Consider the following 56035-nt stretch of genomic DNA (forward strand, 5'->3'; position numbering starts at 1 on the left):
GGCGTGGGCACTTCCCTCCACGCTAGAATGACGGCTGACGGGCCTCCCCGCATGGTGAAGCGGCCAACCGGGTCAGGTGGGGAACCAAGCAGCCCTAACTGCGTAGCCAGTGCCGGGGGTAAGGCTCGTCAACCTCCTTCTTGACGTCTCGTTCCATCCGATCCGGCCGCCGCCCAGGCACTGCCGGCAGACAGCCGAACGCGACGTGCTCCGGCAGATTCATCGTCTGGGCCGACCGCGCCGATGGGTCCTTCAAGCCGCGTCGTGATCGGCGTTCAGCTTGACATGAAGGGCATCGGCCAAGGCCAAGGTGTCGTGTTCCATGCTGGCAATGCGGTACTTGCCCAGGCGCCTGCCCTCATAACTCAGCACCGCGACAGTGAAGTGATGGCTGAGTGCGGTGGCGGCATCGTGCAGGCATTCGGCGACGGACCGCAGCCCTTCACGAACATGACGCTCGTCAGCCGAGCCTGTGCTGACGCTGTAGTTGAAATACCTGTCTCGGATCTTTCTGATATCGACTTGCGGATGCATGCGGCAACGAACCCTCTCGTGCGGGGATTGTGTGCGGGTCGCCCAACAAATGCATGTCAACCACAAGTACTAAGACGCTGGCGGCATCGCGTCCAAACGGTGCAGCACGCCCTGCGCCGCCGCCAGGCCGCTCGCCATCGAAGCCGTCAGAAGATAGCCGCCAGTCGGCGCTTCCCAGTCGAGCATCTCCCCCGCGCAATGCACGTGTGGCAAGGCGCGCAGCACGGCGTCGGTGTCCAGCGCGTCGAAGCGCACACCGCCTGCCGTGCTGATCGCTTCGGCGATGGGCCGCGGTGCGACGAGCCGAAGCGGCAACCCCTTGATCGCGCGCGACAAGGCTTCGTTCGCTTGCATTCCGTCACGACCGAGCGCTTCGTGCAACACACCCGCCTTGATGCCCTCGAGACCGAGCCGGCTTTTCAGATGACTGCTGAGCGAACGCGATCCGCGCGGATGCATCACCGCGGCGTGAACCTGCTCGAAGGAGCGATCGGGCAGCAAATCGACCGACAGCGTGGCGTGGCCCGCCTGGGCGATCTCATCGCGCAGCAACGCCGAAGCCGCGTAGACCAGGCTGCCCTCGATGCCCGTGGCGGTTGCCACGAATTCGCCCTTGCGCTCGAAGCTGCGGCCCGACGCATCGACGACGTGGATCGCCACCGACTTGAAAGGGTGGCCGGCGAAACGTGATGCGAAGTGCTCGCTCCAGACCACATCGAAGCCGCAATTCGCCGGCTGCAGCGGCGCGACGTCGACACCACGCGCCTGCAGCCACGGCGCCCATGCGCCATCGGAGCCCAGGCGCGGCCAGCTCGCGCCGCCCAAGGCCAGCACCACCGCATCGGCTTGCACCGTGACGCTCCCCGCGGGCGTTGCGAAGTCGAGCGCCGTCGGCACGCCCTCGGCGGACGACCAGCCCTGCCAGCGATGGCGCATGTGGAAGCGCACGCCCGCGCCCCGCAGGCGTTGCAGCCAGGCGCGCAGCAGCGGCGCGGCTTTCATGTCGACCGGGAACACGCGGCCCGAGGTGCCGACGAAGGTCTCGACACCCAGGCCCTGCGCCCAGGCCCGCAGCGCATCCGGCCCGAAGTTCCGCAGCATCGGCTCGATCTGCGTGCGCCGATCGCCGAAGCGTTGCACGAAGACCTCGAAGGGCTCCGAATGCGTGAGGTTGAGGCCGCCGCGGCCGGCCAGGAGGAATTTGCGCCCGACCGAGGGCATGGCGTCGTAGAGGTCGACCTGCACGCCGGCAGCGCTCAAGGTCTCGGCCGCCATCAGGCCGGCGGGCCCGCCGCCGATCACGGCAACGGTCTTTGGAGTATTCATTCAGGGGATCCAAGTTCGAAGAGAAAAGGGCCTTTGGCTATCGCGCCCATAGCGTCCGCACCGGGGACGCTGCCACTTGGTTTCTGCCACAATGCCCAGCACTTTAGCTGCAGCGCAACCCCGCGCCACAAGGACAACACCATGGCCAGCGATCTGATCAAACACATCTCCGACTCCTCTTTCGAAGCCGACGTGCTCCAGTCGGGCAAGCCCGTGCTGGTCGACTACTGGGCCGAATGGTGCGGCCCGTGCAAGATGATCGCGCCGATCCTCGACGAAGTCTCCAGCACCTACGAAGGCAAGCTGCAGATCGCCAAGATGAATGTGGACGAGAACCGCGACATCCCCGCCAAGTTCGGCATTCGCGGCATCCCCACGCTGATGCTGTTCAAGGACGGCCAGCTGGCTGCCACCAAGGTGGGCGCGATGAGCAAGGCGCAATTGACGGCCTTCATCGACCAGCAACTCGCCTGAGTCGATTCCCCAGGGCGGTCGCCGCGCAATGCGCCGGCCGCCTCGTTTTTTCCTGTCATAATCTCTCTCAGTTCACCGGCCCGCCCGGTTTGAGTTCCCCGGTTTGTGAGGCAGTTCTCGCCTCTCCTTAAACCTCCCCCCGTTCCCTCCGTTCGACAACACCCCGAACACCCCGCAAGGGGTCGCTCCATGCACTTAAACGAACTCAAGGCACTCCACGTGTCTGAAGTCCTCAAGCAGGCTGAAGCCCTTGAGATCGAAAACACCGGCCGCATGCGCAAGCAGGAGCTGATGTTCGCGATCATCAAGAAGCGCGCGAAGGCCGGCGAACAGGTCTTCGCCGACGGCGTGCTCGAAATCCTGCCCGACGGCTTCGGTTTCCTGCGCAGCCCCGACACCAGCTTCACCGCCAGCACCGACGACATCTACATCTCGCCGAGCCAGGTGCGCCGCTTCAACCTGCACACCGGCGACATGGTCGAAGGCGAAGTGCGCACGCCCAAGGATGGCGAGCGCTACTTCGCGCTGACCAAGCTCGACAAGGTCAACGACGGCCCGCCCGAGCAGAACAAGCACAAGGTGATGTTCGAGAACCTGACGCCGCTGTTCCCCAAGGAACAGATGAAACTGGAACGCGACGGCGTCAAGAGCGAAGAGAACATCACCGGCCGCATCATCGACATCATCGCCCCCATCGGCAAAGGCCAGCGCGCCCTGCTGGTGGCGCCGCCCAAGAGCGGCAAGACGGTGATGATGCAGCACATCGCCCACGCGATCAGCGCCAACTACCCCGACGTCCACATGATGGTGCTGCTCGTCGACGAGCGCCCGGAAGAAGTGACTGAAATGCAGCGCACCGTGCGCGGCGAGGTCATCGCTTCGACCTTCGACGAGCCCGCCGCGCGCCACGTGCACGTCGCCGAAATGGTGATCGAGCGCGCCAAGCGCCTGGTCGAGCTCAAGAAGGACGTGGTGATCCTGCTCGACTCGATCACCCGCCTGGCCCGTGCCTACAACAACGTCGTGCCCTCCTCGGGCAAGGTGCTGACCGGCGGTGTCGATTCCAACGCGCTGCAGCGCCCCAAGCGCTTCCTGGGCGCCGCGCGCAACGTGGAAGAAGGCGGCTCGCTGACCATCATCGGCACCGCGCTGATCGATACCGGCAGCCGCATGGACGAAGTCATCTTCGAAGAGTTCAAGGGCACCGGCAACAGCGAAATCCACCTGGACCGCCGCCTGTACGAGAAGCGGGTGTTCCCGTCGATCCAGCTCAGCCGCAGCGGCACCCGCCGCGAAGAACTGCTGCTGGCGCCAGAAATCCTGCAGAAGACCCGCATCCTGCGTCAGCTCATGTACAACATGGACGAGATCGAGTCGATGGAGCTGATGCTCAAGAACATGAAGGCGACGAAGACCAATGTCGAGTTCTTCGACATGATGCGCCGGGGCGGCTGAGCACGGCCCACCCCCGAGCTGGCTCACTTCGTGTAGCCGACTCCCCCTCGAGGGGGCAACACCAGCGGCCCGGCAGAGCCGGTTCCGCGGTGTTCCACCAACGAAAAGCCCGTCACCCGACGGGCTTTTTTCATGGCTTGAGTGCGCGGCCCTCGCGTGCGCTTCGGGCGCCCAGGTCGAGCAATTCCATCAATGCGACGGCCTCTTCCGACGGCACGGGGTTGGGGCCGACGCCGAGGATGGCGTCGCGCACCGCGGCGTAGTAGTCGACGTAGTTGCCCCGTCGGTTCGGCACGGTGCCCTCGCGCACCCAGTTCTCGATCGCCGCTACTTTCAGTTCGCCAAGCACGGGGTCGACGCCCCAGTCGCCGCCGCCTGGGCGGCCACCGGCGCGCAATGCATCCTCCTGCGGATCGACCCCGTGCTTCACATAGCTCCCGCGGGTGCCGTGCAGGATGTAGCGCGGCGCGGCATGGGCCGCCAGCGTGGCGGCATGCAGCACGACGCGCAAGGGCGCATGTGGCCCGCTCTCGTAGCGCAGCAAGGCATGGAAGTGGTCCTCGACCTGCGCGCCATCGCGCAGCGTGGCCGTGTCGAGCTGGAGCGTGTCGGGTTTGCCGAAGAGCTGCACCGCCTGGTCGAGCAGGTGCGCGCCCAGGTCCACCCAGAGGCCCGCACCCGGAACCGCCTGCTCGCGCCAGCGCTCGCGCACCTCGGGGCGGAAGCGGTCGAAGTGCGACTCGAAGTAGACGGGCCGCCCCAATTGCCCGCTGGCCAGCACGTCGCGCAAGGTCAGGTAGTCGGCATCGAAGCGGCGGTTCTGGAAGACCGACAGCAGGCGGCCGCGCTGCTGCGCCAGGGCCGCGAGCTCGCGCGCCTGCGCCGCATCGAGCGTGAAGGGCTTGTCGACCACGACATGCTTGCCGGCTTCGAGCGCCGCCTTGGCGATCGGATGGTGCTGGGCATTGGGCGTCGCGACCACCACCAGATCGATGTCGGGCCGGGCGAGCAGCGTCGCGGCATCGGGCTCGACCGGCACGCCCGGCCAGTCGGCCTGCACCTTCTGTGGCCGGGAACTGGCGACGGCCCCCAGAACCAGACCCTGCGCAGCCGACAGCACCGGGGCATGAAAGGTCTGGCCGGCGACGCCGTAGCCGACGAGGCCGACGCGGATCGGCGTGCCCGGTCGCAAAGAAGCGCTGGAAGCCATGGACGACAGTTCCTCAAGAAGGCCTTGACGGGCCAAATGCCCGTATGCGATAATCACGGGCTCCGCGAAAAGTGCAGCCGGGCGCCGTGCCCTGCCGTTCTTCGATCAGCATGATCCAAGGAACCGTCTGAGAGCCCAATGCTCTGGATGTGTGGCTCTCGCATCGACCCCAAAGGAAACACCATGGCAAAAGAAGGCATCCACCCGAACTACCGCGAAATTCTGTTCGTCGACATGTCGAACGGCTTCAAGTTCGTGACCCGTTCGTGCGCGAACACCAAGGAAATGGGCAAGACCGACGACGGTCGCGAACTGCCTTTGTTCAAGCTCGACACCACGAGCGAATCGCACCCCTTCTACACCGGCACGCAAAAGTCGGTGGACAACATGGGTGGCCGCGTCGAGAAGTTCCGCAACCGCTTCGGCAAGACCACCGGCGCTGCTTCCAAGTAAGCTCGCCGCTTCCCGCAGACCCGGATCAAGGGCAGCCCGGTTTACCGCGCTGCCCTTTTTGTTTCTTTCTTCGAGCGCAGTCCTCTTCCGTTGAACGCCCAGCCGACGCCCGCCATCGTTGCCCAGAGCGCCGTCCGCCGCCTGCCGCGGCTGGCGCTCCTGCTGCTGTGCGCCGCCTACTTGATGCCCGGCCTGCTGGGACGGGGCCCGTGGAAGAGCGCGGACATCACGGCCTATGGCTACATGGCCGAACTGGCGCGCAGCACCGAAGGCTTGGCGCGCTGGTTCGACCCCTTGCTGCTCGGCCTGCGGCCAGACCCGCCGGCGTTGCTGCCCTACTGGATCGGCGCCCTGGCGATCAAGATCGCACCGTCGTGGCTGCACCCCGACCTGGCCGTGCGCATCGCTTTTGCCGTGCTGCTCTGGGGCGCCTTCACCGCGACCTGGTACGCGGTGTACCACCTGGCGCGCACGCCCAAGGCCCAGCCCGTGGCCTTCGCCTTCGGCGGTGAGGCGCAGCCGACCGACTACGCGCGCGCGATCGCCGACGGCGCCCTGCTGGCGCTGATCGCCTGCCTGGGCCTGGCGCAGCTCGGCCACGAGACAACGCCGGCGCTGGCCCAACTCTTCTTCATCGCCCACCTGTTCTACGGCGTGGCGGCACTGCCCTACCACCGCGTCGGCGCCACCCTCGCCCTGTGCGTGGGCGCACTCGGCCTGTCTCTCAGCGGCGCACCCTCGGTCGGCTTGGGCCTGGCCGCAGGTGCCGCCTTGCTGGTGGCCCTGGACCATCGGCGCGAGAGCGCCATTGCATCGAGCGACGAGCCGGGCTACCGGGCCACGGCGTCCTTCGAGATCGCCGGTGTCGCGCTGATCGCCATCGGCGTGGCGGTGGCCCTCGGACTGTGGCGGTGGCAGATCGCCCTGCCGGGCCAGCAAGAGGGCCGCCCCTTGAGCGCGGACCTGCGCAGCCAGGCCAAGCTGCTGCTGTGGTTCACCTGGCCGGCCTGGCCGCTGGCGCTGTGGACGCTGTGGCGCTGGCGCCGGCAACTCACGGCGCGCCATGTGATGCTGCCGCTGTGCTTCGCGCTGGGCCCGCTCGCCGCCACCTGGACCACCGACTTCTCCGATCGTTCGCTGCTGCTGGCGCTGCCGGCGTTCGCCACGTTGGCTGCGTTCGCCTTGCCCACCTTCCGCCGCAGTGCCGCGGCGTTGGTCGACTGGTTCACGCTGCTCTTCTTCAGCGGCGCGGCCTTCATCATCTGGGGTTACTGGATCGCGATGCAGACCGGCGTGCCGCCGAAGATGGCGGCCAGCATCACGCGCCTGGTGCCCGGCTTCGTGCCGACCTTCTCCTGGCTCAACTTCGGCTTCGCGATCGCTGCGACGCTAGCGTGGTGCTGGCTGGTGCGGTGGCGCACCGGGCGCCATCGCGCCGCGCTCTGGAAGACGCTGGTGCTGCCCGGTGGTGGCGCGGCGCTGTGCTGGCTGCTCGGCACCACGCTCTGGCTGCCGGCGCTCGACCACGCGCTGAGCTACGCACCGCAGGTACGCGCCATCGCCGAGCGCATCGGCGCGACACCGTGCGTCTCGGCCCTCGCCCTGACGCGACCGCACATCGCCGCGCTCCAGTTCCATGGCCGCTTCGACCTGAAGCCGCTCACGACCGGGGCGGCGGGTGCGGGCGCGGTCGAGACGGCCTGCCCCTGGCTGCTGGTGAGCCCCGAGGCGCTCGGCCGGCCCGGCACCGCCATCGACTTCGGGCGCTGGCAACTGGTCGGCACCTTCCGCCGCCCGACCAGCGCGAGCGACGACATCTTTCTCTACCAGCGCATCGCCCGGTGACCAGCGAACGCCGGATGATCGCGCGGCACGCCGGCACCGTGCTGGCCGGCCAGTTCGCGGTGATGGCCTTCGGCATCACCGACACCATCGTCGCCGGCCGCTATGCGCAGGATGCCCTGGCGGCGCTGTCTGTCGGCTCGGCCATCTTCATCAGTGTCTTCGTCGCGCTGATCGGCGGCCTGCAGGCATTGCTGCCGGTCTGGGCCGAACTCCACGGCGCGCGGCGCCAGGCCGAGGTCGGCCGATCGGTGCGCCAGGCCCTCTACCTGTGCGGCGGCGCCATCGCGATCGGCATGGCCGTGTTGCTCATGCCCGGCGCCCTGCTGCGCTGGACCGCCGTACCCGACACCATGCGCGGCGACGTGGAGGCCTACCTCACCGTGCTGGCCTTCGCGCTGCCACCGGCGCTGCTGTTCCGGCTGTTCAGCACGCTCAACCAGGGCCTGGGCAAACCGAAGCTCGTGACCTGGGTGCAGATGGGCGCGCTGGCGCTCAAGGTGCCGCTGTCGATCTGGTTCGCGTTCGGCGGCGCTGGACTGCCGGCTCTCGGCCTGGTCGGCTGCGGCTGGGCCACGCTGGTGGTCAACTGGGGCATGTTCGCGCTGGCGGTCTGGCTGCTCCGCACGCAGGACTTCTACCGCGCGTACGGGCTCTGGGCGCGCATCGAAGCCCCGGACTGGCAACAGCTGCGCCGCTTCGCGCGCCTCGGCGTGCCGGGCGGGCTGTCGGTGCTGGTCGAGGTCACCTCCTTCACGCTGATGGCGCTGTTCATCGCGCGCCTGGGCGCCACCGCGTCGGCGGCGCATCAGATCGCCTCCAACCTCACCGCCGTGGCCTACATGGTGCCGCTGTCGCTGTCGATCGCCACCAGCGCGCGCGTGAGTTATTGGCTGGGCGCGAGCGATGCGACCCAGGCGCGGCGTGCGTGCGCGCGCGGCTTCGAGCTGACGATGGGGGGTGCCGTGGTCATCGCGTCGCTGATGGTGGCCGCGCGCGGCTGGCTGGCCGACGTCTACACCGACGACCCGGCCGTCACCGCCCTGGCGACCACGCTGCTGCTCGCGACCGCGGGCTACCACCTGGCCGACGCCATCCAGACGCTGTGCGTCTTCGTGCTGCGCTGCTACCGCGTGACGGTCGCACCGCTGATCCTCTACTGCACGCTGTTGTGGGGGGTGGGCCTGGGTGGCAGCTATCTGCTCGCCTATCGCGGCCTGGGGCCCTGGCCGGCCATGCAATCGCCGCTCGCCTTCTGGCTGATGAGCGCCGCGGCGCTGTGGCTGACCGCGCTGCTCTTCGTGGCGCTGCTGTGGCGCACCCTCAGGCGAGCACGCCTGCCGAAGCCCGCGCCGCCCGCACGCGCGTGACGGGGAAGATCAGCGCGAAACGCGAGCCCTGCCCCACGGTGCTCTCGATGCGCAGCTCACCGCCATGGCGCTGCACCACGTGCTTGACGATGGCCAGGCCCAGGCCGGTGCCGCCGGTTTCGCGCGAACGGCTGCGGTCGACCCGGTAGAAGCGCTCGGTCAGGCGCGGGATGTGCTCCGCCGCAATGCCCGGGCCGCTGTCGCGCACCGCATACTCGCCGCGCCCGTCGGGCAGCAGGCGCCAGGTCACGCCGACCTCGCCGCCGCCGGGCGTGTAGCGGATCGCATTGCTCAGCAGGTTCGACATCGCGCTCTGCAGCTCGGTCGGCATGCCGGCGATCTCGGAATCGGCCTCGACCTTGAACGACAGCCGGTGCCCGGCCTGCGGCGCGAGCCGGCTCGACAGGCCGCGGCCCTCGTCCTCGCACTGCGCCATCAGCGCCCGCATCCGCGTCCACTGGCTGACCGGGGGAGCGGCGCTGCCCTCGAGCCGCGACAGCGTCAGCAGGTCGTTCACCAGCGTCTCCATGCGGTGCGACTGCTGCGCCATCAGGCCCAGGTAGCGGGACCGCTCCTCGGGCTCGAGCGGCAGGTTCTGCAGCGTCTCGACGAAGCCGGCGAGCACCGTCAGCGGGGTGCGGATCTCGTGCGAGACGTTGGCCACGAAGTCACGGCGCATCGCCTCGGCCTGCTCGACCGCGGTGATGTCGCGCGACAGCAGCATGCGGCGGTTGCCGGCGTAAGGGTGCACCTGCACCGACAGCCGCATCGGCTGGCCGCTGCGGCCGCGCGCGTGCGTCGCGTCGATGACCACGTCACGGCTGTAGTTCCACGACGCCAGGTAGGCCACGAAGGCCGGGTCGCGCACCAGGTTCGCCAGGTGCTGCAGCATGTCGCGCTCGGCATCGATGCCGAACTGCGCCGCCGCCGTCTGGTTGCACCATTCGATGCGGCCCTGCTCGTCGACCAGCACCACGCCGTTGGGCGACGCCTGGAACGCCGCCAGAAATTCCTGCAGCCGTTCCTGGGCCTGCCGCGTTTCCTGCTCGCGCTCGCGCAGCAGTTTGCGGACGCGTTCGGCCAGCTCGCCCCAGATGCCGGGTCCGCGCGACGGCAGGCCCGCGCCGCCCTGGCGAAGCACGTTGAGCAATCGGTTGGCGCGCCAGGCGTCGAGCGCCAGCCAGGCGAGCGCGCCGACCCACGCACCCCAGCCCACGAAAGGCCAGCCGAAGAACCACTCGGCGAGGCCCGCCGCGGCCGCAGAAGCCGCGAGGAAAGTGGCGATGCGAAAAGGCATGGCGGGCAATTATCCGCCGCGAGCGCGGCGCACTGCGCGGTTCAAACGGTCGCTTGCGCCGTCAGGCGGTAGCCGGCGCCGCGCACGGTCTCGACCATCGGTGCCGCAGCGCCGAGCGATTCGCGCAGGCGCTTGACGTGCACGTCGACCGTGCGCTCCTCGATGTAGACATGGTCGCCCCACACCTTGTCGAGCAGCTGCGCGCGGCTGTGCACGCGTTCGGCATGCTGCATCAGGTAGCCGAGCAGCTTGAATTCCGTCGGGCCGACCTTCAGCGGCGCACCCTGCCAGGTCACGCGGTGCGTGGCCGTGTCGAGCACCAGTTCGCCGATCTCCACCCGCTCGGCCACCGCCTCGGGCGCGCGGCGGCGCAGCACCGCGCGGATGCGCGCGAGCATCTCCTGCGTGGAGAAGGGCTTGGTGATGTAGTCGTCGGCGCCCGCATCGAGGCCGGCCACCTTGTCGGGCTCGTCGCCGCGCGCCGTCAGCATGAGGATCGGGACCGACTTGGTCCGCGGGTCCTTGCGCCACTGGCGCGCCAGCTGCAACCCGCTCTGGCCGGGCAGCATCCAGTCGAGCAGGATCAGGTCGGGCAGGAAGGCATCGATCTCGCGCTGTGCCGAGACGCCGTCTTCCGACCAGATCGGCTCGAAGCCGTTGTGGCGCAGGTTGACGGCGATCAGCTCGGCGATCGACGACTCGTCTTCGACGATCAGGACGCGTGGTTTTTTCATTCGCTTTGGTGGGGCCTACTGCAGCGCAGACTCGATTTCCTGCATCGAAGTGTGCCGCACGTCCGCGCCCTTGACGATGTAGATGATGAATTCGGCAATGTTCTTGGCGTGATCGCCGATGCGCTCGATCGCCTTGGCCAGGAACAGCAGGTCCAGGCTGGCCGAGATGGTGCGCGGGTCTTCCATCATGTAGGTGACCAGCTTGCGCACGAAACCGTCGAACTCCTGGTCGATCAGGTCGTCTTCCTTCAGGATCGACAGCGCCGCGGCGGTGTCCAGCCGTGCGAAGGCGTCGAGCGCCTTGCGCAGCAGGCCCGACGCCAGGTCGGCGGCGACGCGCAGGTCGGACGACGGCAGCGCGCGCGACGAACCGCTCTCGATGATCGACTTGACCATGCGCGCGATCTTGTTGGCCTCGTCGCCCACGCGCTCGAGGTTGGCCGTGGTCTTGCTGATGGCAATCAGCAAACGCAGGTCGCGAGCCGTCGGCTGGCGGCGCGCGATGATCGACGACAGCTCGCGGTCGATCTCGATCTCCATCGCGTTCACGCTGATCTCGGTCTCGATCACGCGGTCGGCAGCTTCGGTGTCGAACTGCGCCAGGGCGTACACCGCCTGCTGGATCTGCGACTCGACCATGCCGCCGAGCTCCATCACACGCGACGAGACGCCGTTGAGTTCGCTGTCGAACTGGCTGGACAAATGCTTTTCGGTCATCGCTGTCTCCTTAGCCGAAACGGCCGGTGATGTAGTCCTCGGTCTCTTTGCGCTGCGGCTTGAAGAACATCTGTTCCGTCGCGCCGAACTCGATCAGGTCGCCCAGGTACATGTAGGCGGTGTAGTCGCTGCAGCGGGCCGCCTGCTGCATGTTGTGGGTCACGATGACCACGGTGTACTCGCTTTTCAGCTCGGCGATCAGTTCTTCGATCTTCGCCGTCGAAATCGGGTCCAGCGCGGAGCACGGTTCGTCGAGCAACAGCACCTCGGGCTTGATCGCGATGCCGCGTGCGATGCACAGGCGCTGCTGCTGGCCGCCGGACAGGCCCGAGCCGCTCTGCTGGAGCTTGTCGCGCACTTCCGTCCAGAGCGCGGCCTTTTTCAGGGCCCATTCGACGCGGTCGTCCATGTCGCTCGCGCTGAGGTTCTCGAACAGCTTCACGCCGAAGGCGATGTTGTCGTAGATCGACATCGGGAACGGGGTGGGCTTCTGGAAGACCATGCCGATCTTGGCGCGGATCAGGGCCACGTCCTGCTTGGACGTCAGCAGGTTTTCGCCGTCGATCGCGATCGTGCCTTCGGCGCGCTGCTCGGGGTACAGCTCGAACATGCGGTTGAAGGTGCGCAGCAAGGTCGACTTGCCGCAGCCGGACGGGCCGATGAAGGCCGTGACCTTGTTCTCGGGAATCTCGAGGTTGATGCCCTTGAGGGCGTGGAACTTGCCGTAGTAGAAGTTCAGGTCCTTGACCGAAATCTTCGAGGCCGTGGCCTGGGGTGCGAGCGTGGTGGGCATGGTGTCGCCTTCTTTAAAGTTTGCTGCGCGTCAGGACCCGCGCGAGGATGTTGAGTGCAAGCACGGCCACGGTGATCAGGAACACGCCGGCCCAGGCCAGGTGCTGCCAGTTCTCGTAGGGGCTCATTGCGAACTTGAAGATCGTGACCGGCAGGCTGGCCATGGGCTGGCTCAGGTCGGCGGTCCAGAACTGGTTGTTCAGCGCGGTGAACAGCAGCGGTGCGGTCTCGCCGGCAATGCGGGCCACGGCCAGCAGCACACCGGTGACCACACCGGCGCGGGCGGCGCGCAGCGTGATGCTCAGGATGACCTTCCACTTCGGCGCGCCGAGGGCATAGGCCGCCTCGCGCAGGCCAGGCGGCACCAGCTGCAGCATGTTCTCGGTGGTGCGGATCACGACCGGGATCACGATCAGCGCCAGCGACAGTGCGCCAGCCAGACCGGAGAAGGTCTTGAAGTAAGCCACAACCACCGCGTAGACGAACAGGCCGATCACGATCGACGGCGCCGACAGCAGGATGTCGTTGACGAAACGGGTCACGCTCGACAGCCAGCCTTTGGGGTTGTATTCGGCCAGGTAGATGCCGGCCATGATGCCGATCGGCGTGCCGACGAAGGTCGCCATCATCACCATCACGAAGGAGCCGAAGATCGCGTTGGCGATGCCGCCCGCTTCGTTCGGCGGCGGCGTCATCTCGGTGAAGGTCGCGATCGCGAGGCCGCTGATGCCCAGGCGCAGCGTCTCCCACAGGATCCACATGAGCCAGAACACGCCGAAGGCCATGGCGGCCACCGACAGCGTCAGCGCGATTTGGTTGACGCGCTTGCGGCCGGCGAACTTGGCAGCGCGGGTTTCATTGAGCGTCTTGATACTCAAGAGTTTTTCAGCCGTGCTCATGATGCCTTCCCTTCGCTCTTCTTCATGCGCTGCAGCAGGATCTTCGACAGCGTCAGCACGACGAAGGTGATGAAGAACAGCACCAGGCCCAGGTACATCAGCGCCGCCTGGTGCAGGCCGGCGCCGGCTTCGGCGAATTCGTTGGCCAGGGCCGAGGTGATGCTGTTGGCAGCCTCGAAAACCGACAACGAGTTGAGCTGGTTCATGTTGCCGATCACGAAGGTGACGGCCATCGTCTCGCCCAGGGCGCGGCCGAGGCCGAGCATGATGCCGCCGACGACGCCGGCCTTGGTGTACGGCAGCACCACCTTGGAGACGACCTCCCAGGTGGTGGAACCGAGGCCATAGGCCGATTCCTTCAGCAGCGGCGGCGTGACTTCGAACACGTCGCGCATCACCGAGGCGATGAAGGGAATGATCATGATGGCCAGGATGATCCCGGCCGACAGGATGCCGATGCCCACCGGCGGGCCCGACACCAGCGCGCCCAGGTAGGGCACGCCAGCCAGAAGACTCTGCAGCGGCTGCTGCACATAGGTCGACAGGATCGGCCCGAACACAAGCAGACCCCACATGCCGTACACGATGGACGGCACCGCCGCCAGCAGTTCGATGGCCGTGCCCAGCGGGCGCTTGAGCCATGCCGGCGACATCTCGGTCAGGAACAGCGCGATGCCGAAGCTCACCGGCACGGCGATCACCAGCGCGATGAACGACGTGGCCAGCGTGCCGTAGATCATCACCAGGCCACCGTACTCTTCCTGCACCGGGTCCCACACGCTGCTCGTGAGGAAGCTCAGGCCGTACTTGGTGATGGCGGGCCAGGCGCCGACGATCAGCGACAGCAGGATGCCGAAGAGCAGCGCCAGGGTCAGCAGCGCAGCACCTTTGGCGGCCCAGCCGAAGAATCGGTCGGTCAGGGCGCCGGTGCGCGGCCGCTTGGCCGGTGGCGGGGTCGCAGAAGCGCGAGCGCGCTCGGCCGCAAGGTCGAGCGTCTGGGCATTGGCGGGGAAGGTGGATGACACGGGGTGCTCCGGTGGAGACATGGGAGACGCGCCGTGGAGCGGGTTGCTGCTCATACGGCGCGCCGGTCTTCTTACTTGTACGCGATGGCCTTGCCCGAGCCGTCCTTGATCTCGCCCCAGCTCTTGGCGATGGTGGCCTTGACGGCATCAGGCATCGGCACGTAGTCGAGGTCGTCGGCGGTCTTGTCGCCGGTCTTGTAGGCCCAGTCGAAGAACTTCAGGACCGTGGTCGCGTTGGCCGGCTTGTCCTGCGACTTCTGCATCAGGATGAAGGTGGCGCCGGTGATGGGCCACGATTGTGCGCCCGGCTGGTTGGTCAGCACTTGATAGAACGACTTGTTCCAGTCGGCACCCGCTGCGGCGGCCTTGAAGGCCGTGTCTTCAGGCGACACGAAGCTGCCTGCTTCGTTCTTCAACTGGGCGTAGGTCATCTTGTTTTGCTTGACGTACGCGTACTCGACATAGCCGATCGAGTTGGGCAGGCGGTTCACGAAAGCGGCGACGCCTTCGTTGCCCTTGCCGCCGGCGCCCACGGGCCAGTTCACGGCCGTGCCTTCGCCGACCTTGCTCTTCCACTCGGCGTTGACCTTGCTCAGGTAGTTGGTGAACAGGAAGCTGGTGCCCGAACCGTCGGCGCGGCGAACCGGCGCGATGGCGGCGTCCGGCAGTGCCAGCGAACCGTTCAGGGCCTTGATGGCCGGGTCGTTCCACTTCGTGATCTTGCCCAGGTAGATGTCTCCGAGCACTTCACCGCTGAGCTTGAGTTCGCCCGGCTTGATGCCGGTGATGTTCACGACGGGGATCACGCCACCGATCACGGTGGGGAACTGCATCAGGCCCTTGGCTTGCAGTTCTTCGTCCTTCAGCGGCGCGTCGGAGGCGCCGAAATCGACGGTCTTGGCTTCGATCTGCTTGAGGCCGGCGCCCGAACCGACCGATTGGTAGTTCACTTGCGTGCCGGTGGCCTTGGCGAAGTCGCTGGCCCACTTGGCGTACAGCGGTGCGGGGAAGCTGGCGCCGGCACCGGTCACGTTCTGGGCGAAGGCGGGAACATGGGCGAAGGCGGCGGCCACGAGGCCGGCGGCTGCAAATTTGAAGGTCGTTTTCATGAGGCTTCCTTTGTGAAGTCAGGCAATCCCGAAATCGGGTTGAAGCGGACTGTAGGAAGCTTGTGTGACATCGATATGACACCGCCCTGCCCAATGAAAACGGGCCTCGCGGCGGCCGAGGCTTCGTGACGCCGTCACAGAACCGTCACGTTTCGCTACGCGCGCTGCGGCTACCATGCGCGCCTGCCTTCCTCTCTCCTGCGACCGCCCTCCTCCTTCATGCAAAACGGCACCCTTCTCGCTGCGGTCGACCTCGGCTCCAACAGCTTTCGCCTCGAAATCGGTCGCGTCGACCACGGTCAGATCCACCGGACCGAATACCTCAAGGAAGTGGTTCGCCAGGGCAACGGCCTGGACAGCAGCCGCAACCTGACCCCCGAAGCCATGCAGCGCGGCTGGGACGCCCTGGCCCGCTTCGGCGAGCGGCTGGCCGGCTTCAAGCGCTCGCAGGTGCGCGCCGTGGCCACCCAGACGCTGCGCGAGGCGCGCAACCGCGACGAATTCCTGCTGCGCGCCCGCACGGTGCTCGGCTTCGGCATCGACGTGATCCCCGGCCGCGAAGAGGCCCGGCTGATCTACCAGGGCGTGGCCCACATGCTGCCGCACAGCGACCTCTCCGACCGCGAACGCCGCTTGGTCGTGGACATCGGCGGCCGCTCCACCGAGATGATCATCGGCCGCGCGCTCGAGGCGCAGGTGATGGAGTCGTACCGTGTCGGCAGCGTCGCCTGGTCGATGAAGCACTTCCCGCAGGGCCAGTTCACCGCCACGGCCTTCCGCTCCGCCGAGGTGGCGGCCAAGGCCGTGCTGGACGACGCGTTGTCGACCTATGCGGCGGACCAGTGGGATGTCGCCTACGGGGCGTCCGGCACCATCGGCGCCGTCGGCGACGTGCTGGCCGCCGCGGGGTCCGCCCCCGGCATCGTCACGCGCGACGGTCTCGACTGGTTGCTCGACCGCCTGCTCAAGGCCGGCAGTGTCGACAAGTTGCGCATGGACGGCATGCGCGAAGACCGCAAGGCCGTGATCGGCGGCGGCCTCGCCGTGCTGCGCGCGGTGTTCGACCTGCTCGACATCCGCGAGATGAAGATCGCCCAGGGGGCGCTGCGCCATGGCGCACTCTACGAACTGCTCGAGCGCGACGACAGCGTGGCCGACCTGCGCAGCGGCACGGTCACGCGGCTGGCGACCCGCTTCGCCACCGACGCCGCACAGGCCCGGCGCGTCGGCGAGACCGCCTCGGCGCTGTATGTGCAGCTCGACCCGGCCGCCCGCGGCGGCAGCACCACCAGCCGGGCCGGCCGGGCTCTGCGCAAGCTGGGATGGGCCGCGCAACTGCACGAAATCGGCGCGCTGGTCTCGCACAGCGACTACCACAAGCATGGCGCCTACATCCTCGACAACGCCGACGCACCCGGCTTCGCGACCAATGAACTGCACCAGTTGAGCCAGTTGGTGCTGGGCCACCGCGGCAAGCTGCGCAAGCTCGAAGCGGCGCTCGACGACGAGACCTTCGTGGCGCAACTGGTGGCCCTGCGCCTGGCCGTGATCCTCTGCCATGCGCGGCGCGACCCCGACACGCAAGGGCTGCGCCTCGTGAAACCCGACGCGCGCACCTTCTCGGTCACCTGCCGCGCCGACTGGCCCGACGCCTATCCGCAATCGGCCCACTTGCTGCGCGAAGAGGCACTGGCCTGGCAGAAGACCGGCTGGCGCATGCTGCTCAGCGGCGGTTGAGCGCCGGAACCCACCCGAACCCTGCGCCGGCTACAGAAATTCGGGCGCCTGCACCGTGACCACGACGGTCTGAACGTCGCCGTCGCGCTCCCGCGTGCGAATCCACCAGACCGAGCCCTTGCGCACCGGACAGCTGTCCTGCTGCATGCCGAGCAACAGCGCCATCGACTGGCCCAGTGCCGGCTGGTGGCCCACCAGCAGCATCACCGACTTGCCGTTCGGCCAACCAGCCGCAGCCAGCAAGCCATCGGGCGTGGCGTCGGGCGCCAGTTCGTCACGCAGCTTGTACTTGCGGCCGAGCGCGAGCACGGTCTGCTCGCAGCGGCGCGCCGGACTGCAGATGATGCGCGTGCCCTCGGGCAATTGCCGGTCGAGCCAGCCGGCCATGCGCTTGGCCTGCTTCTCGCCGCGTGCGGTCAGCGAGCGCTGCATGTCGTCGCAGCCCTCGGTCCAGTCCTCGGCCTCGGCGTGACGCCAGAAGATCAAGTCCATTGCTGAATTTCTCCTTCAGTTCGACCGCCCGCCCAGCCCGCGCGAAGCGTACCGGCCCATCAATGCCGCCTGCGCGCCATGCGCCTCGATGCGGCGCGATGCCCCCGCTTCGCCCGGGTACGTGTCGCTGTTGACGCGCCGGTACACCCCGTCGGCCCCCAGGTCCCAGGCGTCCTGCCCGTCGTGCAGGTAGGCCACCAGACACTCGTCGATCAGGCGCTGACGCAGCCCCGGATCGGTCACCGGCCAGGCCAGCTCGACGCGCCGCATCATGTTGCGGTTCATCCAGTCGGCGCTCGACAGGTAGAGCGATTCGTCGGGACCCTTGCGGAAATAGAAGACGCGCGAATGTTCGAGAAAGCGTCCGATGACCGAACGCACGCGAATGTTGTCAGTCAGCCCCGGCACCTGCGCCGGCAGGGTGCAGGCGCCACGCACGATCAGGTCGATCTTCACGCCCTTCTGCCCGGCGCGCACCAGCGCATGCACCAGCGCTTCGTCGGTCAGCGCATTCATCTTGGCGACGATGCGCGTCGGCTCGCCCTGCGCGGCCGCGGCGCCGAGCGCGTCGATCTGGGCGACCAGGTTGCGGTGCAGATCGAAGGGCGCGAGCCACACGCGGTGGAGCTTGGGCAGCCGGCTCTGGCTGGCCAGGTGCACGAAGAGCGCTTCCATGTCGGCCGTGAGCAGCGGGTCGGCCGTGAGGTGGCTGATGTCGGTGTACAGCGCCGCGGTGCGCGGGTTGTAGTTGCCGGTCGACAGGTGGCCGTAGCGCACCAGCCGCTTGCCCTCCCGCCGGGTCACCAGCAGCATCTTGGCGTGCGTCTTCAGGCCGACCACGCCGTACACCACCTGCGCGCCGATCGACTCCAGCATCTCGGCCCAGTTGATGTTGGCCTCTTCGTCGAAGCGCGCCTTGAGCTCGACCACCACGGTCACTTCCTTGCCCCGGCGCACCGCCTCGCGCAGCAGGCCCATCAGCGCCGAATCGGTGCCGGTGCGGTAGATGGTCTGCTTGATGGCCAGCACCTGCGGGTCGAGCACCGCCTCGCGCAGGAAGGCAAGCACCCCGTCGAAGCTCTCGAAGGGCTGGTGGATCAACACGTCGCCGCGCTGCAGCCGGTCGAAGAAGGACTGGCCCGTCGACAGCGTGACCGGGTACGACGCCGTGTACGGCGCGAAGCGCAGCGGGTTGAACTGCGGCTCGTCGAGCAGGTCGATGACCTGCGTGAGCCGCGCCAGGTTGACCGGCCCGTGCACCCGGTAGAGCGCCTCTGGCGGCAGGTTGAACTGCGCCAGCAAAAAGCTCGCGAGCGATTCGGCACAGCTGGCCGACACCTCGAGCCGCACGGCCTGGCCGTAGTGGCGGTGTTCCAGCCCCTGGCGCAGCGCGGTGCGCAGGTTCTTGACGTCTTCCTCGTCCACCGCCAGGTCGGAATGGCGCGTGACGCGGAACTGCGAGAAGTCGCCGACCTCGCGGCCGGGGAACATGTTCGACAGGTGCGCACGCACCACGCTCGACAGGGCCACGAACAGCGTCTGGCCGTCCGACACCTTGGCCGGCATGCGGATGATGCGCGGCAGCACACGCGGCACCTTCACGATGGCGATCGGGTTCTCGCGGCCGAAGGCGTCCTTGCCGGCCAGCCGCACGATGAAGTTGAGCGACTTGTTCGCCACCTGCGGGAACGGGTGCGACGGATCGAGCCCCACCGGAATGAGCAGCGGCCGCACCTCGCGCTCGAAATAGTCGTGCACCCACTTGCGCTGCGCCGGGTTGCGCTCGCCGTGCGACACGATCTGCACGCCGTGCTTGGCGAAGGCCGGCATCAGCTCGTTGTTGTAAAGCGCGTACTGCGTGTCGACCAGCGCATGCGCGGCCTCGGCCAGGCGCTCGAAGGACGCGACGGTCTCGTTGCCCTTGGCTTCGCCGAGGCTGGCGGCGATCAGGTGGGGCGCGGCACGCACCTCGAAGAACTCATCGAGGTTCGAGGAGACGATGCACAGGTAGCGAAGCCGCTCGATCAGCGGCACCTCGGGGCGCTGCGCCCAGTCGAGCACGCGCTGGTTGAACGCCAGGATGCTGTGGTCGCGGTCGAGCAGCGTCAGGACGGGCGCGGAAGGCGTCTCGGTGGCGGGCGGCGTGTCGGCCGGTGGCGGGGCCGTGAAGGGCTGCATGGTCGATGATTCTGTCGCAAGGAAACCGACGGTCTCTGTCAGTGGGTGTATGACAGTGTCGAGGTCCCTCATGACATTTTCGTGACGATGTCACATTCGACCGTCACATCCCTCAATTGCCCAGGAAATGCTTGCGGTAGCGAGGCGGCAGGTCGTCGATGCGCATGAGCATCGGCAGGTCGGCGGTGTTGAAGTCCGGGTCCCAGGCCGGTGCGCCCAGCACCTTGGCGCCCAGGCGCAAGTAGCCCTTGATCAGCGCAGGCGGCTCGACGACCAGGTCGCCGTTCAGTCGCTCGACCGGCAGCGGCAACCGCGGCTGCACCTGGTACTGGATCGGCGCCATGTGCGTGGTCGAGAGCTGGCGCCAGATGCTGGCCGCCGCGTCGCCGCCGTTCACGCCGTTATGCTGCATCGGGATGCTGGCGCAGCCGATCATCGTGTCGAGCCGGTTGCGGTGCATGAAGCCGGCCAGCGCACCCCACAGCGCCAGGATGACGCCGCCCTGGCGGTGGTCGCGGTGCACGCAGCTGCGGCCGAGTTCCACCATGCGCTCGCGCAGGTCGCGCAGGCGGGTCAGGTCGAATTCGGTGTCGCTGTAGGTGCTGCCGATGCGGCGGGCCTGGGCGGGCGTCAGCACGCGGTAGGTGCCGATCACCTGGCCGGTTTCTTCCTCACGCACCAGCAGGTGCTCGCAGAAGTCGTCGAACAGGTCGATGTCGTGGCCTTCGAGCGTGGTGGTCAGGCGCGCGCCCATCTCACCGGCGAACACCTCGTAGCGCAGGCGCTGCGCCGCGCGCACGTCGTCCTGGTGGCGGGCCCAGCTCACGGTGATGCCCTGCCCCGCCGGCTTCGGCGCTTCCACCGCGACCGGTGCTGCGGGCACCGGGGCCGGCAGCCGGGTCGACGGGGGTGCCCGCCAGAAAGCCGGGCGTGCGCCCAGTTGGGACAGCGGAAACATCGGATTGGGCAGTTCTTGCATGGGGACCCTTCTTCGTTCGGGCGAGTCTCCAGGCCGCAAGTGAAAGTGCCGTGTCTCTCCGATGGCAGTTACGTGACGGTGGCCAGAGGTTGTCTAATGCCGTTCATTCCGACAGGAGTTGCCATGGCCGACGAAGTGAGAGTGGAAGTCGAGACCCGACGCCACCAGATGTTCCCCGTGCTCTCGCACGCCGATATCGACCGGATGCGCCGCTTCGGCACGGTCCAGCGCTACGCGCAGGGAGACTGCATGTTCAGGGCCGGCGAGCCGGGGCTGGGCATGTTCGTGCTGCTCGAAGGCTACGTGGAGATCACCCAGCGCGACGGGCTCGGCCACATCGTGCCGATCGGGCGGCAGGGGCCCGGGCAGTTCATGGCGGAGATCGCGCAGCTTTCGGGGCGGCCGTCGCTGGTCGACGGCCATGCGGACACCGACGTCGAGGCGCTGCTGATTCCGCCCGAGCAGTTGCGCGCACTGATCATCGCCGAGGCCGACCTGGGCGAGCGCCTGGTGCGGGCGCTGATCCTGCGGCGTGTGGCGTTGATCGAATCCGGCGCCAGCGGCCCGGTGCTCATCGGCCCGCCCGACACGGCCGATGTGCGGCGCCTGCAGAACTTCCTCACCCGCAACGGCCACCCGTACCAGGTGGTCGATTCGACCCAGGAGGCCGACGCCGCCGCGCTGCTCGAGCAGTACGGCGAGGCGACGCTGCTGGTGGCCTGCCCCAACGGCTCCGTGCTGATGAACCCGAGCGAAGACGCCCTGGCCCGCTGCCTTGGCATGATCGACAGCGTGGCGCACGACGACCTGTTCGACGTGGTGGTCGTCGGTGCCGGCCCGGCCGGGCTGGCCACGGCCGTGTATGCCGCGTCCGAGGGACTGCGCGTCATCGTCCTCGACTGCCGCTCCTACGGCGGCCAGGCCGGTGCCAGCGCGCGCATCGAGAACTACCTGGGCTTCCCCACCGGCATCTCGGGCGGCGCACTGGCCGGCCGGGCCTACGTGCAGGCACAGAAGTTCGGCGTCGAGATGCTGATCCCGACGGAGGTCGCCTCGCTCGACTGCAGCGGCGCGGCCAAGGGCGAGATGTCGATCCAGCTGGCCGACGGCCGGCGCCTGCGCGGGCGCACCATCGTGATCGCCAGCGGTGCGCGCTACCGCCGGCCCGACGTGCCGCGCCTGCGCGAGTTCGAGGGACGCGGCATCTGGTACTGGGCGTCGGCCCTGGAGGCGCGCACCTGCGCCAAGCAGGAAGTGGCGCTGGTCGGCGGCGGCAACTCGGCCGGCCAGGCGGCGGTGTTCCTGTCGCAGCAGGCCGCCAAGGTCAACGTGCTGGTGCGCGGGCCGTCGCTGGCGGCCAGCATGTCGCGCTACCTCATCGACCGCATCGAGGCCACGCCCAACATCGAGCTGCACCCCTACACCGAACTGGTGACCCTGCGCGGCGACCCGCTCACCACCGGTCTGGAAGGCGCCACCTGGCGCCACCGCCGCACCAAGGAGGAGTACGACTGCCCGGCGCGCAACATCTTCCTGTTCGTCGGCGCCGAACCCGAGACCGGCTGGCTGGCCGGCTGCGAGGTGGCGACCGACCGCAACGGCTTCGTGCTGACCGGCGCGGCCGCCAGCGGCGGTTTCCCGGCGCGGCCGGCCGCCCCGCTCGAATCGAGCGTGCCTGGCGTCTTCGCGGTGGGCGACGTGCGTTCGGGCTCGGTCAAGCGCGTGGGCGGCGCGATCGGCGAAGGCGCCGCAGTGGTCGCGCAGATCCACCAGCACCTCGCCGCCACCAACGCGGCCAGCCTGAGCGGCGCCTGAACCGCGCCTGGAGGGGGCCAACCGGCGCGGCCCCTGCGAAAAAAGAGGGCCGCGTATATGCTGGCGGCCCCCTTCCATCGCCGGTAACAACGACATGCCCCAAGCACCGATCGACGTCTATTCCTGGCCCACGCCCAACGGCCACAAGGTCCACATCATGTTGGAGGAATGCGGCCTCCCCTACGTGGCCCACCCGGTCAACATCGGCAAGGGCGACCAGTTCGCGCCCGACTTCCTGGCGATCAGCCCCAACAACAAGATCCCGGCCATCGTCGACCCCGAGGGGCCGGACGGCCAGCCGATCTCGCTCTTCGAATCCGGCGCCATCCTCGTCTACCTGGCCGGCAAGACCGGCCGCTTCATGCCCGAGGGCGACCGCGCCCGCTACGACGTGCTGCAGTGGCTGATGTTCCAGATGGGCGGCGTCGGCCCGATGCTGGGGCAGGCGCATCACTTTCGCCTCTACGCGCCCGAGAAGCTCCCCTATGCCATCGAGCGTTACACCAACGAGGCCAAGCGCCTCTACGGCGTGATCGACAAGCGCCTGTCGCAGAGCGCCTTCATCGCCGGGCCGGACTATTCCATCGCCGACATCGCCATCTTCCCGTGGCTGCGCAGCTGGGAGAACCAGGGCATCGTGCTGACCGAGTACCCGCACCTCAAGCATTGGTTCGACGGCATCGCCGCGCGGCCGGCGGTGCAACGTGGCGTGAAGGTGCTGGCGGACCTGCGAAAACCCCTCACCGGCGACAAGGAGCGGGACATTCTTTTCGGTAAATCGCAGTACGCGAAGCGCTGAGCAACCGCGCTTCGCGAATCGACCTCGAAACTCAGGCTAGAATCGAGGGCTTGTCGGGGCGTAGCGCAGCCTGGTAGCGCATCTGCTTTGGGAGCAGAGGGTCGTGAGTTCGAATCCCACCGCCCCGACCATTGGAAAAGTGAAAGCCGGTGAAGACTGCAAGGTCCTCACCGGCTTTTCGCTTTCATGCCCGACCCAGGGCATGCGTGGCAAAATCCGCGCCGCAGCGACGACGCGCCAAGCGCCTTTCGACCTGCACCTGCTGCCCGTAGCTCAGTTGGATAGAGCACCTGCCTTCTAAGCAGGTTGTCGGGGGTTCGATCCCCTCCGGGCAGGCCATCAGACGGCACAGCAACCGAGTTGCCGAGTGCGTTGTGACTTGTCAGCTCCGCTCCCGCGACGTGAACTTCTTCGCCCCCGCCGAGTAAGCCCCCGAAGCGAAGTTCGTCGCATGCCCCTGGCGCGCCGCGTCGCACGCCTTCTCGAACAGCTCGTCGCCCATTTCCTTCCACCACCCTTTGGTGATGGCGACCGACGTTTCCGACCAGCCGGCCATCAGTGCGCAGCATTCGGCCACGCGCGTGTCCAGCGCATCGTCCTCGACCACTTCGTGCACCAGCCCCAAGGCGAGCGATTGCTCGGCGGACGCGATCTCGGCCAGCAGCACCAGGCGCTTCGTGGCGGCCTCGCCGATGATGGGCCAGAGCAGTGCGCTGCCGACGATCGCGGCGGAGCCGACCTTGAATTCGGTCATGCCGAAGCGTGCCTGGGTCGATGCGATGCGCAAGTCCGACAGCAGCGCGATCTGCAGCCCTGCCCCGGCCGCCACGCCGTTGATGCGGGCGATGACCGGCTTCTTGAGCGCGCGGAAGATGCGGTACAGGTCCAGGTAGCTCTCGATGCGTGCGGCCGAGCCGGCTGCGTCCATGGCGGCGCTTTCGTACTGGTCCTGCCCGGCGCAGAAGGCCTTGCCGCGGCCGGTGATGACGATGACGCGCACCGCGTCATCCGCGTCCGCCTCGAGCAAGGCCGCGCGGAACAGCTTGCGTTGCTCGGCATTGAAGGCGTTCATGGCCTCCGGCCGGTCCATCGTGATCAGGGCGCTGGCCCCTTCGACGTGGAGGGTGACGCAGGGTGGCGTGGCGGTCGGTTCGGTCATGGCTTGTCTCTCGTTCATGGGAAGGGTCAGCGGTTGGCCGCCTTGATGGGCTGCACGACGCGCTCCCATTTCGTCGACTCGGTCTGCAGCAGCTCGCGCGACTGCGCCGGGGTGCTGTGCACGATCTGCACGCCGAGTTGCGCGAAGCGGCGCTGGGTCGCTTCGTCGTTGAGCGCGTCGTTGAGCGCCTTGTTCAACTGCACGACGACAGCATCGGGCGTGTCCTTCGGCGCGAGGATGGCGTAGACGGACGACGCGACGAACTGCGGCAGGCCCTGCTCCGCGAACGTCGGCACGTCGGGCAGCACGGCCAGCCGCAGGGCGCTGGCGACGCCCACCGCCTGGGCGCGGCCGCTAGCGAGATTGGTCAGCGCGGTCGGCGACGTGGTCACCATGATCTGGATCTGGTCCGAGAACAGGTCGGCCATGGCCGGCGCGGAGCCCCGGTACGGGACATGGAGCAGATCGACGCCGGCCTGCTGCTTGAACCACTCGGTGACGATGTGTTCCGTCGACCCATTGCCCGACGAACCGTAGGCGAGCTTGCCCGGGTTCTTGCGGGCCGCCGCACCCAGATCCGCATACGACGTGATGCCGCTCTGCTTGGACACCAGCATCACCAGCGGCAGTTCGCCGACGGTGGCGACCGGCTTGAAGTCCTTGGCGATCTCGAAGCCCGAGACCTCCGGCCCGACCATCTTCTCGGACATCACATAGGACGTGGTCGGCGCCATGAGCAAGGTGTACCCGTCGGGCGCCGCGCGTTTCACGAACTGCGCAGCGATGGCGCCGGCGGCGCCTGTCCTGTTGTCGACGGTGACCGAGGTCTTCAACTGCACCGAGACGCTCTGTGCGATGGCCCGCCCGACGACGTCCACCCCACCGCCGGCGGAGAAGCCGACGATCAGGTTGACGGGCTTGTCGGGAAAGGCCGCATGGGCGCCCGCGCACAGCACGAGAACCGCCGCGCCGGCCGCAGCCGCTCGACACCACGAAACCAGGTTGGCTCGAATCATGTTCTTCCTATCGAATGAAAAAACGGGACAGCGACTGGATGATCGGTCAGTCAGGCGTCTTCAGCGCTTGGCCACGCGGAAATCCGTGTGGGCGGCATCCCAGACACCCACCACATCGCGTGAGAGTTCCTTCTTCTGAATCCGCTGCGTGGGGGTCTTCGGAAACGCATCGACGAATTCGACATAGCGCGGAATCTGGAAGTACGGCAAGCGCAGGCTCGACCAGCGGATCAGCTCCAGCGGCTCGACGCGCACGCCATCGCGCACACGCACGATCAGCTTCAGTTCGTCTTCGCCCAGGTCGCTGGGCACGCCGACCAGCGCGACCTCGGCGATGGCTTCATGTTCGGCGAAAACGCTTTCCACGTCCCACGCGGAGATGTTGATGCCCCGGCGGCGCAGCATGTCCTTCTTGCGTCCGGCGTAGAAGAGGTTGCCGTCGGCGTCGGCATGCGCCAGGTCGCCGGTCAGGAAGAGATCGCCGCGCCGGGCGGCGGCGTCCGCCGCGAGGTTCTTGAAGTAGCCCAGGAAGCCCAGTCGCGCGTCGCGCGCGCGCACCGCGATCTCGCCCTTGTCGCCGGCGTGCACCGGTGCGCCCTCGTCGTCGATCAGCGTCACCTCGTAGTACGACAGCGGCTTGCCGATGGAGCCCGGCGTGCCGTCGACATTCCCCGTGACGAAGGTGATCAGTTCCGAGAGGCCGTAGCCCTCGCGCATGGTGACGCCGAAGCGCTCGGCGAACGCCTGCCAGATGTGCGAGGGGCAGCCACCGCCCCAGGCGATGCGCACGCCGTGCGCTCGGTCGTCGGCGCGCGCGGGTTGCTTCAACAGCATGGGCAGCACGCTGCCGAGGTAGTGGATGTGCGTGGCCTGGTGATGCCGGGCCTCGTCCCAGAAGCGCGATGCGCTGAAGCGTTCCAGCATCGCCAGCTGAAAGCGGCCGATCAGCGCCGCGATGGCGACGGCCACGCCGGAGCCATGGTGCAAGGCTTCCCAGAACAGGAACACGTCGCCCGGCCCGGCTTCGGTGAGGCGAAGCACGGCCATCGGCCCGGCACGCAGATGGCGGTCGCTCTTGAGCACCCCCTTCGGCGCACCCGTGGTGCCGGAGCTCGGCGTCAGCGCGACGATGTCGTCCGCGGCAACGTCCAACGGCGCCGTGTCCTCGACACATGCCGCATAGGCATCGAACTCGCCATCCACACCGTTGCGCCGGATGAGCGGGGGCAAAGGCGCCCCCAGGCCTGCGAGCGCGGCTTCGTACGCGCAGTCGACCACCAGTGCCTTCGGCGCAAGTTCGGTCAGCAGGTGCACGAGCGGCGCGCCGATCAGATGCACGTTGATCGGCACCCGCACCATGCCCAGCTGCGCCAGCGCGAAGATCACGTAGAGGTGCTCGGGGTGGCTCGGCAGCATGACGGCGACGCGGTCGCCCCGCGCCAGCCCATGGGCCTTGAGCAGGGTGGCGACCTGGTCGACCCGGCGCTTGAGCAGGCGGAAGGTGATGCACTCGTCACGGAACGTGCAGTAGGTGTCGTCCGGGTGCAGACGCGCGCGCCGCGCCAGCAGCGCGCCGATGGTCTCGTCGCCGACGTCGTTCATCGAGACCTGTGCCAGAAGACCATCTTGCAGCGACATTCCACATCCAGTGAGAAGTGACACATAAATTGCGATGCAATTTTATGAATTGAATAACAATTTACGAAGCTTCTGGCTTTGTCATGTCTTTGTCAAGATGCCCCGCGTACGTGCTTGTGCGTACAGGGCCGACGCGCACGCCAGCGCGCGCACGGATGCGGGCAAGGAGCGGGAGACGCTCAGATCGACGCTTGGCGCGCCGTCTGTTCGAGCAGGGGAAGAATCGCCTTGCGCGCCTTGGCCAGGTCGAAGCGGGTGCGCACGGTCGAGACATTGATGGCCGCGACGATGCGCCCGGCGTCGGTCACCGGCACGGACACGGAGATGCCGTCCTCGGCAAAATTCTTCTCGGTGAGCGAGTGCCCATCTTTCGCTGCTTTGCGGAAGATGGCGACGACTTCCGCTTCGCTGCGCGAGCCGAAGCGTGCGCGGACCTCGGGGGCGAGGGCTTCGTACATCGCGACCAGTTGCGAGGCCGGCGCCTGCGAGAGCAGCACCTGGCCCGATGACGACGTCAGCGCGGGAAACCGGCTGCCGACCGGCAGGTTGACCGCGGTGACGTGAGCGCCGGCGAAGTTCTGCAGGACCACCACGTCGGCGCCATCCAGCTCGACCCAGGACACCGTTTCCAGCGTCTGTGCGGCGAGCGCCTGGAGCAAGGGATAGGCGAGGTCCATCTGCGAGCGATGGCGGTGGATGCCACGCACCAGGCCGAGCAGTTTCAGCGCGGGAACGTAGCGCTTGGACTCCGCATCCTTGTTGAGATAGCCGAGCTGGTGCAGCGTGTAGACATAGCGCTGCGCCGCGCTGCGTCCCATCTCCGTGCTGTCGGCGATGTCGCCGATCGACAGCGGCGCTGCATGCTCGTTGAACAGCTCGAGCACGCGCATGCCCTTTTCCAGCGAGGCGATGAACAGCCGTGGATCGGGTTCGTTCTGGCTATCGGGCTGTGTCGAGGACGCCATGTGTCGGGGCAATGTGGAATTCCTGAGGGGCGTCCGCGGGGCGTCAAGAGGGTTGGCGCGCGGAGTTTATCGCGTCGAGCCCCGCGCGGATGCGCCGACGCTCGGCCGCCTCCAGCGGATCACCAGCTTGCGCAGTTCGCTGTACCAGACCACCACGCTCGCCATCGCGGCGCACAACAGCCACTGGTCGAGCGCGAGCGGTGCGGTGCCGAACGCGAGATTGAGGAACCCGAGGTGGACGACCGCCACCTGCAGTGCCACCGACAGCACGATGGCCGCCCAGAGCCAGCGGTTGACGAACAGGTGCGAGAAGGCACTCCGGCGGTCCGAACGCGCGTTGAAGCAGTTGAACAACTGCGCCAGCACCAGCGCCGTGAAGCCGGCCGTACGGGCCGTGGCCAGGTCGTGGTGGCCGTCGATCATGCCGCCCGGCAGGAAGATGTCGATGGTCAGCAGGGTCGTCAGCGCCATCACCAGACCCACCTGGATCACGCCCGACCACATGCGCGCGTCGATCACGCGCTCGCTGCGGCCGCGCGGGCTGCGGGCCATCACGTCGTCCGTCGGTGGGTCGACGCCCATGGCCAGCGCAGGTCCGGAGTCGGTGACGAGGTTGATCCAGAGGATCTGCGTCGCGAGCAGCGGCAGCACCACGGCCCCCTCCGTGCCGACCAGCCCCAGCATGCCGGCGCCGACCACGCCCAGGAACACGGTGAGCACCTCCCCCATGTTGGACGACAGCAGGTAGCGCAGGGACTTGCGGATGCTGTCGAAGATACCGCGCCCTTCGCGCACGGCCGCGACGATGGTGGCGAAGTTGTCGTCCACCAGGATCATCCGCGCCGCTTCGCGCGTCACCTCGGTGCCGGTCACGCCCATGGCGACGCCGATGTCCGCCGCCTTCAACGCCGGTGCATCGTTGACGCCGTCGCCGGTCATGGCGACGACGCTGCCGTCGGCCTGCAGCGCCGCGACGATGCGCAGCTTGTGCGCGGGCGCCACCCGCGCGAAGACGGCGGTGAGGCGCACGGCCTCTGCAAAGGCGGCAGCGTCCAGCCTGTCGAGTTCCAGCCCGGTGAGGGCCGTCGCGCCGGGCGCCACGATGCCCAGGTCCGCCGCGATGCGGGCCGCGGTGCGCGGATGGTCGCCGGTGATCATGATCACCCGGATGCCGGCGCGCTGCGCATCGCGGATCGCCACGGCCGCTTCCGCGCGGGGCGGATCGATGATGCCCACCGTGCCGACGAAGACCAGCTCGCGTTCGAGCCCGCTGAGCCCATCGAGTGCATCCATCGCCGACGCCTGCTCCTGCGCCGTCAGGGGCCGATAGGCGACGGCCAGCGTGCGCAGGGCCGCGTCGGACAGCGCGTCGACATCGGCCACGATCCGCGCGCGCATCGCCGTGTCGAGCGCGATGACGTCCAGGCCCACGCGCACCCGGGCGCAACGGGCCAGCAGCACGTCGGGCGCGCCCTTGGTGATGAGCACGGCCTGGTCGCCGTGGTCATGATCGCGCTCGATCGTCGACATCATCTTGCGCTCGGAGGTGAAGGGGATTTCGGCAATGCGCTCGAAGCGCTGCACCCGGCGCGCGGTGAGCCCCATCTTTCGTTCGGCCACGAGAAACGCCGCTTCGGTCGGGTCACCATGGATCGCCCAGGCGCCGTCCGCGTCCTGATGCAACTGCGCATCGCCGGCCAGGCTGCCGCCGGCGAGCACCACGGTCTGCTCGTCGCGCAGCGGCCCGGCCTGCAGTTCGGCACCCTCGTGCTCCACCTGCCCCGTCGGCGCATAGCCCGCGCCGGTGATGCGGGTGCTGCCCGAGGCGGTCACGACGCGTTCGATCGTCATTTCCGCGCGCGTCAGCGTGCCGGTCTTGTCGGTACAAATCACCGATGCGGCACCCAGCGTTTCGACCGACGACAGGTTCTTGACGATGGCGTTGTGCTTCGCCATGCGCTGCACCCCCATGGCCAGCACCACCGACAGGATCGCCGGCAAGCCTTCGGGCACCGCCGCCACCGCGAGCGACACGCCGAGCAGCAGCACGGCGACCACGTCGGCCGCCGTGCGAATGTCGGAGATCAGCAGGATCGTCGCCACCACCACCGCGGCGATCACCACCACCGCGATGCCCAGCATGCGCCCGATGCGTGCCACCTCGACGCTGAGCGGTGTCGGCGCTTCGACGGTGGCGTCCAGCATCCCGGCGATGGCGCCCAGCTCGGTGCGCATGCCGGTGGCGGTGACGATGGCACGGCCGGTGCCCTGCGCAATGGCCGTGCCCTTGAACACCATGTCGAGCCGGTCGCCGAGCGCGGCGGGTGCCGGCAGCGTCGTCGCATCCTTCAGCACGGCCTCGCTCTCGCCCGTCAGCGAGGCCTCGAGCACCCGCAACGACGACGCTTGCAGCAGCCGGGCGTCGGCCCCGACGGCATCGCCTTCGCCCAGCACCAGCAGGTCACCCGGTACCAGCTCGGCGCTCGGAACGCGCCGCGCATGGCCGTCGCGCACGACGGCCGAAGTGACCGCCGTCATGCGGGCCAACGCGGCCACCGCGTTTGCCGCCTTGGCCTGCTGGACGAAGCCGAGCACACCGTTGAGCACCACCACCGCCGCGATCACCAGCGCATCCAGCGGCCAACCGGCGAAGCCCTCGATCGCCCAGGCGCCGAGCGCGATGCCGATGGCGGCCAGCAGCAGGTAGACCAACGGATCCTGAAACTGCGCCAGAAGACGCCGCCATGTCGCCACGGCGGCCGCACCGCGCAACTCGTTGCGGCCGTGCGCGACCAAACGCCGCGTGGCCTCCTGCGAGGTCAGCCCGCGTTCGGCATCGGTCGCGAGCGCCTGCAGCACCTGGCCCGCCGCCTGCACGGACGGGTCGCCGAGTTCAGGGGCTTTCGGCACATCCGTCATTCGCTGGTCAGCACCGCGGCGACGGGGCGCCGCAAGGAGCGCGGCATCTCGCGGCCCCGGCCGAAGCGCACCACGAGATCCGGGCGCTCCGCGCCCAATCCCAAGTCGCGCGCCAGCTGCGGCCGCATGCTGGCGACCTCCACCGGCTGATTGAGGAAGGCATTGCGGATGCCGAGCGCCGTCGCCTGCAACGCGAATCGCTGGTAACAGCGGCCCACCTCCACCCAGTGCGCCTTGTCGTTCCCGGCGGAGGCGAACACGGCGATGCCAGCCGAACTGCGAACCTGCTTCGCATATTTGTCGTTCTCGGTCTTCGCGGTGAAGAAACCGGAGAAGAGCCGTTCGCCGAGCCATCGCGGCACCGACGGATTGCCGGATGCACCCGTGAACAAGCCGTCGCCCGTGCGGACCGCCTCCGCATCGCCGAACCGTATCCAATGCTTGAGTTCTTCGACGAAGGCCGGGTCGTCCATCTGGACGGTGTTGGCCGCGACGACATGGGCCAGCGTCTTCTCCATCGCGGCCCTGTCGTCGAGGATCAGCAACCGGACGCCGCTGCCGGTGCCGGCCCGCTCGAGCAGCTTGAGTTCTGCGGTCGACACCGGCTGGCCGTCGAATTCGGCGCGCGTGCATTGCCGCTCGAAGATCGCATCGAACAGCTCGGAGGCCACCGCCCGGGTCGGCTCGAGCCGCACCCTCACCGCGCTGCCGGCCGAGGCATCGACGACGGCCTCGGCCTTCAGCCCGTGCGCCAGCGCCGCCTGCACCAGGTTTTCCGTGGCGCACCCGAGCGACACGAACAGATGGTGGTCGTCCGGATCGACCGCCGGACATCGGCGCGACAGATCCGGAATCACGTCGACGCTCTGCTCCTGCAGCGCGAACTTCCAGCACTGGGTGTTGTGGCTCGACGGCGCCAGCGTGGCACAGCGCACCAGTTCCTCGAGCAGCGGCACGCGGCCGGTGGCCACGGGCGCATCCGGCCGCCAGGTACGTTGAACCGCCTCGGTGTAGCTCCGGTCTCCGGCGCCCAGGGAGCATCCGTTCAGCAGCAGGGGCGGGGTCATCGCGCTTGCGCAGCGCGTCGCGAAATGCCTTCGGTTCAGGTGTGTCATATCCCGTCTTCGCGCGATGGTTCTGCCGGCTCCGCGAGCGCCTGCAGAAGCCTGAGCTGCTCCTGTTGCATGACCAGCAGCGCCGTCCACTGGGTCTCCCGCAGTACGTCGATCTTCTCGTGGAGCAACATGATCTCCAGCTCCGCCTTGAGATTGACCTCGTAGTCGTGCGCCGCCGTGAGACGGTCTTTCTCCGACTGGCGGTTCTGGGACATCAGGATGACCGGCGCCTGGATCGCCGCCAGCATCGACAGGAACAGGTTGAGCAGGATGTACGGATATGGATCGAAGGTGTTGCCCTGGTGGAACAGCAACACGGCATTGATCCCCACCCACACCAGCATGCCGCCCACGAACAGACCGACGAAGACCCAGGAGCCGCCGAACGACGCGACCGTGTCGGCTGCGCGCTGCCCGAACGATGCGGCGCCCTCCAGATCCCGGGCAAGGTTGCGCGCGATGTGCTTGCGCTCAGTCACATGGCGCGCCACACGCTGGGTGGGCTCGTCGAGCCCCTCGTAGGGCGTGCCCAGGAGTCTGGAAACGTTGTCGTGGGTCTTGGGCATGGGGTCTCGCCAGCGAAGCCCGTCAGACGGTCTGCGACACGAGCGCAAAACTCATCGCCCATTCGCCTCTGCGATCGGTGCCGCTGCGCGCTTCGGAGGGGCCGCACCGAGGCGCGCCAACGCTCACGGCGCCAGCGTGGCTGGATCTGGAATGCGGGTTCATGCGTGGGCTCCTTGGGAAGGGGCCGCCAAGCACTGCCCCGATTTCCATGATGCGCGCATGTCCGATGACCGACCCTGCGCTGGCGCAAGTGCGGCTCTCACAGTTGCGAGCTCCGCATTGCCTGTATGGTGCATCGGATGAACCCCTCGTCACTCCTGGCCGCGGCACGCGAGCGCGTCGCAGCGCTCCAGGCTTCGCTCACAGACGCCGACGGCGTGCCGGCGACGCTGATCGAAACGCACATCTCGTGGCTGCTGCTGGGCAGGTCGACGGCCTACAAACTGAAAAAGCCCTTGCGGCTGCCATTCCTGGACTGCACGACGCTGGCCGCGCGGCGCCGGTTCTGCGACGAGGAATTGCGGCTGAACCGGCGGCTGGCGCCCTCGCTCTACCTCGACGTGGTGGAAGTCTGCGACAACGGACAGGGCGCCACGTTCGGCGGCCCCGGCACGGTGCTCGATGTCGCAGTCCACATGCGCCGGTTCCCGGATGGCGCCTTGTGGCGCGACATGCTGAGGGCCGGCACGCTGGCGCCGCACCATGTCGACGCGATGGCGCAGACGCTGGCAGCTTTCCACCGAACCGCCGCGGTGGCACCCGCGAGCAGCGCGTTCGGGTCTGCCGCCGCCCACGCGCAGGTGGTGCAGGGCCTGGGCGAGACGGTCGAGGCGCCGGCACTGCGCGCCTGGATGGCCGGGCAGTTGCAGGCGCTGGGGCCCTGGTGGGCCGCGCGTCAACGCGAAGGCCATGTCCGCGAATGCCACGGAGACCTGCACCTGGGCAATGTGCTGCAGCTCGAAGGCCAGGCCACCGCCTTCGACGGGATCGAGTTCGACCCGGCGCTGCGCTGGATCGACGTGGTCGACGACATCGCCTTTCTCGCCATGGACCTGCTGGCGAACAACCGCCGCACGCTCGCGTTCCGCTTCATCAACGCCTGCTTGTCCGCCAGCGGCGACTACGGCGCCCTCCCCGGCCTGCGCTTTGCCATGGTGTGCCGCGCGCTGGTGCGCGCGCAGGTGAGCACCCTCGCCGAGCGGCAGGGCGTGCAGGCGGTCGGCGGCTGCGATGCGTCCGCCTACCGGGCACTCGCAGAAGCGCTGTCGACCGCCGACGATGCGCGCCTGGCCATCACCCACGGGCTACCGGGCTCGGGCAAGAGCTTCGTCTCGCAAGGCGTGCTCGAAGCAGCCGGCGCCATTTGCGTGCGCTCCGACGTCGAGCGCAAGCGCCTGTTCGGGCTCCAGGCGCGAGCATCGTCCCGTGAGCGTGTGCCCGGCGGCATCTACGATGCGGCCACGACACACCGCACCTACGCGCGCCTGCAGCAGGTCGCCGACATCGCCCTGCGCGCCGGCTGGCGGGTGATCGTCGATGCGGCCTTCCTGCGCCACGCGGAGAGGGCCTCGTTCGCCGGACTGGCGGCCGCGACGGGGGTGCCGTTTTCCGTGCTCGATTGCCGCGCCGCGCTGCCGGTGCTGCAGCAACGAATCGAAGCGCGACAGGCCGGCGGCGCGGACGCGTCGGAGGCCGATCTGGCCGTGATGGAAAAGCTGGCCGGAGCCGATGAAGCGCTCAGCGAATCCGAGCGTGCGGCCGCGATCGTCGCCGATGCTGCAGCACCCGTGTCACCGCAGGCCATCGCCGCGCAGTGGCTCGCGGCGACCTGACAACGCTCAGCCTTCCAAGCTCTCAGGCCGGCGTGCCCGCGCCGCCCATCTGGTCGTACTTGACGAAGTGCTTGCGCGCCAACGCCACCAGCGCCTTCTCGCTCGGGTGATCCACGACCTCGTAGCCCGTGATTCGCGCGGCCGTCGGCGGACGATGCTTCTCGACGTAGTGGCGGAAGTCGGCCAGGCCGGTGTGCCCGCCGGCCATGAGCACCTCGGCAATGCCTTCGAGCGCGTCGCACACCTCGGCGAAGAATTCATGTTCCGACCGCACGGCGCTGCCATGCTGGCGCGTGTAGTGCGCATGCGCATGGATCTTCTGCTCCACCGTGTGTTCGGCGTCGAACTGCACCACCTGGGCGGACTGGTGGTCGACAAAAGCGACTGCGTGAAAGAGGGACATTGCTGACTTTCTAGGAAGAGCGGAAGGGGTTGGGTCTCGGCTGTACGGAACAGGGGACGCGTGACAGGGCCGATCTTGCGGGCGCGTGGCGCCCTCCCGTTGACGCAGATCAACTCCGCAGCAGAGGCGAGGCGAACGCGTCCGGTCGGTGCCGTTCGCCCCTGCTGCCGACATCCGGCACCACCGATTCGCATTTCGTCGCATCGTGCTGTCGCCGCTGGTGCCCCCCGGGCACAGTCGCGTCCGTTCCCATCGCTTCCTCACCCACCCTTCCGTTCAGGAGTCCCTCATGCTGATCCAGATCCTTGCCGGCACGCCCCTCTGGGTGTTCGCCCTCTTCGCCCTGCTGCTGTGGCTGGGTGGCAGGCAGCTGCTGTCGCATCGCCTGAGTCTCTCGCGCGCCATCTCGATGCCTGTCGCCATGACCGCACTGTCGATCTACGGCGTGCTGTCGGTCTTCAGCCGCCAGCCGATCGCCGTTCTCGGCTGGGCCGCGGCCGCGCTCGTGGCCGGATTCCTCGTGCTGCGGCGTCCGCTGCCCGACACCACGCGCTACGACGCCGCCGCGCGCCGCTTCCAGCTCTCCGGCACCGCCGTGCCCCTGGCGCTGATGATGGCCATCTTCTTCACCAAGTACGCCGTGTCGGTGCAGGTGGCGATGCACCCGTCGCTGTCGAACGACCGGGTCTTCGCGCTGTGCATCGGTGTCTTGTACGGCGCGTTCAGCGGCATCTTCGCAGCGCGGGGCCTGCGGCTGTGGAGGCTGGCCCGGCGCGACGGCCAGAGCGCCTCCACCGCCGGGCTGGTTTGAGCAACGACCTGCATCGCCGGTCCATGCCACCGGGCCGCGTTCTTCCGTAAGAATCACCCTGTCAGAAAGTCCTCGCCATGCGCCACCGCTCAAGCTCCTTCTCCAATGATCCCGAGCACCTCGCCCGCCGACGGGCCGGCGCCAAGATGGGCTGGTACATCCATGCCGCCGTCTACCTGCTCGTGAACCTCGGCCTGGTCGTCCTGTCCATGGGCCAGGGCCGCAGTTGGGCGGCCTACCCGCTGCTGGGCTGGGGGCTCGGCCTGCTGGTGCACGGCTTCGTGGTCTTCGCCGCCATCCCCGGCGGCGGCTTCTACGAACGGCTGCTGGCGCGCGAACGCCGCGCGCTGCAGCAGAAAGACCCGTGGTGACACCCGAGGGCCCCGAGCCCGGCACCGCCCGCTACGCGCTGCAGCACCTGCTGCGGCATTCGGTCACCAATGCCGTGCTCTGCAGCGTCATCGCGCTGGCGCTGGCCGTGTCGGGGCCGCGCGACTGGGACGTGCAGTTCGTCTACTCGATGGCGATCGGCTTCGTGACGCTGTTCACAGTCCATGCCGGCTGGTGGCTCGTCGACCGGGGCCGCAGCAGCTTCTGGCAGCGGCGCGGCATGGCCGCCTCGCTCCTGCTGGCGGGGTCCGCCAACGGCTTCATCGTGGGCACCGCCGTCGGCGACGCCTACAGCGGCCAGTCGACCTGGGATCTGCTGCGCTTGGCGCCCGGGCGCTTCACATCGATCGCGCTCATCTCGCTGTTCGCCTCCATCGTCATCGCCTACTACTACTTCAGCCGGGGCCGGGCGAAGTCGCTCGAAGCGCAGATCGCCGCCGCACAGCGCGATGCCGCCGAGGCGCGCCTGAAGCTGCTCGAGACGCAGCTCGAGCCGCACATGCTCTTCAACACGCTGGCCAACCTGCGCGCGCTGATCACGCTCGACCCGCCGCGCGCCGTGACCATGCTCGACCGGCTCAACAGCTACCTGCGGGTGACGCTCGCGGGCTCGCGGGCGGTGTCGCATCCGCTGTCGGCCGAATTCGCCCGCCTGTCCGACTACCTGGAACTCATGGCGGTGCGCATGGGCCCGCGCCTGCGCTACACGCTCGACCTGCCCGATGAGCTCTGCGACCTGCCGGTGCCGCCGCTGCTGCTGCAGCCGCTGGTGGAAAACGGCATCCGCCACGGCCTCGAGCCGAAGGTCGAAGGGGGCGAGATCACGGTGCGCGCGCGTCGCACGGGCGGTCGCATCACGCTCGAGGTGTGCGACACCGGTGTGGGGATCGACGCCGACGCCCCGCCCCCTTCGAACGACGGCTTCGGACTGATGCAGGTCCGGGAGCGCCTGGCCACCGTGCATGGCGAGAGCGCCGCCCTGCGGATGACCCCCTTGCGCGGCGGCGGCACCTGCGCCAGCATTTCATTCCCGGTGCCCCCATGAAGCCCACTGCTCTCATCGCCGAGGACGAGCCGCTGTTGGCGCAGGCGCTGCAGGCAGAACTCGCCCTCGCCTGGCCCGACCTGCAGGTGATCGCCAACGTCGGCGATGGCCGCAGTGCCGTGCGGGAGAGCCTGCGCCTGCTGCCGCAGGTACTCTTCTTCGACGTGCGCATGCCGGGCCTCGACGGCCTGGCCGCCGCGGCCGAACTGGCCGATGCCTGGCCGACCGATGAAGCGCCGCTGCCGCAGCTGGTGTTCGTCACGGCCTACGACGAATACGCGGCGCGTGCCTTCGACGCCCAGGCCATCGACTACGTGCTCAAGCCGGTGCAGCCCGATCGCCTGAAACGCACGGTGGTGCGGCTGCAGAAGGCGCTGGCGCTGCGCCGCTCGGCCGCGCTGCCGAGCGAGGACATCCTGGCCAGCACGCTGGCGCAGTGGCGCAAGCTGCTGAACGTGGCCGGTGGCCCGTCCGCCGGGCCGACCAGCGTACCGCTGAAATTCATCGCAGCGAGCGGTGCCGGCACGTCCGGCGCCACGGTGCACATGGTCTCGATCGACGACGTGCAGGTCTTCGAGGCCGCCGACAAGTACGTGCGCGTGCTCACCGCGACCGACGAGTTCCTCATCCGCACGCCCCTCAGGCAGTTGCTGCCGCAACTCGATGCCGGCGTGTTCTGGCAAGTGCACCGGGCGGTGCTCGTGCGCAGCGATGCGATCGAATCGGTGCACCGCGACGAAGCCGGCAAGCTGTCGCTGACGCTGCGCGGGCGCCGCGAGACGATCCCCGTCAGCCGGCTCTACGCCCACCTGTTCCGCGCCATGTGAGCGCCGGGCACGGCGCCCCCTTCAGTTTCCGCACCCGGCGCCGATAAGCCTGATGAGCCCTTCGGCAGTGGCCGGCGCTCGAGCGCCGGCCATGGCATCGCGGGCGGTTTATCAATGCAGCCATGCGGGTATCGATGTGATGGAAACAAATTCAATGTTCGGCGCTGGCGGCGCGCCTGCCTTCAGCCCCTTCACGATGGCGTTCCAGCCGATCGTGGACGTGGTGCGTCACGAGGTCTTCGCCCACGAGGCGTTGGTGCGGTCGCCGAGCACCTCCTGCGTGGCCGCTCTCTTCGGCGATCTGCTGCCCGCGCAACGCTATGCCTTCGACCAGGCTTGCCGGGGCAAGGCGATCGCGCTGGCCGGCTCGCTCGGCATGGAGTCGCGCCTGAGCCTCAACATGCTGCCCAATGCGCTGGCGCGACCGGAGGACTATGCGTCGCAAACGGTGCTGGCCGCCGAGCGCAACAACTTTCCCATCGATCGCCTGATGTTCGAGGTGACCGAAGGCGAGCAGATCGCCAACGTGCCGCACCTCACCGACGTGCTGCGCGCCTACAAGCCGCGTGGCCTCACGTCGGCCATCGACGACTTCGGCGCGGGCTTCGCCGGCATCGAACTGCTCGCGATGTTCCAGCCGGACGTGGTGAAGATCGACATGCACCTGGTGCGCGACATCCACACCGACCGCGTGCGCCGCACCATCGTGCGCGGGCTGGTGGGCATCTGCAGCGAACTCGGCATCCGTGTCGTGGCCGAGGGCGTGGAAACGCGCGACGAACTGCAGGTGCTGCGCGGCTTCGGGGTCGAGCTGTTCCAGGGCTACCTGTTCGCCCGCCCGCAGGTCGAGGCGCTGCCGGTCATCGACTGGCGCGCCCTCTGAGTCCTCAGTCTTCCTTCAACTCGTCCTTCAGGCGCGCGCGCAGGCGGCTGATCGCCTGGCTGTGCAACTGGCACACGCGCGACTGGCTCACTTCGAGGATGGCGCCGATCTCGCGCAGGTTCAGCTCCTCCTCGTAGTAGAGGTTCAGCAGCAGCTGGTCGCGCTCGGGCAGCGTGGAGATCGCGTCGATCAGCTGGTGGCGGAAGCCGCTTTCCAGCAGTTGCGCCAGCGGGTCGTTGCTGCCGCCGCGATCGTGGCTCGCCGCCTGCGCATGCATGTCGATGAACGGGTTCTCGGCCTCGCCCTTGGCGAAGTCCTCGACGTAGAGCAGCTGACAGCCCTGCACGTCCTGCAGCAGCGACTGGTAGTCGTGCAGCTCCATCTTCATTTCCTTGGCGATCTCGCCTTCGGTCGGCGGACGCCCGAGCACGTGCTCCAGCTTGTGGATCGCCTTCTCGACGGCGCGCGCCGACTGGCGCAGCCCGCGCGAGCCCCAGTCGCTGGCACGCAGTTCGTCGAGCATGGCGCCGCGGATGCGCTGGCTCACGAAGGTCTCGAACTGGGCACCCTTGCCCTCCTCGAAGCGGCTCGATGCATCGAGCAGGCCGATCATGCCGGCCTGGATCAGGTCGTCGAGTTCGACGCTGGCCGGCAGCTTGGCCAGCATCTGCAGCGCGATGCGCCTCACCAACGGCTGGTGCTGTGCCAGCAGATGGGACTTTTCAATGGTTCCCTGTGCGGTGTACACGCGTTCCCTTTCGATGGGGGTTCAAAAACTGCTGCCCTGGAAGGCAGCGGCGGGATGGGAAGCGGCATGCGCCGCGTCGATGGCGCCGTCGACGATGCGATGGCCCTGTTCGGCCGCGCGCGATCGCAGCACCTTGGAGCGCCACGGCGAGCGCCACAACTCGTCGGCGATGCGGCGGAAGTCGACGGCGGCGGGACTGGTCCCGTAGGCCTCGACCACGGTCTGGTACAGGCGACGGGCGTCGGCCTGGTGCGGGTCGGCGCGCACCAGCCCGCCGTCCTGCAGCGAGACTGCCAGGTGCCGGCTGCCGGTGTGGACCAGGTTGGTCAGCATCTGCTGGGCCGAGTCGGCATCGCGCACGCCGTTGAAGATCAGCCGCGCCTGCTTCAGCGCATGGGCGTAGTGCAGCCGCTTGATGCCGGCGTAGGCGGCGGTCACGGCGCTCGGCGTGGGCTGGAGCACCAGCACCAGTTCGTCGGCCATCTGCGCCAGGGGCAGCAACCGGCCCTCATCGTCGATCGCGGCGTCGATCAGGATCGCGCCGCCCTGGTAGAACTCGCGCGGGTCGGACGTGGCCACCGCCGGGTCGGGCGGGGCCGGCAGCACATGCACGCCGGAGCCGCTGGCCACCGCCGCGCCGGCACAGCGCAGGCGGTGCTGGGCCACGTCGGTCCAGGTGCCCAGCGCATCGATCGCCCACTGTGCGCAAACCGAGCCCGCGCGCGCCGCATGCTGGTCGAGCAGCAGCACGTTCTTGCCCTGGAGCACCAGTGCGGCGGCGATGTTCATCGCGGTCGTCGTGGCCCCGGCACCCCGCGCCATGCTGGCCACGGCGATCACCCGCGTCGGCGCCGGCGCCAAGAGGCGCCTCAATCCGTCAGCCTGGTCTGCGACCTGCTTGCTCATGCCCGTGTCCTCATCCCAGTCATCCCAGCTGTTCCAGCGGCTTCGACGTCTGCGTCGGTGCCGTGGATTCCGTTCCCAGCGCTTCGAGCAGCAGGAACAACTTGCCCATGCCCGCGTACAGGGCGTTGCCCGTCAGCGGGCGGCTGGCACGCGCCGGGCGGCCACTCAACTGATGGAGCAGCATGCGTGTGCGATCGGCCCATTCACCGTCGGCACGCAACAGGCGCCACACGGTGGTCGTCATCTGCCCGGCGATCAGCACCCGCTTCATCATGTGCGGGTCGCCCAGTTCGCCCAGGCCGCCGACGAGCTGCACGCCCTGGCGGATCAGGCGGAAGCAGGGTTCGTTCTCGTTGGCCCAGGCCTGCCACTGCGCCAGCTGCGAGCCGGTCACTTCGCTGCCGAGGTTCGACAACGCATAGTTCTGCTGCAGCAGCTTGCCGCTGCGGGCATCGACGATGCGCGTGACCACGCAGCGCAGCGTCGGCATGTCGGCGCGGGCCAGACCGGCGGCCGCGGCGGCGGCGTTGAAGCGCAGCAGCACCGCGCACTCGGCTTCGGACTGCAGCGCCGAACGACCGCCGAACTGCACCGTGCGGGGTTCGGCGAAACGATGCTCGAGCCGCGCGAGCGTGCGGCCGGCACCGGTCCCGGTGTCGGTCACGGCCGTGGAGGCGACGGCGCGCGCCAGCCAGCGCTGGCCCTGCGCCTGCCACTGCAGCATCGTCTCGGCCGTGGGCAGCTTGGTGAGCACATGCACCAGCGACTTGCCGAAGTCCTGCTGGCGCAGCCACTGCACCTGACGCAGGCCGGGCCGGCGCACGGCGTCGGCACTGGCGGTCGACAGCCAGCCGTTCGGCGCGGCCAGCGGCTGGCCGGTGCGGTCGGACAGCAGCAGGCTGGTATGGCATTCGTAGGCGTCGTCGCCTTCGGAGCGCAGGCCCACCTGGCTGCTCAGCGCCAGCACATGGCCACGGCAACCAGCGGCGACTTCGCTGCGGGCGTGCACCAGCAGGTCGTCCATCACGGTGCGCTGGGCCGCGCCTTCGTCGCCGGCCTGGCGCCACAGGCCCCGGGCCCGTTCGAAGCCGATCTGCGCGCCGCCCAGCGCGCCGGCGGCGGTCGCGAGTTCCTGCGCGTCGTGCGCCATGGCGCGAATGAGGTTGTGGTACTGCGAGCGCAGGCGGTCGGCTTCGGCCTGGGCCTGCACGGTCTGGGCCGACGGTGCACCCGACTCCTCGTGGCTCTCCACTTCCGGCGGCACGAACAGCGGGCTGTGGCGGCGCGGCTGGAACACGCTGTCGATCAGCTGTGCGCGGTCGGCCGGCATCAGGTTCTCCGGCACCTTCTGGCCGCAGGAGATGTAGTGCACCGGCAGGCGGTGACGGATGACCGTGTCGATCAGCGCGCCCGGGTGCGTGGCTTCGTCGACCTTGGTGAAGATGCAGCCGGCCAGCTCGTTGCCGCCGTTGCCGTTGCGGTAGGCATGCACCACTTCGTTGAGCGTGTCGCCATGGCTGGTGGCGTTGAGCAGCAGCAGGCGCTTCACCGGCCGGTGGCTGGTGCACAGCATCGCGATCTGGTCGGACACGGCGCGGTCGCGCTGGCTCATGCCCACGGTGTCGATCAGCACCAGGTGCTTGTCGCGCAGGTCCTGCAGCACCAGGTGGAGGTCGGCGCTGTCCTTGACGGCATACACCGGCACGTCGAGGATCTGGCCGTAGATGCGCAGCTGCTCATAGGCGCCGATCCGGTAGCTGTCGGTGGTGACCAGCGCCACCTTGTCGGCGCCGAAGCGCATGACGCAGCGCGAGGCCAGCTTGGCGGTGGTGGTGGTCTTGCCCACACCCGTCGGCCCCATCAGCGCATAGACGCCGCCCTGGCGGAACAGCGCGTCTTCGTCTTCATGCACCGGCACCGCACGGATCAGCTCGGCGCGCGCGTAGGCCATGCCCTCGGCATAGCTCTGGCCGGACGGCATCTTCTCGAGCATGGCCCGCGACAGCCGTGCCGAGAAACCGGCGCCGAGCAGCGTGCGCAGCACGCGACCGCGCACCGGGTCGCGGCGCTGCTTGTCGTTCCAGACCACGCTGGCGAGCTGCTCTTCGAGCATGCCGCGCATCGAATGCAGTTCGTTGAGCACGCTCTCGTCGGCCGGGGCTGCGGCGGGGGCGACGGCCACGGGTGCAACCGGGGCCACCGGTGCCGCCACGGCGACGGGCGCCATCACGGCAACGGGTGTCACCGGCGCCGCCATCGCGCGCAGCGGCTGCGGTGCGGGTGTCGGGACGGCCATCGGCGCGACATGGACCGGCATCGCGGCAGGCGCGGGGAGCGAGACCTGCGCGACGGCGGCGCTCACGTCGCCCTCCGCCATCGCGACGATCTCCACGCCATCGGCGGAAGCGCGGTTGGTCAGCACGATGGCCTCGGCGCCGAGGGCCTCGCGAACGAGTCGCAGGGCCTCGCGGCTGGTGGCGGCGACAAATTTGCGGGCAGTGGTACGCACGTCGTGGGTCATGGTCAAACTCTTCCTCCAAGGGTGGCGGTGATCTTGATGTTGCGGCTGTCAGGGATCTCCGAATGGGAGAGCACCTTGAGTTGGGGCAGGCTGCGCCGCAGGAAACGGGCGAGCAGCACGCGCAGGCTGTGCTGCACCACGAGCACCGGGGCCAGCCCCATCTGCTCCTGGCGCGCGATGGCGGCCTGCGCCTGGCGCAGGAGGTTGTCGGCCAGGCCGGGTTCGATGCCGCTGTTGCTGCTCATCGCCTGCTGCAGCACGCCGTCGAGCGAGCCGTCCAGTCCGATGACCTGCACTTCCGAGTCGCCCGGGAAGAGCTGCTGCACGATCGCGCGGCCCAGGGCCAGGCGCACGAGCGAGGTAAGTTCGGTCGCGTCCTTGACGGACGGCGCGTGTTCGGCCATCACGTCGAGGATGGTGCGCATGTCGCGGATCGAGACCTCTTCTTCCAGCAGGTTCTGCAGCACCTTGTGCAGCGTGCTGAGCGACAGCACCTTGGGCACCAGGTCCTCGGTGAGCTTGGGTTCGGTCTTGCTGATCTGGTCGAGCAGCTGCTGCACTTCCTGGCGGCCGAGCAGGTCGGCCGCGTGCGTCTGGATCAGGTGGTTCAGGTGCGTGGCCATCACGGTGCACGCATCGACCACCGTGTAGCCCAGGATCTGCGCCTGCTGGCGCAGGCTGCCGTCGATCCACACCGCCGGGAGGCCGAAGGCCGGGTCCTGCGTCGGGGTGCCGGCCAGCGTGCCCGAGACCTGGCCCGGGTTGATCGCCATCCACTGGTTCGGGAAGGCTTCGCCGCGGCCGATCTCCACGCCCTTCAGGCTCACGACGTAGCTGTTGGGCTTGATCTCGAGGTTGTCGCGGATGTGCACCACCGGCACCAGGAAGCCGATGTCCTGGGCGATCTTCTTGCGGATGCTCTTGATGCGCCCGAGCAACTCGCCCTTTTGCGACTGGTCGACCAGCGGGATCAGGCGGTAGCCCACTTCCATGCCCAGCGGGTCGACCAGCGCGACGTCGTCCCAGGTGGCTTCGGCCGTGTCGGGGTTCTGCGTCTGCACGGCGGCGGCCTGTTCGGCGGCCACCTGCTCGGGCGTGGGAACGGCTGCCTTGCGCTGAAGGCCCTTGCGCCCCATCCAGACCAGCCCGCCCGCGATCAACAGGAAGGCCAGGTTCGGCATGCCCGGGATCATGCCCAGCAGGCCGACGATGCCGGCCGTGAGGAACATCACGTTCGGGTTGGAGAACAACTGGCCCGTGAGCTGGCTGCCCACGTCTTCGTCGGTCGCGACGCGCGAGACGATCACGCCGGCCGCGGTCGAGATGACCAGTGCCGGGATCTGCGCCACCAGGCCGTCGCCGATGGCCAGCAGCGTGTAGGTGGTCGATGCCGTCTGGAAGTCCAGGCCGTGCTGCAGCATGCCGACGAACAGCCCGCCGATGATGTTGATGATCATGATCAGCAGGCCGGCGATGGCGTCGCCGCGCACGAACTTGCTGGCACCGTCCATGGAGCCGTAGAAGTCGGCTTCCTGCGCCACTTCGGCGCGGCGCTTGCGTGCCACGTCTTCGCCGATCAGGCCGGCGTTGAGGTCGGCGTCGATCGCCATCTGCTTGCCGGGCATGGCGTCCAGCGCGAAACGTGCGCCGACTTCCGCGATCCGGCCCGCCCCCTTGGTGATCACCATGAAGTTGATGAGCACCAGGATGATGAACACCATCACGCCCACGGCGAAGTTGCCGCCCACCAGGAAGTGGCCGAAGGCCTCGATCACCTTGCCGGCCGCATCGGGGCCGGTATGGCCGTGCATCAGCACGACCCGGGTGGACGCGACGTTCAACGACAGGCGCAGCAGCGTGGAGAACAGCAGCACGGCCGGGAAGGCCGCGAAGTCGAGCGGCTTCATGGTGTACATGCTCACCAGCAGCACCATGATCGACACGGCGATGTTGAAGGTGAACAGCAGGTCCAGCAGGAACGGCGGCAGCGGCAGCACCATCATGCTCAGGATGAGCACGATCAGGATGGGCCCGGTCAGCCCCTTGAACTGTTTTGCATCGAGCATGCCCTTGGGCATGCGCAGCAGTCCGGCGAGTGAATTCATGCGGCGCTCACGTTGTATTGAAGCTCGGAGGGAACAGGCAGGTCGGTCGGCGTGCGCGGCGCATCACCGCCCTCGTCCTTCCAGCGCTTGAGCTGGTAGACCCAGGCCAGCACTTCGGCGACCGCCGTGTAAAGGCCTGCGGGAATCTCGTCGCCCAGGCGGGTGTGCTTGAAGAGCGCACGGGTCAGTGGCGGCGCCTCGAGCACGGCCACGTTGTGTTCCTTGGCCAGCTCGCGGATGCGCTGCGCCACCAGGTCGCTGCCCTTGGCCACGACACGCGGCGCACGCATGTCGCCATCGCGGTACTTCAGCGCCACCGCGAAGTGCGACGGGTTGGTCACCACGATGTCGGCCTTGGGCACCTCGGCCATCATCCGGCGCTTGGCGACCTGCTGCTGCATGCGGCGGATGTTCGCCTTCACATGCGGGTCGCCTTCGCTTTCCTTGTGCTCCTGGCGCAGATCCTCGCGCGACATGCGCAGCTTCTTGGCGTGGCTCCAGAGCTGGTAGGGCACGTCGATCATCGCGACGATGACCAGCGTGGCGGCGATCACGGCGCAATCGACCACGATCATGCGGATGGCGTGCGGCAGCGCGCGATTCGCCGGCTCGCCCATCAGCGCCACCATGTCGCCGACGTGGCCCGAGATGACCCACCAGGCCACGACGCCGACCAGCAGCGACTTGGCCAGCGCCTTGGTCAGCTCGGCCAGCGACTGGGTCGAGAACATGCGGCCGATGCCGGCCAGGGGGTTGAGCTTGCCGAAATTGGGCGCGATGGCCTTCGTCGAGAAGAGCCAGCCGCCCAGAATGATCGGGCCGACCAGCGCCGCAAGCATCATCATCCCGAAGAACGGAGCGATGGCCAGGAGCGCCTCCAGCACCATCGACCCGGCCTGGGTCAGCATGTGGGAGGCATCGAAGGCCGACTTGCGGTCGAATTGCAGGCCGTGCTGCAGTGCACCGCCGAAGGTGGTGCCGAGCGAGCCGGAGGTGAGCCAGAGCCCGGCGATGCCCGCCCCCAGGATCACCAGGGTCACGAGCTCGCGGGAGCGGGCGACATCGCCATCCTCACGCGCCTTTTCCAGGCGCCGCGGGGAGGCTTCTTCCGTCTTCTCGAGATCGCTTTCCTCAGACATTCTTGCTCCGGACCGGCATGCGCGAATCGCGCCTTGCACATGACTGAATTATTGAATTCAGTCGTCCGAAACAATCGGTCGATCAAGCCCCCGAACCCCCCGCTTCTCGCACAATGGGCCGCCCGAAAACCCGGGGCGGCCGCTTCTCTCCCGCCTAGAAACCCAGGCTCGCCAGCAGGTCGTCGACCTGCGACTGGTCGCTGACCGCATCCGGGTTGCCGGCGACGACCTGCGGACCGTTCTGCAGGCTCGGTGCCTCCGCCGGACGACGGTCGGCGGGCACGTTGTCGATCAGGACCTGGAGCAGCTGCGTCTCCATCTCGTTGACGACTTCCATCATCTTCTTGATCACCTGCCCGGTCAGATCCTGGAAATCCTGTGCCATCAGGATCTCCATGAGCTGCGAGTTGATCGCGCTGGCCTTCTCGGGCACGGCGCCCAGGTAGCTGCGCGTGTCCTCGACCAGACCACGGGCCTGGTCGAGTTCGATCGGGTTGGCGAACCAGGTGTCCCAGCGCGCGGTCAGACCCTTGGCCGAGCGGGCCAGTTCTTCCTGCAACGGCTGCGCCGCATCGACCGCGTTGAGCGCGCGGTGGGCGGCGCGCTCGGTCATGGTGACGACGTAGTTCAGCCGGTCGCGCGCATCGGGAATGGCCTGTGCCGCCTTCTCCACCTGCTTGTCGAGACCCAGCTCGCGCATGCCATCGCGCAGTTGACGCGTGAGGTGGCCGATGCGGCCCAAAAGTTCTTCGGCCGTGTTGTGATGGTCTGCTGTTTCCAGCGCTTGGGTGGACATGGTCAGGCCTCTTTGGCTAGCTTCTCGAAGATCTTGGTGAGCTTGTCCTCCAGCGTGGCCGCTGTGAAGGGCTTCACCACATAGCCGTTCGCGCCGGCCTGGGCCGCCGCGACGATGTTTTCCTTCTTGGCCTCGGCGGTCACCATCAGCACCGGCAGCTTGCACAGCGCGGGATCGGCGCGAATGGTCTGCAGCATCGTCAGGCCGTCCATGTTGGGCATGTTCCAGTCCGACACGACGAAGCCGAAGCCACCGCCCTTGAGCTTCTCGAGGCCGGCGGCGCCGTCTTCGGCCTCGTCGACGTTGAGGAACTCCAGCTCTTTCAGCAGGTTGCGCACGATGCGCCGCATGGTCGGGAAGTCATCCACGACCAGGATCTTGATGCTCTTGTCAATCACGATATTTCACTCCACAAAGTCGTTCATCAAACACGGTTGGTCCGCTCGCCGAAGGTGCGCAGATGGGTCAGCACACGTCGGCACATTTCTCCCAGGGGCGCCACTTCGTCGGCGGCGCCGATGGCGATCGCCTCGCGCGGCATGCCGAACACCACGCAACTCGCCTCGTCCTGCGCCAGGGTGTGGGCGCCGGCCTTGTGCATGCGCAGCAGGCCCTCGGCACCGTCCTTGCCCATGCCTGTCAAGAGCATTCCGATGGCGTTCTTGCCGGCGTACTTGGCCGCCGAGTCGAACAGCACGTCGATCGACGGGCGGTGCCGGTTCACCGGCGGCTCCTGGTCCAGGTGGGCCACGTAGTTGGCACCGCTGCGGCCGAGCGACAGGTGGAAGCCGCCGGGCGCGATGTAGGCATAGCCGGGCAGCACGCGTTCGCCGTGTTCCGCTTCCTTCACGTGGATGCGGCACAGCGAATCGAGCCGCTGCGCGAAGGACTTGGTGAAGCCGCCGGGCATGTGCTGGGCGATGAGCACCGCCGGCGAATCGGGCGGCAGCGGCTGCAGCACTTCGCGGATGGCTTCGGTGCCGCCGGTGGAGGCACCGATGATGATCAGCTTCTCGGTGCTCAGCAGCGGGCTGCGCAGCAGCGACTCCTGCGGCACATCGGCCGGCTTGGCCGAGGGCTGGCGCGCGGCGATGATGCGCGCGCTGGCAGCCGTGCGGATCTTGCCGGCGATCAGTTCGGTGTAGTTGAGCAAGCCGTCACGCACGCCCAGGCGGGGCTTCGTGACGAAGTCGATGGCGCCCAGTTCGAGCGCGCGCAGTGCGATCTCCGAACCGCGCTCGGTCAGCGACGACACCATCACGACCGGCATCGGCCGCAGCCGCATCAACTTCTCGAGGAACTCCAGGCCGTCCATGCGCGGCATTTCGACGTCCAGCGTGAGCACGTCGGGATGGGTGACCTTGATGAGGTCGCGCGCCACCAGCGGGTCGGCCGCGGTTCCGACCACCGTCATGTCGGGCTGGCTGTTGATGATTTCGGTCATCACGCTGCGTATCAGTGCCGAATCGTCGACACACAGGACCTTGATCTTGTTCGTGCTCACAGTCTTCCTTTGTTCCTGGCCCCGGACAGCGTGGCCGTGGCTGCGGTTTTTTCAGTGCCCAGCACGCGCGGCGCCACGATCTGCCGCAGCAGCTCGCCCTCCTCGCGCTGGACCAGTTGCACATCCGTCTGCGCGCGCAGCTTGCGCACGCTGGCCTTGCCCGTCGAGGGCACGAAGCAGACGCGGCGCGCGTGCGGGCCGCGCAGGTCCTGCGCCGCGACCGGGATGCGTTGCTCGGCCAGGTAGCGCAGCACGAAGTCGGAATTGCGGTCGCCGATGTTCAGCGTCGTCATGTTCGCCAGCACCGCGCCGCCGCCGAAGACCTTGGCCTGCAGGCGCTCGCGGCGCGCCCCGGCGCGCAGCATCTCGGCGATCAGGACGTCCATCGCATAGGTGCCGTAGCGCATCGACTCGCGGGCATCGCGGGCGGTGCGGTCGCTGTCCTCGGGCAGCATGAAGTGGTTCATGCCGGCGATGCCGGTGTCGACGTCGTGCAGGCAGGCCGCAACGCACGAGCCGAGCACCGTGCTCAGCACGGTGTTGGTGGTCGTGACGTAGTACTCCGCCGGCAACAACTTCACCGCCATCTGATTCAGATCGCGGTCGAAGTAGTGGTGGCTGGCGAGCGCACTCGACGCCGAAGGGCTCATCGGAATGCCTTCGTGCTCCGCACTGCGGTGCGAGCTGGCTTGGGGCGGCCCGGCGCGGCGCTCATGCTGGCACCGCGGTTTTCGTGCGCACCACCGAATACACGGTATGGCCCAGCGACTTGAAGCTCTGGTTCACCAGCGACGCGTTCTCCGAGTGCCCGGCGAACAGCAGTCCACCCTGCTTGAGCAGCGGCAGGAAGCGCTCGAGGATCTTGTTCTGCGTCGGCTTGTCGAAATAGATCATCACGTTGCGGCAGAAGATCGCGTCGACCGGCTCCTTCACCGCCCACGACGTGTCCAGCAGGTTCAGACGCGAGAACTTCACGAGTTGTGCCACTTCGGGACGGATGCGCACGCGGCCCGCATTCCCGCCGGTGCCCTTGTTGAAGAAGCGGCGCAGCCGCTCGGGCGACATGCGCTCGACCTGCTCGAGCGTGAACACGCCGGCCGCCGCCTTTTGCAGCACGGCCGTGTCGATGTCGGTCGCGATGATGCGGGCCGAGGCGGCTTTCTGTTCACCCAGCGCCTCGATCAGCGTGATCGCGAGCGAATATGGCTCTTCGCCGGTGGAGGCCGCCGCGCACCAGATGGTCACCGGCTCCTTGGCCTTGCGCACATGCTCCGCGAGCACCGGAAAGTGGTGCGCTTCGCGGAAGAAGGACGTGAGGTTGGTCGTGAGCGAATTGATGAAGGCCTGCCACTCGTCCTCGTCGTTGCCGGCCTCCAGCATGGCGAGGTAAGTTGCGAATTCGGGGATGCCGAGCTCACGCAGACGTCGCGACAGACGGCTGTAGACCATCTGGCGTTTCTGGTCGCCCAGGGCAATGCCCGCACGGCGATGAATCAGCGTGCGGACCTTGGCGAAGTCGCTGTCGGTGAAGGTGAATTCGGTGCTCAAGGGTGCCTTGGGTTGTGGGATTCAATGTACTGGGCGTTCACTGGATTCGAGCGTCCGATCAGAGGGGCCAAAGCCGCGCTTTTCAGGCAACGTGGCCTAGGCCACGTCCGCTCCGGCCCCCACGTCCTGGGCCCAGGCCAGCGCCATGAGATGCGCGCCGTTCACCTGCTCCTGGCTCAGGAAGAGTTCTTCCGACAGCTCGGCGGCGAGCGCACCATCCGACTCGCAGCTCTCGGCCAGCGCCAGGAAGGCGCCGTACACGCCGCTGCGCCGCAGGATCGCGTCCTGCACCGGCGTGGGCAGGTGCACGTGACCGAGGATTTCCTCCATCGGGACGCCGAGCAGCTGGTCGATCAACGACAGCATGCCCACCACGAACAGGTTGTCGGCTTCGGCCGGCGGCAGCAGGCCCTGGCCGAGCAGCTCGACGAAGCGGCCGCGGATGATCGCCTTCTTCGTCATGTAGGGCGTGCCTGCCGTGCTGTGGCTGCTGGCCAGCAGCATCGTCAGCCAGCGGAACATCGGCGTGTAGCCGAGCATCGACACCGCATGCCGCAGCGAATGGATCTCCACGCCGCCACCGATGGCCGGTGAATTGATGTGGCGCAGCAGCCGATAGGTCAGGCGCGCGTCGAGCTTGAGCGTCGCCTCGATCTCGCGGGTGTCCTCGTTGCGATGGATCATGCGCATGAGCTTCACGATCAGCTGCGCATCGGGCTGCAGCGCGTCCACGAGGTGCCCAGCCGGCAGCAGCGGGAAGCCGCCGTCGACGAAGGCCTTCATGTGGAAGCTCGCGCTGGCGTCGAGGTCGCCGAGGTCATGGATGCGCGTCGCCACCCACTGCACCCGCAACGGGTCCGGGCCTTCGCTCATCCGCGCCAGCACCGACGGGTCAGCCGCGCCCACGTCCATGTGGGTGACGATGCGCCGCAGTTCCGGGTCTTCCGGGAACGCCGACGCGCCGCACAGCATGAAGCCGAAGCCCTGCTCGCGCAGGTACATCAGCATCGGCCGCGCATCCGCATCCGACATGTCCTGCAGCGACATGCACAGCACCATGTGCTCCGCCGGCAGCTCCTGGAGCTCGCTCGCGAAGAGCGACTCGATGGTCGCGTCGACGAACAGCTCCATCTCGTCGAGGGCCCAGGCACGGCCGTCGCCGTTGAGGTGCTGCGAGATCGCGCGCAGCAACGGCTTGAAGCTGGCCATGCCGCCCTGCCCTGCCGGCGCCCCGGTGACGCGCCAGCCCAGGCGATAACCCACCGTCCGCTTGCGGCTGTCGAGCAGCATGGCATGGACGATGTGCCCGGGCACCTCGCCCGGGTCGCTCACCCGCGGCGTCGCCACAGGCGCCTTCACGTCGCTGCGAGCGTGCTTGTCGACAGCCTTGTCCTCGGAATCGGAACGCCTGAAGAAATCGAATCGCATGGCGGTTCCTTGTGTTCCCTGTTTGCTGGCTGGCGGTCGGCTTCGGCGCGCGGCCTCAGGCCGCCGCCACCGCCGTGCGCGATGCGGTCGCCAGCGCCGACAGGCTGGCCGCCTGTGCGCGCTGGATGCGAGGCATGGCGGCCACGTCGATGATGAAGGCCACGCTGCCGTCGCCCAGAATCGTCGCCGCCGAAATGCCCGGCACCTTGCGGTAGTTGGTCTCGAGGTTCTTCACCACGACCTGGTGCTGACCCAGCAGTTCGTCGACCATCAACGCGAAGCGAGTGTCGTCGGCCTGCACGATCACCAGGATGCCCTGGGTCGGCTTGGTCTGCGCGCCGGCCACGTCGAAGACGCGGTGCAGCTCGATCAATGGCAGGTACTCGCCACGCACCTTGATCACATGGCCGTCGGCCGTGATCGAGTGCAGGTGCTCCTCGAGCGGCTGCAGCGATTCGATGACATAGCTCAGCGGCAGGATGTAGGCTTCGCTGCCCACCTTGACGGACATGCCGTTCAGGATGGCCAGCGTGAGCGGCAGCACGATGCGGGTGGTGGTGCCCCGGCCGCCGCGCGATTGGATCTCCACATGGCCACCCATCTCCTGGATGTTGCGCTTGACCACGTCCATGCCCACGCCGCGGCCGGAGATGTCGGTGATCTGCTCGGCGGTCGAGAAGCCGGGCGCGAAGATGAGTTGCCACACCTCGTCGTCCGTCATCGCCTCGCTCACCGGCATGCCCTGCTGCAGGGCCTTGGCCAGAATCCGTTCGCGGTTGAGGCCGCCACCGTCGTCGCTCACCTCGATCACGATGTTGCCGCCGTGGTGCTGTGCGGAGAGCAGCAGCTGGCCGGTCGCGTCCTTGCCGTTCTTCACGCGCACGTCAGGCGTTTCGATGCCGTGGTCCAGGCTGTTGCGCACCAGGTGCGTCAGCGGGTCGATGATGCGCTCGATCAGGCCCTTGTCCAGCTCGGTTTCCTTGCCGACCGTGTCGAGGCGGATCTGCTTGCCCAGCTTGGCGCTCACGTCGCGGATCACGCGCGGGAAGCGGCTGAAGACATAGTCCATCGGCATCATCCGGATGGACATGACCGACTCCTGCAGGTCGCGTGCGTTGCGCTCCAGGTGGCCCAGGCCGCTCAGGAAGCGCTCGTAGGCCACCGGGTCGAGCATGGTGGCCGCCTGCGTGAGCATCGACTGCGTGATCACCAGTTCGCCCACCAGGTTGATGAGTTGGTCGACCTTCTCGACGTCAACGCGGATCGAGCTCGATTCCTTGGTGGCGGCGCCGCCCGCGGCAGCAGATGCGGCTGCGGGCGCCGGCGCGGAGGCCACCGGTGCGGGCGCGGGTGCGGGCGCCACGGCCACCGGCGCAGCGGCCACGGGTGCAAGCGCGTCGGCCGGTGCCGGCTCCGCGCCGCCGCGGTCGATCACGATCTGCGAATCGTCGATCACGAAACAGCAGACGGCGATGATCGCGTCGGGGTCGCAGGTGGTCTCGAGCATCACCGTCAGGTCGGTGCCGCTGCGGGTCTTCGAGAGCACAGTCCCGAGGTTCGTCAGCTCGCCGACCAGCAAATCGCATTCGTCGTCGGGCAAGGACGAGAAACGGATGCGCAAGGCACCGTCGCCGACCGCTGAAGCGGCGGGCTCTGCCGGCGCGGGCGCAGCAGCCACCACCACAGGTGCGGGAGCGGGTGCTAGTGCAGGCGATGCCGCGGCTGCAGCCGAAGCTGCTGCGGCATCGCTGTTCTCGCGGGCCAGTTGTTGAAGCACGCCACAGATGTGTGCGACGCGGTCGGCATCGGGTTCCCGATCGGCCTGGTAGGCGGTGAGTTGGTCTTGCAAGGCGTCCTTCGTTTCCAGAAAGGCATCGATCATGGGACCGCTCAGGCGCAACTGCCCGTGTCGCGCCCGGTCCAGGAGGGTTTCAAGAAGATGGGTCGTTTCCGTCAGCCCGGTGAAGCCGAATGTGGCTGCGCCGCCCTTGATCGAGTGCGCAGCGCGGAAGATGGCATTCAGGTGTTCGCTGTCGGGCTGATCGACATCCAGCTCGAGCAGCAACTGCTCCATCTGCGCGAGGAGTTCGATGGCTTCGACGAAGAATGCTTGCGTGAATTGACTGAGGTCCATTTTTTATCCCCTGCCGTCGGCACCGTGCCAACGACGCTGAGGCTCGCTGTGATCTATTTCGTTGGAGAGGCCGGTTGCAATGCGACGGTCTTGACGTTCGCCGACAGGGGTGACGCCGGCGCTGCCGTCGGTGGTGTCTTTTTCAGATCCAGCGAATTGGTATTGCCGGCGTTCTCGCGTTCGATCTGCGCCTGCGTTCGGTGATTGAGCAGGATGACGCTGATGCGGCGATTGATCGGGTTGCGCGGATCGGCCTTGTCAAGGTGCATCGTGTCGGCGGCGCCGATCACGCGCATCACCTTGCCATCGGCCAGGCCACCGGTCATGAGTTCGCGGCGGGAGGCATTGGCGCGGTCCGCCGAGAGTTCCCAGTTGCCGTAGGCCCGGTCGCCGTTGGTGTAGTTGAAGGCGTCGGTGTGGCCTGTCAGCGTGATCTTGTTCGGCAGGTCGTTCAGCATGGGGCCGACCTCCCGCAGGATGGCGCGCATGTGCGGCACCACCTTGGCGCTGGCCAGGTCGAACATCGGGCTGCGTTCGTTGTCGACGATCTGCAGGCGCAGGCCCTCGTTCGTGATGTCGATCAGGATCTGCGAGCGAAACTGCTTGAAGACGGGGCTGCTCTCGAGCATCTTGTCCAGGCGCTCCTTCATGCTGGCCAGCCGCTGCGCGTCGATCTCGTCCTCGCTCGGCGTCTCGGCGTTGTTGACCTCGCCCTGCACGCGCATCGGGTCGGCGCCACCGCCGGGGATCATGCTGTCGCTCATGCTGCTGCGTGCGCCGCCAGCCAGCGCCACCTTCAGCGGCATCTTGAAATGCTCGGCGATGCCTTCGCGCTGCTTGGGTGTCGCCACCGAGAGCAGCCACATCACCAGGAAGAAAGCGAACATGGCCGTCATGAAGTCGGCATAGGCGATCTTCCAGCCGCCGCCATGGTGCCCCGCGGCCACATTGATGACCTTCTTGACGACGATGCGGCTTTCCTTGGCGGCGCTCATGGTGAAACTCCGTGCCCTTTCCGGTCAGCGCGTCTTGACGTCGCGAACATGCGAGTCGAGTTCGGTGAAAGACGGACGCTCGGTCGAGAACAACACCTTGCGGCCGAATTCCACCGCCAGCTGCGGCGTGTAGCCATGCATGCTCGCGAGCAGCGTGACCTTGGCGCACTGGTAGGTCTTCATGTTTTCCTCGACCTGCTGATCGATGAGCGAGGCCAGCGGCGAGACGAAGCCATAGGCCAGCAGCACGCCCAGGAACGTGCCCACCATGGCATGTGCGATGAGCGCACCCATCTCGGCGGGCGGCAGGTCGGCCGAGGCCAGCGCATGCACCACGCCAAGCACGGCGGCCACGATGCCCAGGGCCGGCAAGGCGTCACCCACGCGGGACAGGCTGTGCGAAGGTACTTCGGCCTCGTGGCGGATCGTCTCGATCTCGTGGTCCATGAGCGCTTCGATCTCGAAGGGGTCGGTGTTGCCGCTGATCGCCAGGCGCAGGTAGTCGCAGATGAATTCCATCAGCTCTGCGTTCGACAAAATGGTGGGATAGCGCCCGAAGATTTCGCTGCCCTTCGGATCTTCAACATCCGATTCCAGCTTCATCATCCCTTCCTTGCGCGCCTTGGCGAGCAATTCATAGAGGAGTGCCAGCAGGTCCATGTAGAGCTGCCGGTTGTGCTTGGACGAGCGCAGCAGGCGGGGCAATTCACGCATCGTGGCCTTGATCGTCTTGCCGTTGTTGCCGGCAATGAAGGCGCCCAGCGCAGAGCCACCGATCATCAGCACTTCGATGGGCTGGAACAGCACGCCGAAACTGCCGCCCATGAGCGCATAGCCACCGAACACGGTGCCGAGCACGACGAGATAACCGAGAAGAACGAGCACACGCGCCCCCTTTCGCCCTGAGGCATCTAGATCAATTAATGGGAAGGGCGGCGCGGACCATGGTCAATGCACGCCGCCGCTGTTCAAAGGCAAACCAAAACCGGAGCGGTCCAGGGCATGGGCCACCGGCACCATCGCTTCCGCTGCGACACGCTTGGGAGGACGTGCCTTCCCGGCGCGCGACGGCGGACGGCAGAGCACGCACACGTACCCGGTCTTGGTGTCATGCGCATGCGCCACGAATTGCCCGCCGCAACGGCTGCAGGAATTCAATTGCAGCATGTCGCTGTCGAAAAACCGGACCATGGTGTAGGCACGCGTGAAATCGAGCACCACCTCCCCACCTTGATATTCGCTTTGCTCCTGATAGAGCCGATAGCTCTTTATCAATGCCTGCAATTTGGATTCTTTGGCCTGAACCAGCATGAACCGGTAAATGTTATAAAACATCGACGAATGAATATTCGCCAGCCAGGTCATGTACCAATCCGTCGAAAATGGCAAAAGCCCTTTTGGCGG

Annotated in this window: 50 protein-coding genes, 2 tRNA genes and 1 other RNA gene (1 of these 53 running past the window's edge); 17 read left to right on the forward strand and 36 right to left on the reverse strand. The window is 67.7% G+C overall.

Annotated elements, in window-relative coordinates:
- Window positions 1-36: 36 nt before the first annotated feature.
- An RNA gene (gene ffs / locus ACSFA2_RS21345) (signal recognition particle sRNA small type) lies at window positions 37-133 on the forward strand.
- A gap of 119 nt (window positions 134-252) precedes the next feature.
- Here ffs and ACSFA2_RS21350 read toward each other — a convergent pair.
- Both ACSFA2_RS21350 and ACSFA2_RS21355 read right to left on the reverse strand, forming a co-directional pair.
- Window positions 253-534, reverse strand: coding sequence for a hypothetical protein (locus ACSFA2_RS21350; protein WP_286646627.1), 282 nt, complete (start codon window positions 532-534; stop codon window positions 253-255).
- A gap of 69 nt (window positions 535-603) precedes the next feature.
- Window positions 604-1860, reverse strand: a complete 1257-nt coding sequence (locus tag ACSFA2_RS21355; protein WP_435457333.1) for a TIGR03862 family flavoprotein — start codon at window positions 1858-1860, stop codon at window positions 604-606.
- A 141-nt stretch (window positions 1861-2001) separates the two neighbouring features.
- Here ACSFA2_RS21355 and trxA point away from each other — a divergent pair, with 141 nt between their 5' ends.
- Window positions 2002-2334, forward strand: coding sequence for a thioredoxin TrxA (trxA, locus tag ACSFA2_RS21360; protein ID WP_262076770.1), 333 nt, complete (start codon window positions 2002-2004; stop codon window positions 2332-2334).
- Window positions 2335-2523: 189 nt separating this feature from the next.
- Window positions 2524-3789 carry a transcription termination factor Rho gene (rho, locus tag ACSFA2_RS21365; RefSeq protein ID WP_435457334.1) on the forward strand — a complete coding sequence of 422 codons (1266 nt, stop codon included), beginning with the start codon at window positions 2524-2526 and terminating at the stop codon, window positions 3787-3789.
- A gap of 130 nt (window positions 3790-3919) precedes the next feature.
- Here the strand turns inward: rho and ACSFA2_RS21370 are convergent, their stop codons facing one another.
- A complete protein-coding gene (locus ACSFA2_RS21370) occupies window positions 3920-4999 on the reverse strand; it encodes an oxidoreductase (RefSeq protein ID WP_435457335.1) in 1080 nt (359 codons plus the stop codon).
- A 183-nt stretch (window positions 5000-5182) separates the two neighbouring features.
- On the opposite strand from ACSFA2_RS21370, the gene ACSFA2_RS21375 reads away from it, so the two are divergent.
- From ACSFA2_RS21375 to ACSFA2_RS21385, 3 genes are all read left to right on the forward strand, one after another.
- A complete protein-coding gene (locus ACSFA2_RS21375) occupies window positions 5183-5452 on the forward strand; it encodes a type B 50S ribosomal protein L31 (protein WP_007836661.1) in 270 nt (89 codons plus the stop codon).
- A 90-nt stretch (window positions 5453-5542) separates the two neighbouring features.
- A complete protein-coding gene (locus ACSFA2_RS21380) occupies window positions 5543-7297 on the forward strand; it encodes a hypothetical protein (RefSeq protein ID WP_435457336.1) in 1755 nt (584 codons plus the stop codon).
- Window positions 7298-7311: 14 nt separating this feature from the next.
- Window positions 7312-8664 (forward strand): MATE family efflux transporter, encoded by a 1353-nt coding sequence (locus ACSFA2_RS21385; protein WP_435457403.1) that lies wholly within the window; start codon window positions 7312-7314, stop codon window positions 8662-8664.
- Here the strand turns inward: ACSFA2_RS21385 and phoR are convergent.
- Genes phoR through pstS form a run of 7 tightly spaced genes read right to left on the reverse strand, consistent with a single transcriptional unit; the run spans window position 8618 to window position 15237 of the window.
- The gene (gene phoR, locus ACSFA2_RS21390) at window positions 8618-9961 is read right to left on the reverse strand and encodes a phosphate regulon sensor histidine kinase PhoR (protein ID WP_435457337.1); all 1344 of its coding nucleotides are present in this window, start codon (window positions 9959-9961) and stop codon (window positions 8618-8620) included. The genes ACSFA2_RS21385 and phoR overlap by 47 nt on opposite strands.
- Window positions 9962-10002: 41 nt before the next feature.
- Window positions 10003-10695: a phosphate regulon transcriptional regulator PhoB gene (gene phoB, locus ACSFA2_RS21395; RefSeq protein ID WP_286646633.1), complete on the reverse strand. Its 693-nt coding sequence runs from the start codon at window positions 10693-10695 to the stop codon at window positions 10003-10005.
- 15 nt (window positions 10696-10710) lie between these two features.
- Window positions 10711-11412: a phosphate signaling complex protein PhoU gene (gene phoU, locus ACSFA2_RS21400; protein ID WP_435457338.1), complete on the reverse strand. Its 702-nt coding sequence runs from the start codon at window positions 11410-11412 to the stop codon at window positions 10711-10713.
- A gap of 10 nt (window positions 11413-11422) precedes the next feature.
- Window positions 11423-12205, reverse strand: coding sequence for a phosphate ABC transporter ATP-binding protein PstB (gene pstB, locus ACSFA2_RS21405; protein WP_435457339.1), 783 nt, complete (start codon window positions 12203-12205; stop codon window positions 11423-11425).
- 13 nt (window positions 12206-12218) lie between these two features.
- Window positions 12219-13103, reverse strand: a complete 885-nt coding sequence (gene pstA, locus ACSFA2_RS21410; RefSeq protein WP_435457340.1) for a phosphate ABC transporter permease PstA — start codon at window positions 13101-13103, stop codon at window positions 12219-12221.
- Window positions 13100-14149 (reverse strand): phosphate ABC transporter permease subunit PstC, encoded by a 1050-nt coding sequence (pstC, locus tag ACSFA2_RS21415; RefSeq protein ID WP_435457341.1) that lies wholly within the window; start codon window positions 14147-14149, stop codon window positions 13100-13102. The genes pstA and pstC overlap by 4 nt, the downstream gene beginning before the upstream one ends.
- Window positions 14150-14199: 50 nt before the next feature.
- Window positions 14200-15237, reverse strand: coding sequence for a phosphate ABC transporter substrate-binding protein PstS (gene pstS / locus ACSFA2_RS21420; RefSeq protein WP_435457342.1), 1038 nt, complete (start codon window positions 15235-15237; stop codon window positions 14200-14202).
- Window positions 15238-15456: 219 nt separating this feature from the next.
- Between pstS and ACSFA2_RS21425 the strand changes: the two genes are divergently transcribed.
- Entirely contained in the window at window positions 15457-16974 is a 1518-nt protein-coding gene (locus ACSFA2_RS21425) for a Ppx/GppA phosphatase family protein (RefSeq protein ID WP_435457343.1), read from the forward strand.
- Between the two features lie 30 nt (window positions 16975-17004).
- Here the strand turns inward: ACSFA2_RS21425 and ACSFA2_RS21430 are convergent, their stop codons facing one another.
- Genes ACSFA2_RS21430 through ACSFA2_RS21440 form a run of 3 tightly spaced genes read right to left on the reverse strand, consistent with a single transcriptional unit; the run spans window position 17005 to window position 20623 of the window.
- Window positions 17005-17466, reverse strand: a complete 462-nt coding sequence (locus ACSFA2_RS21430; protein ID WP_435457344.1) for a SixA phosphatase family protein — start codon at window positions 17464-17466, stop codon at window positions 17005-17007.
- Window positions 17467-17481: 15 nt separating this feature from the next.
- Window positions 17482-19716, reverse strand: coding sequence for a polyphosphate kinase 1 (gene ppk1 / locus ACSFA2_RS21435; RefSeq protein ID WP_435457345.1), 2235 nt, complete (start codon window positions 19714-19716; stop codon window positions 17482-17484).
- Between the two features lie 40 nt (window positions 19717-19756).
- On the reverse strand, window positions 19757-20623 hold the full coding sequence (locus ACSFA2_RS21440; RefSeq protein WP_435457346.1) for a GNAT family N-acetyltransferase: 867 nt from the start codon (window positions 20621-20623) through the stop codon (window positions 19757-19759).
- A 123-nt stretch (window positions 20624-20746) separates the two neighbouring features.
- Between ACSFA2_RS21440 and ACSFA2_RS21445 the strand changes: the two genes are divergently transcribed.
- The 4 genes from ACSFA2_RS21445 (at window position 20747) to ACSFA2_RS21460 (ending at window position 23576) form a co-directional block, all read left to right on the forward strand.
- On the forward strand, window positions 20747-22438 hold the full coding sequence (locus ACSFA2_RS21445; protein ID WP_435457347.1) for an FAD-dependent oxidoreductase: 1692 nt from the start codon (window positions 20747-20749) through the stop codon (window positions 22436-22438).
- Between the two features lie 94 nt (window positions 22439-22532).
- Window positions 22533-23237, forward strand: a complete 705-nt coding sequence (locus tag ACSFA2_RS21450; RefSeq protein ID WP_435457348.1) for a glutathione binding-like protein — start codon at window positions 22533-22535, stop codon at window positions 23235-23237.
- A 54-nt stretch (window positions 23238-23291) separates the two neighbouring features.
- A tRNA-Pro gene (locus ACSFA2_RS21455) sits at window positions 23292-23368 on the forward strand.
- A gap of 131 nt (window positions 23369-23499) precedes the next feature.
- Window positions 23500-23576 (forward strand) — tRNA-Arg (locus ACSFA2_RS21460).
- A 43-nt stretch (window positions 23577-23619) separates the two neighbouring features.
- Here the strand turns inward: ACSFA2_RS21460 and ACSFA2_RS21465 are convergent.
- From ACSFA2_RS21465 to ACSFA2_RS21495, 7 genes are all read right to left on the reverse strand, one after another.
- The gene (locus tag ACSFA2_RS21465; RefSeq protein WP_435457349.1) at window positions 23620-24396 is read right to left on the reverse strand and encodes an enoyl-CoA hydratase/isomerase family protein; all 777 of its coding nucleotides are present in this window, start codon (window positions 24394-24396) and stop codon (window positions 23620-23622) included.
- A 26-nt stretch (window positions 24397-24422) separates the two neighbouring features.
- Complete coding sequence (locus ACSFA2_RS21470) at window positions 24423-25412, reverse strand: Bug family tripartite tricarboxylate transporter substrate binding protein (protein ID WP_435457350.1); 990 nt, start codon at window positions 25410-25412, stop codon at window positions 24423-24425.
- A gap of 60 nt (window positions 25413-25472) precedes the next feature.
- Window positions 25473-27050: an AMP-binding protein gene (locus ACSFA2_RS21475; protein WP_435457351.1), complete on the reverse strand. Its 1578-nt coding sequence runs from the start codon at window positions 27048-27050 to the stop codon at window positions 25473-25475.
- 179 nt (window positions 27051-27229) lie between these two features.
- Window positions 27230-28015 (reverse strand): IclR family transcriptional regulator, encoded by a 786-nt coding sequence (locus tag ACSFA2_RS21480; protein ID WP_435457352.1) that lies wholly within the window; start codon window positions 28013-28015, stop codon window positions 27230-27232.
- Window positions 28016-28081: 66 nt separating this feature from the next.
- Window positions 28082-30934, reverse strand: a complete 2853-nt coding sequence (locus ACSFA2_RS21485; protein WP_435457353.1) for a cation-translocating P-type ATPase — start codon at window positions 30932-30934, stop codon at window positions 28082-28084.
- On the reverse strand, window positions 30931-32049 hold the full coding sequence (locus ACSFA2_RS21490; RefSeq protein WP_435457354.1) for an Acg family FMN-binding oxidoreductase: 1119 nt from the start codon (window positions 32047-32049) through the stop codon (window positions 30931-30933). Before ACSFA2_RS21490 ends, ACSFA2_RS21485 begins: the two co-directional genes overlap by 4 nt.
- The gene (locus ACSFA2_RS21495; RefSeq protein ID WP_435457355.1) at window positions 32046-32615 is read right to left on the reverse strand and encodes a DUF1003 domain-containing protein; all 570 of its coding nucleotides are present in this window, start codon (window positions 32613-32615) and stop codon (window positions 32046-32048) included. The genes ACSFA2_RS21490 and ACSFA2_RS21495 overlap by 4 nt, the downstream gene beginning before the upstream one ends.
- A 300-nt stretch (window positions 32616-32915) precedes the next feature.
- On the opposite strand from ACSFA2_RS21495, the gene ACSFA2_RS21500 reads away from it, so the two are divergent.
- Complete coding sequence (locus ACSFA2_RS21500) at window positions 32916-34448, forward strand: bifunctional aminoglycoside phosphotransferase/ATP-binding protein (RefSeq protein ID WP_435457356.1); 1533 nt, start codon at window positions 32916-32918, stop codon at window positions 34446-34448.
- Window positions 34449-34470: 22 nt separating this feature from the next.
- Here ACSFA2_RS21500 and ACSFA2_RS21505 read toward each other — a convergent pair whose 3' ends face one another.
- A complete protein-coding gene (locus tag ACSFA2_RS21505; RefSeq protein WP_435457357.1) occupies window positions 34471-34851 on the reverse strand; it encodes a hypothetical protein in 381 nt (126 codons plus the stop codon).
- Window positions 34852-35071: 220 nt separating this feature from the next.
- Between ACSFA2_RS21505 and ACSFA2_RS21510 the strand changes: the two genes are divergently transcribed.
- The 5 genes from ACSFA2_RS21510 to ACSFA2_RS21530 all read left to right on the forward strand — a co-directional run bounded on the left by ACSFA2_RS21510 (window position 35072) and on the right by ACSFA2_RS21530 (window position 38807).
- Window positions 35072-35662, forward strand: coding sequence for a DUF6622 family protein (locus ACSFA2_RS21510; RefSeq protein WP_435457404.1), 591 nt, complete (start codon window positions 35072-35074; stop codon window positions 35660-35662).
- 77 nt (window positions 35663-35739) lie between these two features.
- Window positions 35740-36033, forward strand: coding sequence for a 2TM domain-containing protein (locus ACSFA2_RS21515; protein WP_435457358.1), 294 nt, complete (start codon window positions 35740-35742; stop codon window positions 36031-36033).
- Window positions 36027-37097 (forward strand): sensor histidine kinase, encoded by a 1071-nt coding sequence (locus ACSFA2_RS21520; RefSeq protein WP_435457359.1) that lies wholly within the window; start codon window positions 36027-36029, stop codon window positions 37095-37097. The genes ACSFA2_RS21515 and ACSFA2_RS21520 overlap by 7 nt, the downstream gene beginning before the upstream one ends.
- Entirely contained in the window at window positions 37094-37924 is an 831-nt protein-coding gene (locus ACSFA2_RS21525; protein WP_435457360.1) for a LytR/AlgR family response regulator transcription factor, read from the forward strand. Before ACSFA2_RS21520 ends, ACSFA2_RS21525 begins: the two co-directional genes overlap by 4 nt.
- A gap of 139 nt (window positions 37925-38063) precedes the next feature.
- On the forward strand, window positions 38064-38807 hold the full coding sequence (locus ACSFA2_RS21530; RefSeq protein WP_435457361.1) for an EAL domain-containing protein: 744 nt from the start codon (window positions 38064-38066) through the stop codon (window positions 38805-38807).
- 4 nt (window positions 38808-38811) lie between these two features.
- Here the strand turns inward: ACSFA2_RS21530 and ACSFA2_RS21535 are convergent, their stop codons facing one another.
- From ACSFA2_RS21535 to flhC, 15 genes are all read right to left on the reverse strand, one after another.
- A complete protein-coding gene (locus tag ACSFA2_RS21535; protein ID WP_435457362.1) occupies window positions 38812-39555 on the reverse strand; it encodes an RNA polymerase sigma factor FliA in 744 nt (247 codons plus the stop codon).
- Window positions 39556-39576: 21 nt separating this feature from the next.
- Window positions 39577-40461: a MinD/ParA family ATP-binding protein gene (locus ACSFA2_RS21540; protein WP_435457363.1), complete on the reverse strand. Its 885-nt coding sequence runs from the start codon at window positions 40459-40461 to the stop codon at window positions 39577-39579.
- A gap of 19 nt (window positions 40462-40480) precedes the next feature.
- Window positions 40481-42982 (reverse strand): flagellar biosynthesis GTPase FlhF, encoded by a 2502-nt coding sequence (gene flhF / locus ACSFA2_RS21545; protein ID WP_435457364.1) that lies wholly within the window; start codon window positions 42980-42982, stop codon window positions 40481-40483.
- A gap of 2 nt (window positions 42983-42984) precedes the next feature.
- Window positions 42985-45087, reverse strand: coding sequence for a flagellar biosynthesis protein FlhA (flhA, locus tag ACSFA2_RS21550; protein ID WP_435457365.1), 2103 nt, complete (start codon window positions 45085-45087; stop codon window positions 42985-42987).
- The gene (flhB, locus tag ACSFA2_RS21555) at window positions 45084-46226 is read right to left on the reverse strand and encodes a flagellar biosynthesis protein FlhB (RefSeq protein WP_435457366.1); all 1143 of its coding nucleotides are present in this window, start codon (window positions 46224-46226) and stop codon (window positions 45084-45086) included. The genes flhA and flhB overlap by 4 nt, the downstream gene beginning before the upstream one ends.
- A 154-nt stretch (window positions 46227-46380) precedes the next feature.
- Window positions 46381-47022: a protein phosphatase CheZ gene (cheZ, locus tag ACSFA2_RS21560; protein ID WP_435457367.1), complete on the reverse strand. Its 642-nt coding sequence runs from the start codon at window positions 47020-47022 to the stop codon at window positions 46381-46383.
- A gap of 2 nt (window positions 47023-47024) precedes the next feature.
- A complete protein-coding gene (gene cheY, locus ACSFA2_RS21565) occupies window positions 47025-47420 on the reverse strand; it encodes a chemotaxis response regulator CheY (RefSeq protein ID WP_262076485.1) in 396 nt (131 codons plus the stop codon).
- A 26-nt stretch (window positions 47421-47446) separates the two neighbouring features.
- Window positions 47447-48466 (reverse strand): protein-glutamate methylesterase/protein-glutamine glutaminase, encoded by a 1020-nt coding sequence (locus tag ACSFA2_RS21570; RefSeq protein ID WP_435457405.1) that lies wholly within the window; start codon window positions 48464-48466, stop codon window positions 47447-47449.
- A gap of 56 nt (window positions 48467-48522) precedes the next feature.
- On the reverse strand, window positions 48523-49176 hold the full coding sequence (cheD, locus tag ACSFA2_RS21575; protein ID WP_435457368.1) for a chemoreceptor glutamine deamidase CheD: 654 nt from the start codon (window positions 49174-49176) through the stop codon (window positions 48523-48525).
- A 61-nt stretch (window positions 49177-49237) separates the two neighbouring features.
- A complete protein-coding gene (locus ACSFA2_RS21580; protein WP_435457369.1) occupies window positions 49238-50074 on the reverse strand; it encodes a CheR family methyltransferase in 837 nt (278 codons plus the stop codon).
- Between the two features lie 96 nt (window positions 50075-50170).
- Window positions 50171-51502: an EAL and HDOD domain-containing protein gene (locus ACSFA2_RS21585; protein ID WP_435457370.1), complete on the reverse strand. Its 1332-nt coding sequence runs from the start codon at window positions 51500-51502 to the stop codon at window positions 50171-50173.
- Window positions 51503-51557: 55 nt separating this feature from the next.
- Window positions 51558-53636: a chemotaxis protein CheA gene (cheA, locus tag ACSFA2_RS21590; protein ID WP_435457371.1), complete on the reverse strand. Its 2079-nt coding sequence runs from the start codon at window positions 53634-53636 to the stop codon at window positions 51558-51560.
- A gap of 53 nt (window positions 53637-53689) precedes the next feature.
- The gene (motB, locus tag ACSFA2_RS21595) at window positions 53690-54631 is read right to left on the reverse strand and encodes a flagellar motor protein MotB (protein ID WP_435457372.1); all 942 of its coding nucleotides are present in this window, start codon (window positions 54629-54631) and stop codon (window positions 53690-53692) included.
- Window positions 54632-54655: 24 nt separating this feature from the next.
- Window positions 54656-55516: a flagellar motor stator protein MotA gene (motA, locus tag ACSFA2_RS21600; RefSeq protein WP_435457373.1), complete on the reverse strand. Its 861-nt coding sequence runs from the start codon at window positions 55514-55516 to the stop codon at window positions 54656-54658.
- Window positions 55517-55579: 63 nt separating this feature from the next.
- A protein-coding gene (flhC, locus tag ACSFA2_RS21605; RefSeq protein WP_435457374.1) for a flagellar transcriptional regulator FlhC crosses the window boundary here: on the reverse strand, window positions 55580-56035 show its 3' portion. The gene runs 153 nt beyond the window's last position; the window shows 456 of its 609 coding nt (coding positions 154-609); the start codon falls outside the window, past its right edge; it ends in the stop codon at window positions 55580-55582.

Source organism: Variovorax cryoconiti (assembly GCF_051216395.1).
GTDB lineage: Bacteria > Pseudomonadota > Gammaproteobacteria > Burkholderiales > Burkholderiaceae_C > Variovorax.

Bases quoted from the DNA above. Each gene is read 5' to 3' on its own strand.
- ACSFA2_RS21475 (WP_435457351.1), bottom strand. From the start codon at position 27,050: ATGTCGCTGCAAGATGGTCTTCTGGCACAGGTCTCGATGAACGACGTC.
- cheZ (WP_435457367.1), bottom strand. From the start codon at position 47,022: ATGTCCACCCAAGCGCTGGAAACAGCAGACCATCACAACACGGCCGAA.
- ACSFA2_RS21465 (WP_435457349.1), bottom strand. From the start codon at position 24,396: ATGACCGAACCGACCGCCACGCCACCCTGCGTCACCCTCCACGTCGAA.
- ACSFA2_RS21515 (WP_435457358.1), top strand. From the start codon at position 35,740: ATGCGCCACCGCTCAAGCTCCTTCTCCAATGATCCCGAGCACCTCGCC.
- pstS (WP_435457342.1), bottom strand. From the start codon at position 15,237: ATGAAAACGACCTTCAAATTTGCAGCCGCCGGCCTCGTGGCCGCCGCC.
- ACSFA2_RS21485 (WP_435457353.1), bottom strand. From the start codon at position 30,934: ATGACGGATGTGCCGAAAGCCCCTGAACTCGGCGACCCGTCCGTGCAG.
- ACSFA2_RS21375 (WP_007836661.1), top strand. From the start codon at position 5,183: ATGGCAAAAGAAGGCATCCACCCGAACTACCGCGAAATTCTGTTCGTC.
- ACSFA2_RS21585 (WP_435457370.1), bottom strand. From the start codon at position 51,502: ATGCGATTCGATTTCTTCAGGCGTTCCGATTCCGAGGACAAGGCTGTC.
- phoU (WP_435457338.1), bottom strand. From the start codon at position 11,412: ATGACCGAAAAGCATTTGTCCAGCCAGTTCGACAGCGAACTCAACGGC.
- ACSFA2_RS21430 (WP_435457344.1), bottom strand. From the start codon at position 17,466: ATGGACTTGATCTTCTGGCGTCACGCCGAGGCCGAGGACTGGACCGAG.
- ACSFA2_RS21500 (WP_435457356.1), top strand. From the start codon at position 32,916: ATGAACCCCTCGTCACTCCTGGCCGCGGCACGCGAGCGCGTCGCAGCG.
- ACSFA2_RS21480 (WP_435457352.1), bottom strand. From the start codon at position 28,015: ATGGCGTCCTCGACACAGCCCGATAGCCAGAACGAACCCGATCCACGG.
- ACSFA2_RS21440 (WP_435457346.1), bottom strand. From the start codon at position 20,623: ATGCAAGAACTGCCCAATCCGATGTTTCCGCTGTCCCAACTGGGCGCA.
- pstB (WP_435457339.1), bottom strand. From the start codon at position 12,205: ATGCCCACCACGCTCGCACCCCAGGCCACGGCCTCGAAGATTTCGGTC.
- ppk1 (WP_435457345.1), bottom strand. From the start codon at position 19,716: ATGAGGGACCTCGACACTGTCATACACCCACTGACAGAGACCGTCGGT.
- pstA (WP_435457340.1), bottom strand. From the start codon at position 13,103: ATGAGCACGGCTGAAAAACTCTTGAGTATCAAGACGCTCAATGAAACC.
- ACSFA2_RS21570 (WP_435457405.1), bottom strand. From the start codon at position 48,466: ATGACCGAAATCATCAACAGCCAGCCCGACATGACGGTGGTCGGAACC.
- pstC (WP_435457341.1), bottom strand. From the start codon at position 14,149: ATGTCTCCACCGGAGCACCCCGTGTCATCCACCTTCCCCGCCAATGCC.
- ACSFA2_RS21490 (WP_435457354.1), bottom strand. From the start codon at position 32,049: ATGACACACCTGAACCGAAGGCATTTCGCGACGCGCTGCGCAAGCGCG.
- ACSFA2_RS21530 (WP_435457361.1), top strand. From the start codon at position 38,064: ATGGAAACAAATTCAATGTTCGGCGCTGGCGGCGCGCCTGCCTTCAGC.
- motB (WP_435457372.1), bottom strand. From the start codon at position 54,631: ATGAGCGCCGCCAAGGAAAGCCGCATCGTCGTCAAGAAGGTCATCAAT.
- ACSFA2_RS21385 (WP_435457403.1), top strand. From the start codon at position 7,312: ATGATCGCGCGGCACGCCGGCACCGTGCTGGCCGGCCAGTTCGCGGTG.
- flhF (WP_435457364.1), bottom strand. From the start codon at position 42,982: ATGACCCACGACGTGCGTACCACTGCCCGCAAATTTGTCGCCGCCACC.
- ACSFA2_RS21495 (WP_435457355.1), bottom strand. From the start codon at position 32,615: ATGCCCAAGACCCACGACAACGTTTCCAGACTCCTGGGCACGCCCTAC.
- ACSFA2_RS21505 (WP_435457357.1), bottom strand. From the start codon at position 34,851: ATGTCCCTCTTTCACGCAGTCGCTTTTGTCGACCACCAGTCCGCCCAG.
- ACSFA2_RS21525 (WP_435457360.1), top strand. From the start codon at position 37,094: ATGAAGCCCACTGCTCTCATCGCCGAGGACGAGCCGCTGTTGGCGCAG.
- ACSFA2_RS21540 (WP_435457363.1), bottom strand. From the start codon at position 40,461: ATGAGCAAGCAGGTCGCAGACCAGGCTGACGGATTGAGGCGCCTCTTG.
- cheA (WP_435457371.1), bottom strand. From the start codon at position 53,636: ATGGACCTCAGTCAATTCACGCAAGCATTCTTCGTCGAAGCCATCGAA.
- ACSFA2_RS21470 (WP_435457350.1), bottom strand. From the start codon at position 25,412: ATGATTCGAGCCAACCTGGTTTCGTGGTGTCGAGCGGCTGCGGCCGGC.
- ACSFA2_RS21445 (WP_435457347.1), top strand. From the start codon at position 20,747: ATGGCCGACGAAGTGAGAGTGGAAGTCGAGACCCGACGCCACCAGATG.
- trxA (WP_262076770.1), top strand. From the start codon at position 2,002: ATGGCCAGCGATCTGATCAAACACATCTCCGACTCCTCTTTCGAAGCC.
- phoB (WP_286646633.1), bottom strand. From the start codon at position 10,695: ATGAAAAAACCACGCGTCCTGATCGTCGAAGACGAGTCGTCGATCGCC.
- ACSFA2_RS21370 (WP_435457335.1), bottom strand. From the start codon at position 4,999: ATGGCTTCCAGCGCTTCTTTGCGACCGGGCACGCCGATCCGCGTCGGC.
- ACSFA2_RS21450 (WP_435457348.1), top strand. From the start codon at position 22,533: ATGCCCCAAGCACCGATCGACGTCTATTCCTGGCCCACGCCCAACGGC.
- rho (WP_435457334.1), top strand. From the start codon at position 2,524: ATGCACTTAAACGAACTCAAGGCACTCCACGTGTCTGAAGTCCTCAAG.
- ACSFA2_RS21350 (WP_286646627.1), bottom strand. From the start codon at position 534: ATGCATCCGCAAGTCGATATCAGAAAGATCCGAGACAGGTATTTCAAC.
- phoR (WP_435457337.1), bottom strand. From the start codon at position 9,961: ATGCCTTTTCGCATCGCCACTTTCCTCGCGGCTTCTGCGGCCGCGGCG.
- flhA (WP_435457365.1), bottom strand. From the start codon at position 45,087: ATGAATTCACTCGCCGGACTGCTGCGCATGCCCAAGGGCATGCTCGAT.
- ACSFA2_RS21355 (WP_435457333.1), bottom strand. From the start codon at position 1,860: ATGAATACTCCAAAGACCGTTGCCGTGATCGGCGGCGGGCCCGCCGGC.
- ACSFA2_RS21425 (WP_435457343.1), top strand. From the start codon at position 15,457: ATGCAAAACGGCACCCTTCTCGCTGCGGTCGACCTCGGCTCCAACAGC.
- flhB (WP_435457366.1), bottom strand. From the start codon at position 46,226: ATGTCTGAGGAAAGCGATCTCGAGAAGACGGAAGAAGCCTCCCCGCGG.
- cheD (WP_435457368.1), bottom strand. From the start codon at position 49,176: ATGAGCCCTTCGGCGTCGAGTGCGCTCGCCAGCCACCACTACTTCGAC.